At 62.3% G+C, this 57,671-nt stretch carries 46 protein-coding genes and 4 tRNA genes (2 of these 50 cut by a window edge); 16 read left to right on the top strand and 34 right to left on the bottom strand.

Annotation, left to right across the window (positions count from 1 at the left end; translation table 11 throughout):
• Both RA302_RS18715 and RA302_RS18710 read left to right on the top strand, forming a co-directional pair.
• Positions 1-6,081 carry the 3' portion of a type I polyketide synthase gene (locus RA302_RS18715; protein WP_070160892.1) on the top strand. 3,231 nt of this gene lie to the left of the window's left edge, so only the last 6,081 of its 9,312 coding nucleotides appear in the window; its start codon lies beyond the left edge, outside the window; its stop codon occupies positions 6,079-6,081.
• 10 nt (positions 6,082-6,091) lie between these two features.
• Complete coding sequence (locus RA302_RS18710) at positions 6,092-6,490, top strand: holo-ACP synthase (RefSeq protein ID WP_003945362.1); 399 nt, start codon at positions 6,092-6,094, stop codon at positions 6,488-6,490.
• A 58-nt stretch (positions 6,491-6,548) separates the two neighbouring features.
• Here the strand turns inward: RA302_RS18710 and RA302_RS18705 are convergent, their stop codons facing one another.
• On the bottom strand, positions 6,549-7,250 hold the full coding sequence (locus RA302_RS18705) for a TetR family transcriptional regulator (protein WP_003945379.1): 702 nt from the start codon (positions 7,248-7,250) through the stop codon (positions 6,549-6,551).
• 290 nt (positions 7,251-7,540) lie between these two features.
• Between RA302_RS18705 and RA302_RS18700 the strand changes: the two genes are divergently transcribed.
• Positions 7,541-8,890 (top strand): dipeptidase, encoded by a 1,350-nt coding sequence (locus tag RA302_RS18700; protein WP_070160894.1) that lies wholly within the window; start codon positions 7,541-7,543, stop codon positions 8,888-8,890.
• On the opposite strand, the gene bcp is transcribed toward RA302_RS18700, so the two are convergent.
• On the bottom strand, positions 8,887-9,360 hold the full coding sequence (gene bcp, locus RA302_RS18695) for a thioredoxin-dependent thiol peroxidase (protein ID WP_007733290.1): 474 nt from the start codon (positions 9,358-9,360) through the stop codon (positions 8,887-8,889). The two genes, RA302_RS18700 and bcp, sit on opposite strands and share 4 nt — an antisense overlap.
• A 145-nt stretch (positions 9,361-9,505) precedes the next feature.
• Here bcp and RA302_RS18690 point away from each other — a divergent pair, with 145 nt between their 5' ends.
• Complete coding sequence (locus tag RA302_RS18690; RefSeq protein WP_003945299.1) at positions 9,506-9,727, top strand: DUF3618 domain-containing protein; 222 nt, start codon at positions 9,506-9,508, stop codon at positions 9,725-9,727.
• A gap of 66 nt (positions 9,728-9,793) precedes the next feature.
• Here the strand turns inward: RA302_RS18690 and RA302_RS18685 are convergent.
• From RA302_RS18685 to RA302_RS18675, 3 genes are all read right to left on the bottom strand, one after another.
• A tRNA-Lys gene (locus RA302_RS18685) sits at positions 9,794-9,866 on the bottom strand.
• A gap of 93 nt (positions 9,867-9,959) precedes the next feature.
• Positions 9,960-11,390, bottom strand: a complete 1,431-nt coding sequence (locus RA302_RS18680) for an amidase (protein ID WP_070160896.1) — start codon at positions 11,388-11,390, stop codon at positions 9,960-9,962.
• A gap of 111 nt (positions 11,391-11,501) precedes the next feature.
• Positions 11,502-11,574 (bottom strand) — tRNA-Lys (locus RA302_RS18675).
• A 302-nt stretch (positions 11,575-11,876) separates the two neighbouring features.
• On the opposite strand from RA302_RS18675, the gene RA302_RS18670 reads away from it, so the two are divergent.
• Complete coding sequence (locus RA302_RS18670) at positions 11,877-13,112, top strand: Ig-like domain-containing protein (RefSeq protein WP_050656803.1); 1,236 nt, start codon at positions 11,877-11,879, stop codon at positions 13,110-13,112.
• A gap of 133 nt (positions 13,113-13,245) precedes the next feature.
• Here RA302_RS18670 and RA302_RS18665 read toward each other — a convergent pair whose 3' ends face one another.
• Positions 13,246-14,208 carry an oxidoreductase gene (locus RA302_RS18665; RefSeq protein WP_070160898.1) on the bottom strand — a complete coding sequence of 321 codons (963 nt, stop codon included), beginning with the start codon at positions 14,206-14,208 and terminating at the stop codon, positions 13,246-13,248.
• Between the two features lie 55 nt (positions 14,209-14,263).
• Here RA302_RS18665 and RA302_RS18660 point away from each other — a divergent pair, with 55 nt between their 5' ends.
• The gene (locus RA302_RS18660; RefSeq protein ID WP_064074826.1) at positions 14,264-14,674 is read left to right on the top strand and encodes a MerR family transcriptional regulator; all 411 of its coding nucleotides are present in this window, start codon (positions 14,264-14,266) and stop codon (positions 14,672-14,674) included.
• 293 nt (positions 14,675-14,967) lie between these two features.
• Here the strand turns inward: RA302_RS18660 and RA302_RS18655 are convergent.
• Together RA302_RS18655 and orn are read right to left on the bottom strand one after the other, a co-directional pair.
• A tRNA-His gene (locus RA302_RS18655) sits at positions 14,968-15,040 on the bottom strand.
• Between the two features lie 84 nt (positions 15,041-15,124).
• On the bottom strand, positions 15,125-15,724 hold the full coding sequence (gene orn, locus RA302_RS18650) for an oligoribonuclease (RefSeq protein ID WP_024487359.1): 600 nt from the start codon (positions 15,722-15,724) through the stop codon (positions 15,125-15,127).
• Positions 15,725-15,844: 120 nt separating this feature from the next.
• On the opposite strand from orn, the gene RA302_RS18645 reads away from it, so the two are divergent.
• Entirely contained in the window at positions 15,845-17,584 is a 1,740-nt protein-coding gene (locus RA302_RS18645; protein ID WP_070160900.1) for a helicase HerA-like domain-containing protein, read from the top strand.
• A gap of 19 nt (positions 17,585-17,603) precedes the next feature.
• Here the strand turns inward: RA302_RS18645 and lysA are convergent, their stop codons facing one another.
• From lysA to RA302_RS18620, 5 genes are all read right to left on the bottom strand, one after another.
• Positions 17,604-18,947 (bottom strand): diaminopimelate decarboxylase, encoded by a 1,344-nt coding sequence (gene lysA, locus RA302_RS18640; RefSeq protein ID WP_070160902.1) that lies wholly within the window; start codon positions 18,945-18,947, stop codon positions 17,604-17,606.
• A gap of 152 nt (positions 18,948-19,099) precedes the next feature.
• Complete coding sequence (locus tag RA302_RS18635) at positions 19,100-19,537, bottom strand: hypothetical protein (protein ID WP_070160904.1); 438 nt, start codon at positions 19,535-19,537, stop codon at positions 19,100-19,102.
• A 172-nt stretch (positions 19,538-19,709) separates the two neighbouring features.
• Positions 19,710-20,513, bottom strand: a complete 804-nt coding sequence (gene cmrA / locus RA302_RS18630) for a mycolate reductase (RefSeq protein ID WP_070160906.1) — start codon at positions 20,511-20,513, stop codon at positions 19,710-19,712.
• 19 nt (positions 20,514-20,532) lie between these two features.
• Positions 20,533-22,563 carry an NADPH-dependent 2,4-dienoyl-CoA reductase gene (locus tag RA302_RS18625; protein ID WP_070160908.1) on the bottom strand — a complete coding sequence of 677 codons (2,031 nt, stop codon included), beginning with the start codon at positions 22,561-22,563 and terminating at the stop codon, positions 20,533-20,535.
• On the bottom strand, positions 22,560-23,174 hold the full coding sequence (locus RA302_RS18620) for a PadR family transcriptional regulator (RefSeq protein ID WP_042923881.1): 615 nt from the start codon (positions 23,172-23,174) through the stop codon (positions 22,560-22,562). The genes RA302_RS18625 and RA302_RS18620 overlap by 4 nt, the downstream gene beginning before the upstream one ends.
• A gap of 128 nt (positions 23,175-23,302) precedes the next feature.
• On the opposite strand from RA302_RS18620, the gene RA302_RS18615 reads away from it, so the two are divergent.
• Positions 23,303-24,664, top strand: coding sequence for an MFS transporter (locus RA302_RS18615; protein WP_007733331.1), 1,362 nt, complete (start codon positions 23,303-23,305; stop codon positions 24,662-24,664).
• On the opposite strand, the gene RA302_RS18610 is transcribed toward RA302_RS18615, so the two are convergent.
• The 3 genes from RA302_RS18610 to RA302_RS18600 all read right to left on the bottom strand — a co-directional run bounded on the left by RA302_RS18610 (position 24,654) and on the right by RA302_RS18600 (position 27,121).
• The gene (locus tag RA302_RS18610; protein ID WP_007733332.1) at positions 24,654-25,475 is read right to left on the bottom strand and encodes a thioesterase family protein; all 822 of its coding nucleotides are present in this window, start codon (positions 25,473-25,475) and stop codon (positions 24,654-24,656) included. The two genes, RA302_RS18615 and RA302_RS18610, sit on opposite strands and share 11 nt — an antisense overlap.
• Positions 25,476-25,550: 75 nt before the next feature.
• On the bottom strand, positions 25,551-26,390 hold the full coding sequence (locus RA302_RS18605; RefSeq protein WP_003945355.1) for an alpha/beta hydrolase: 840 nt from the start codon (positions 26,388-26,390) through the stop codon (positions 25,551-25,553).
• Positions 26,391-26,425: 35 nt separating this feature from the next.
• Positions 26,426-27,121, bottom strand: coding sequence for a TetR family transcriptional regulator (locus tag RA302_RS18600; RefSeq protein WP_003945327.1), 696 nt, complete (start codon positions 27,119-27,121; stop codon positions 26,426-26,428).
• 168 nt (positions 27,122-27,289) lie between these two features.
• On the opposite strand from RA302_RS18600, the gene RA302_RS18595 reads away from it, so the two are divergent.
• Genes RA302_RS18595 through RA302_RS18585 form a run of 3 tightly spaced genes read left to right on the top strand, consistent with a single transcriptional unit; the run spans position 27,290 to position 29,890 of the window.
• Entirely contained in the window at positions 27,290-28,423 is a 1,134-nt protein-coding gene (locus tag RA302_RS18595; protein WP_338477463.1) for a ferredoxin reductase, read from the top strand.
• Between the two features lie 35 nt (positions 28,424-28,458).
• A complete protein-coding gene (locus RA302_RS18590; protein ID WP_058227155.1) occupies positions 28,459-29,631 on the top strand; it encodes an acyl-CoA desaturase in 1,173 nt (390 codons plus the stop codon).
• Positions 29,632-29,644: 13 nt separating this feature from the next.
• On the top strand, positions 29,645-29,890 hold the full coding sequence (locus RA302_RS18585) for a hypothetical protein (RefSeq protein WP_019749125.1): 246 nt from the start codon (positions 29,645-29,647) through the stop codon (positions 29,888-29,890).
• Positions 29,891-30,065: 175 nt separating this feature from the next.
• On the opposite strand, the gene RA302_RS18580 is transcribed toward RA302_RS18585, so the two are convergent.
• The 4 genes from RA302_RS18580 to gdhA form a co-directional block, all read right to left on the bottom strand.
• On the bottom strand, positions 30,066-30,233 hold the full coding sequence (locus tag RA302_RS18580; protein WP_003945367.1) for a hypothetical protein: 168 nt from the start codon (positions 30,231-30,233) through the stop codon (positions 30,066-30,068).
• Between the two features lie 243 nt (positions 30,234-30,476).
• Positions 30,477-30,620: a hypothetical protein gene (locus RA302_RS18575; protein WP_003945326.1), complete on the bottom strand. Its 144-nt coding sequence runs from the start codon at positions 30,618-30,620 to the stop codon at positions 30,477-30,479.
• Between the two features lie 363 nt (positions 30,621-30,983).
• On the bottom strand, positions 30,984-32,243 hold the full coding sequence (locus RA302_RS18570) for a helix-turn-helix domain-containing protein (protein ID WP_070160911.1): 1,260 nt from the start codon (positions 32,241-32,243) through the stop codon (positions 30,984-30,986).
• Between the two features lie 486 nt (positions 32,244-32,729).
• On the bottom strand, positions 32,730-34,073 hold the full coding sequence (gene gdhA, locus RA302_RS18565) for an NADP-specific glutamate dehydrogenase (protein WP_003945368.1): 1,344 nt from the start codon (positions 34,071-34,073) through the stop codon (positions 32,730-32,732).
• 268 nt (positions 34,074-34,341) lie between these two features.
• Here gdhA and RA302_RS18560 point away from each other — a divergent pair, with 268 nt between their 5' ends.
• Positions 34,342-35,676: a DUF4185 domain-containing protein gene (locus RA302_RS18560; RefSeq protein ID WP_021344745.1), complete on the top strand. Its 1,335-nt coding sequence runs from the start codon at positions 34,342-34,344 to the stop codon at positions 35,674-35,676.
• Between the two features lie 83 nt (positions 35,677-35,759).
• Here RA302_RS18560 and RA302_RS18555 read toward each other — a convergent pair whose 3' ends face one another.
• Positions 35,760-37,937, bottom strand: coding sequence for a glutamine synthetase III (locus RA302_RS18555; protein ID WP_003945365.1), 2,178 nt, complete (start codon positions 37,935-37,937; stop codon positions 35,760-35,762).
• 225 nt (positions 37,938-38,162) lie between these two features.
• On the opposite strand from RA302_RS18555, the gene RA302_RS18550 reads away from it, so the two are divergent.
• Positions 38,163-38,432 carry a putative quinol monooxygenase gene (locus tag RA302_RS18550; RefSeq protein ID WP_231917368.1) on the top strand — a complete coding sequence of 90 codons (270 nt, stop codon included), beginning with the start codon at positions 38,163-38,165 and terminating at the stop codon, positions 38,430-38,432.
• Between the two features lie 211 nt (positions 38,433-38,643).
• On the opposite strand, the gene RA302_RS18545 is transcribed toward RA302_RS18550, so the two are convergent.
• The 6 genes from RA302_RS18545 to RA302_RS18520 all read right to left on the bottom strand — a co-directional run bounded on the left by RA302_RS18545 (position 38,644) and on the right by RA302_RS18520 (position 46,632).
• A complete protein-coding gene (locus RA302_RS18545; protein WP_003945315.1) occupies positions 38,644-38,796 on the bottom strand; it encodes a hypothetical protein in 153 nt (50 codons plus the stop codon).
• Positions 38,797-39,612 (bottom strand): class E sortase, encoded by an 816-nt coding sequence (locus tag RA302_RS18540; protein WP_070160226.1) that lies wholly within the window; start codon positions 39,610-39,612, stop codon positions 38,797-38,799. It lies immediately after the preceding gene.
• A 66-nt stretch (positions 39,613-39,678) separates the two neighbouring features.
• A complete protein-coding gene (locus RA302_RS18535) occupies positions 39,679-39,822 on the bottom strand; it encodes a hypothetical protein (protein WP_003945342.1) in 144 nt (47 codons plus the stop codon).
• 125 nt (positions 39,823-39,947) lie between these two features.
• The gene (locus RA302_RS18530) at positions 39,948-44,618 is read right to left on the bottom strand and encodes a DUF5979 domain-containing protein (RefSeq protein WP_338477452.1); all 4,671 of its coding nucleotides are present in this window, start codon (positions 44,616-44,618) and stop codon (positions 39,948-39,950) included.
• Between the two features lie 1,660 nt (positions 44,619-46,278).
• Positions 46,279-46,437 (bottom strand): hypothetical protein, encoded by a 159-nt coding sequence (locus RA302_RS18525; RefSeq protein WP_003945304.1) that lies wholly within the window; start codon positions 46,435-46,437, stop codon positions 46,279-46,281.
• Between the two features lie 119 nt (positions 46,438-46,556).
• A tRNA-Arg gene (locus RA302_RS18520) sits at positions 46,557-46,632 on the bottom strand.
• Positions 46,633-46,729: 97 nt separating this feature from the next.
• Here RA302_RS18520 and RA302_RS18515 point away from each other — a divergent pair.
• Both RA302_RS18515 and ssb read left to right on the top strand, forming a co-directional pair.
• Positions 46,730-48,865, top strand: a complete 2,136-nt coding sequence (locus RA302_RS18515; RefSeq protein WP_338477451.1) for a cytochrome c oxidase assembly protein — start codon at positions 46,730-46,732, stop codon at positions 48,863-48,865.
• 182 nt (positions 48,866-49,047) lie between these two features.
• Complete coding sequence (gene ssb, locus RA302_RS18510; RefSeq protein ID WP_007733347.1) at positions 49,048-49,461, top strand: single-stranded DNA-binding protein; 414 nt, start codon at positions 49,048-49,050, stop codon at positions 49,459-49,461.
• Between the two features lie 4 nt (positions 49,462-49,465).
• On the opposite strand, the gene RA302_RS18505 is transcribed toward ssb, so the two are convergent.
• Positions 49,466-49,924: a MarR family transcriptional regulator gene (locus RA302_RS18505; RefSeq protein ID WP_003945320.1), complete on the bottom strand. Its 459-nt coding sequence runs from the start codon at positions 49,922-49,924 to the stop codon at positions 49,466-49,468.
• Positions 49,925-50,015: 91 nt separating this feature from the next.
• On the opposite strand from RA302_RS18505, the gene RA302_RS18500 reads away from it, so the two are divergent.
• Positions 50,016-51,848, top strand: a complete 1,833-nt coding sequence (locus tag RA302_RS18500; RefSeq protein WP_039973329.1) for an ABC transporter ATP-binding protein — start codon at positions 50,016-50,018, stop codon at positions 51,846-51,848.
• Between the two features lie 118 nt (positions 51,849-51,966).
• On the opposite strand, the gene RA302_RS18495 is transcribed toward RA302_RS18500, so the two are convergent.
• From RA302_RS18495 to RA302_RS18470, 6 genes are all read right to left on the bottom strand, one after another.
• On the bottom strand, positions 51,967-53,655 hold the full coding sequence (locus RA302_RS18495) for an FAD-dependent oxidoreductase (RefSeq protein ID WP_042446106.1): 1,689 nt from the start codon (positions 53,653-53,655) through the stop codon (positions 51,967-51,969).
• 147 nt (positions 53,656-53,802) lie between these two features.
• Positions 53,803-55,002: an acyl-CoA dehydrogenase family protein gene (locus RA302_RS18490; protein WP_030537580.1), complete on the bottom strand. Its 1,200-nt coding sequence runs from the start codon at positions 55,000-55,002 to the stop codon at positions 53,803-53,805.
• A gap of 25 nt (positions 55,003-55,027) precedes the next feature.
• Positions 55,028-56,008, bottom strand: a complete 981-nt coding sequence (locus RA302_RS18485) for an NADPH:quinone oxidoreductase family protein (RefSeq protein WP_065456323.1) — start codon at positions 56,006-56,008, stop codon at positions 55,028-55,030.
• On the bottom strand, positions 56,005-56,427 hold the full coding sequence (locus RA302_RS18480) for a MaoC/PaaZ C-terminal domain-containing protein (protein WP_030537578.1): 423 nt from the start codon (positions 56,425-56,427) through the stop codon (positions 56,005-56,007). Before RA302_RS18480 ends, RA302_RS18485 begins: the two co-directional genes overlap by 4 nt.
• On the bottom strand, positions 56,424-56,873 hold the full coding sequence (locus tag RA302_RS18475; RefSeq protein ID WP_003945322.1) for a MaoC family dehydratase N-terminal domain-containing protein: 450 nt from the start codon (positions 56,871-56,873) through the stop codon (positions 56,424-56,426). Before RA302_RS18475 ends, RA302_RS18480 begins: the two co-directional genes overlap by 4 nt.
• Positions 56,874-56,900: 27 nt before the next feature.
• Positions 56,901-57,671, bottom strand: the 3' portion of a protein-coding gene (locus tag RA302_RS18470) for an SDR family oxidoreductase (RefSeq protein ID WP_065456258.1). The gene runs 21 nt beyond the window's last position; 771 of the gene's 792 nt are visible here — the last part of the coding sequence; the start codon falls outside the window, past its right edge — the gene reads right to left on this strand; its stop codon occupies positions 56,901-56,903.

Genomic DNA, 57,671 nt, shown 5'->3' with positions numbered 1-57,671 from the left:
GTCGCGTGGGTTCCCGATCGCATCGCCGATCACGCCGGTGTCACCGGTTCGGGTCTGCCCACCACGCTCAGTGTCAGCGGCAAGGCTGTTCCGGACGTCGTCGTCGGAGCATGCTGGCCTGCAGTGTTCGCAGTCCTCGGCGCAGCCAAGCTCGACAGTCTTTCCGTTATCGAAGGCATGCTCGACCTGGTCCACCTCGACCACACGGTCGACTTCGTCGGTGAACTTCCCTCCGAGACAAGCATTCTCGTGGTCAATGCCGAGGTCGCCTCGGTTCTCGACACCGACCTCGGTCGTGTCGTCGAGGTCAAGGTCGAGGTCGGTGCCATGCTCGGCGAGGGCCTCGACGCCCCCGCAGTCGTCACCATGACCGAGCGTTTCGCGATCCGCGGACGCACCGGTGCAGGCGAACTCGCCGACCCGGCTCGCGCTGGTGGATCGATCAGCGATGCGGCTGTCGACACCTCGCGTCGTCGTCGCCGTGACGCGAAGATCCTCGCGCCGGTCAGCATGGGCGCGTTCGCTCAGGTTTCCGGTGACCACAACCCGATTCACACCTCCGACAACGCCGCTCTGCTGGCCGGCCTCGGAACCCCGATCGTGCACGGCATGTGGCTCTCCGCCGCAGCGCAGCAGGTAGTCACCGCAGTCGACCCGGCCGAGACCCGCGTCCCGCCGCGCCGCCTGACCGCCTGGACCGCCCGCTTCCTCGGGATGGTTCGCCCCGGCGCCGAGATCGACGTCCGCGTCGACCGTGTCGGCATCGACCAGGGCGCAGAAATCGTCGAGGTCGGCTGCCGCATCGACGGCGAACTGGTCATGGTCGCCACCGGCCGCACTGCCGCACCGAAGACCGTCTACGCCTTCCCCGGCCAGGGCATTCAGCGCCCGGGCATGGGCCTCGACGCTCGCGCACGCTCCAAGGCCGCCCGCGACGTCTGGGAGCGCGCGGACAAGCACACTCGTAAGGCGCTCGGATTCTCGATTCTCGCTGTCGTGCGCGACAACCCGGTGACCGTCAAGGCCCGTGGTGTCGAGCACAGGCATCCCGACGGTGTCCTGCACCTGACCCAGTTCACCCAGGTGGCCATGGCCGTTCTCGGTGTTGCCCAGGTTGCCGAGCTGCGCGAGTCCGGAACCTTCATCGAGGATTCGCTTCTGGCCGGTCACTCTGTCGGTGAGTACAACGCACTCGCCGCTGTCGCCGAGGTCTTCCCGCTCGAAGCGCTTCTCGAGGTCGTCTTCCAGCGTGGCTCGGCCATGCACCAGCTCGTTCCCCGCGACGAAGCCGGACGCTCCGACTACCGCATGGCCGCTATCCGCCCGTCGCAGATCGGTGTTTCCGACGACGACGTGCAGGGCTTCGTCGCCGGTGTCGCCGAGTCTTCCGGTGAGTTCCTCGAAATCGTCAACCTGAACCTGCGCGGCAGCCAGTACGCCATTGCCGGTTCGGTAGCCGGTCTCGACGCACTCGAGGTCGAAATCGATCGTCGCCGAGCAGAATTCGGTGGCAAGCGGGCATACATCCAGGTTCCCGGCATCGACGTGCCGTTCCACTCCACCGTCCTTCGCGGTGGCGTGGCGGACTTCCGCGTGTGCCTGCAGGACTTGCTCCCGCACGACATCGATCCGGACATCCTGATCGGCCGCTACATCCCGAACCTGGTTCCGAAGCCGTTCTCGCTGCGTCGTGACTTCGTTCAGGAAATCGCCGACCTGGTGCCGTCCGAGCCGCTGCAGGAAGTCCTCGCAGACTTCGACAGCTACGCAACGCGCACTCACGAGTTGTCCCGCATCATCCTGATCGAGCTGCTGGCTTGGCAGTTCGCCAGCCCGGTCCGTTGGATCGAGACGCAGGACCTGCTCTTCGGTGACGAGTCCGAAGGTGGACTCGGGGTCGAACGCTTCGTCGAGATCGGTCTCGGCGCTGCCCCGACCGTTGCAAACCTCGCGTCGCAGACCCTCAAGCTGCCGGGCCGCTTCGGCTACCCGGTCGAGGTTCTCAACGTCGAGCGCGAAGCCGCGATCGTCTACGGCACCGACGTCGACCCCGCTGTCGATGACGACGACGAGATCGAAGCGCCTGCCGCGCAGGCTGCTCCGGCCGCCGCGGCCGCTGCTCCGGTTGCCGCTGCCGCGCCGGCTGCACCTTCGGGTGGACCGCGTCCGGACGACCTCACCTTCAAGGCGCCCGACGCCACGAAGGTCCTGATCAGCCTGTGGACCAAGCTCCGTCCCGATCAGGTCGGCCCCGCGGACACGATCGAGGCACTGTGCGACGGCGTTTCCTCGCGTCGCAACCAGCTTCTGGTCGACCTCGGCTCCGAGCTCTCCCTCGGTGCCATCGACGGGGCCGCAGACGCCGACATGGGCTCCCTGGGGGCAACCGTTGACAAGCTCGCCCGTACGTACAAGCCGTTCGGACCGGTGCTCTCCGATTCGATCAACGATCACCTGCGCAAGGTCTTCGGCCCCTCGGGCAAGCGTCCCGGCTACATCGCCGACCGCGTCAAGAAGGTCTGGGAGCTGGGCGACGGCTGGGCACACCACGTCACCGCAGCAGTGGCTCTCGGTACCCGTGACGGCGCCAGCATCCGCGGCGGCGACCTCGGTGGCCTGAGCTCCGGCGCACTGGCCGACGCTGCAGCAGTGGACGCAGTCATCGACAGCGCAGTTGCCTCGGTCGGGTCTGCTCGCGGAGTCAGCGTCTCGTTGCCGGCTACCGGCGGCGGAAGCGGCGGAACCGTCGACGCAGCCGCTCTGGGTGAGTTCACCGAGAACATCACCGGTCGCAACGGCGTTCTGGCCTCGGCCGCACGCCTGATACTCGAGCAGCTCGGACTGAACGAAGAAACGGCAGTCGCGACGGTCGAGGACACCGAACTGGTCGACCTGGTCTCGGCTGAACTCGGCTCCGACTGGCCGCGTCTGGTTGCTCCGGCATTCGACGCGCAGAAGGCTGTTCTGCTCGACGACCGCTGGGCAAGTGCGCGTGAGGATCTCGCTCGCATTTGGCTCGGTGACACCGCGTTGTCGGTCGAGAACTTCATCGGTGCCGGCTACACCGTCGCCGCACAGGCGAAGTGGTGGGCCACCCGTGCGACCGACGAAGGCCGCACCGCACTCGCCGAGGTCTACACCCGCATCGCTGATGCGGCTGCTGCGGCAGAATCCGACGCACCCGAGTGGGCAGGCGAGGTCGCAGTAGTGACGGGCGCCAGCAAGGGTTCCATCGCGGCAGCGGTCACGGGCAAGCTCCTTGCCGGTGGCGCAACGGTCTTCGTGACCACCTCGCGACTCGACGGTCAGCGTCTGGGCTTCTACCGCGACCTGTACCGCGAGAATGCTCGCGCCGGTGCCGCCCTCTGGGTGGTTCCCGCGAACATGGCGTCGTACACCGACGTCGACGCACTGATCGACTGGATCGGCAACGAAGCCACCGAGAACGCAGGCGGCGCAAAGAAGCTCATCAAGCCGGCCATGACGCCGACGATGCTCTTCCCGTTCGCAGCTCCCCGTGTCGGCGGCGAACTCTCCGACGCCGGCGCTCGCGCCGAAATGGAAATGCGCGTGCTGCTCTGGTCGGTGGAGCGCCTCATCGGCGGTCTGTCGAAGATCGGTTACGACAGCGACGTCGACACGCACCTGCACGTGGTGCTGCCCGGTTCGCCGAACCGCGGAACGTTCGGCGGCGACGGTGCTTACGGCGAGGCCAAGGCTTCGCTGATCGCCGTGGTCAATCGCTGGAAGGCCGAGCGCAACTGGGCCGAGCGGGTCACGTTGGCACATGCGGTCATCGGTTGGGTTCGCGGAACCGGACTCATGGGTCACAACGATCCGATCGTCGACGCAGTCGAAGCTGCGGGCGTCCGCACCTGGTCCACCCAGGAGATGGCGACCGAACTGCTGAAGACGGCAACCCGCGAGTCGCGGCGCGCTGCTGCCGAGGCTCCGCTCGAGGTCGACCTGACCGGCGGACTGTCCGAGGCCAACCTGGATCTGGGTGCTTTGGCCAAGGAAGCTGCCGAGGTTGCCGAGATCGCCGAAGCTGTCGACGAAGCAGTGGACGAGTCCAGCATCCTGGCGCTGCCCGCGCCGGCTCGCATCGACGACTCGGTCAAGGCTCCGAGCTGGCCCGAACTGGACGTCACCCCCGCGGACCTCGTGGTCATCGTGGGTGCCGGAGAGCTCGGACCCTACGGTTCCTCGCGTACCCGCTTCGAGATGGAGGTCGACGAGCAGCTCTCTGCCGCAGGCGTTCTCGAATTGGCGTGGAACACCGGACTCATCGTCTGGGAGAACGACCCCAAGCCGGGCTGGTACGACGTCGAATCCGGTGACCTGGTACCCGAGGCGGAAATCGCCGACAAGTACCACGACGCAGTCGTCGAGCGTTGCGGCATCCGTCGCTACGTCGACGAGGGCGCGATGATCGACAACACCGCTCCGCTGCTCACCTCCGTGTTCCTGGACAAGGATCTGAGCTTCGTGGTCGGCAGTGAGGCAGAGGCTCAGGCCTTCGTCGAATCCGATCCGGAGAACACGACGGCGACGGTTTCCGCCGAGTCCGGAGACTGGACGGTCACCCGCCGCGCAGGCACCGAGATCCGCGTCCCGCGCAAGATGAAGCTGACTCGCAGTGTCGGCGGCCAGATCCCGACCAACTTCGACGTCACCAAGTGGGGCATCCCCGCCGACATGGCAGATTCGGTCGACCGCGTCGGCCTCTGGAACATCGTCGCAACGGTGGACGCCTTCCTCACCGGCGGCTTCACTCCGAGCGAACTGCTCCGCTGGGTACACCCGAGCCTGGTCGCCAACACGCAGGGCACCGGCATGGGCGGCATGACCTCCATGAGGAGCCTGTACATCGACACGCTGCTCGGCGAGAACCGTCCGAACGACATCCTGCAGGAAGCGCTGCCGAACGTCATTGCAGCGCACGTCGTTCAGTCGTACGTCGGCGGTTACGGTGCGATGGTTCACCCCGTCGCCGCCTGCGCCACGGCAGCGGTATCCGTCGAAGAAGGCGTCGACAAGATCCGACTCGGCAAGGCGCAGTTGGTTGTTGCCGGCGGGTTCGACGATCTGAGCACGGAAGGCATCATCGGCTTCGGCGACATGTCGGCCACTGCCAAGACCGAGGACATGCATGCCAAGGGCATCGAGGATCGCCGCTTCTCGCGGGCCAACGATCGTCGCCGCGGCGGATTCGTCGAGTCGGCCGGTGGCGGAACGATTCTCCTCGCTCGCGGTGACCTGGCACTCGAGATGGGTCTTCCCGTCCTCGGTGTGGTCGCCTGGGCCGGATCGTTCGCCGACGGTGTCCACACCTCGATCCCGGCACCGGGACTCGGAGCACTGGGCGCCGGACGTGGGGGAGCGGATTCGCAGCTCGCACTCTCGCTCAACGCACTCGGCGTGAGCGCCGACGACATCGCCGTGATCTCCAAGCACGACACCTCCACTGCCGCCAATGATCCCAACGAGGCAGAGCTGCACGAGCGCCTCGCCGGGGCATTGGGACGCAGTGAAGGCGCGCCGATGTTCGTGGTCTCGCAGAAGAGCCTGACCGGTCACGCCAAGGGTGGTGCCGCAGCCTTCCAGCTGATCGGGCTCTGCCAGGTACTGAGCCAGGGCATCGTCCCGCCGAACCGCAGCCTCGACTGCGTCGACGACAAGATGGCCGAGTTCGAGCACCTCGTGTGGGCACGTCAGCCGCTCAAGTTCGGTGATCAGCTTCCGCTGCGTGCCGGCCTGCTGACCAGCCTCGGCTTCGGTCACGTCTCCGGCCTGATCGCAGTCGTGCACCCGCAGGCATTCGTCGAGTCGGTTCCGGCCGACAAGCGTGACGCCTATGTTGCTGCGGCCCAGCAGCGGACGATCGACGGTCAGCGTCGCCTCGCGAAGGCGATGTGCGGTGGCGACAGCCTCTACGAGCGCCCGGCGGATCGTCGCCTCGGTGCCGACGGAACGCCGGCCAAGGCGTCGCGCCAGCTCGAAGCGGACATGCTGCTGAGCGAGGACGCACGACTCGGCGCAGACCAGGTGTACCGCTCGAATCTGCCCGGCTGCAAGTAGTAGTCACGGTATGGGAGTTCTGGGTATCGGTTTCGACCTCGTGACGGTGTCGGAGTTCGCCGAGCAATTGAACAGGCCGGGAACGGCAATGCTCGACAACTTCACACCGGGCGAGCGTCGAGACGCCGCTACCCGGAGCTCCGAACCGGCACGACATTTCGCCGCCCGGTGGGCTGCGAAGGAAGCAGTGATCAAGGCATGGTCAACTGCTCTCTTCGCCGGCCCACCGGTGCTGGGGGAAATGATCCACAATCAGATCGAGGTCGTCTCGGACGCCTGGGGGCGCCCCGGCATCCGGCTTCGCGGTGACGTGGCCAAACACCTGACCGGAGTGAAGATTCATATTTCGCTCACGCACGACGGGGACATGGCGGGCGCTTTCGCGGTCATCGAATCCGACCCGGAGTAGCACTGCCGGACACGAAAGAGCCGGTCTCCCAAGGGGAGACCGGCTCTTTGTCGTTCGACTAGTCCTTCGTGCGGGATTCCTTCTCGGCGACGAGGAGATACGCGATCATCAACCTTTTCAGTTCGGCGACGGCGTCGGCATGCGACTGACCGTCCTGAACCGAGAAATTGAGCATCGAATACACCACGTGGACAAGAACTTCCGCCATCATCAGGCGACGATCTCGCCGCGTACGAGGCGTCAACGGGCCGAGCATTTTCGCTACGGTCTCGGCGAACTGCTTTTCGTGAATGACTCCGGTTGCCCGCGTGGACGGCGTCGACTGCATCGCCAGCCAGACCTCGCGGCGCGACGGATCAGACGTCCACAGCCCGGCCATGTGATCGACGAAACTGTTCAGGAACCGCAACCAGTCGAGCGAGGGTACTTCGCCGCCGAACTGAGCAAGCTCGTGCTGGACCCCGACGAGGTCCTGGCGGTTCAATTCGCACACGATGACGTACTTGTTCGCGAAGAACTGGTAAAGCGTCCCAATCGGGACGTCAGCACGTGCCGCGACTTCTTCACAGGTGAACGATTCGAAACCGACATCGGTGAGGAGTTCCCGTGACGCAGCCAGGAGTGCGTCGAATTTACGCTGGCTGCGCTCTTGCGTCGGACGCTTGCGCGGCAGCAGTTCCTGCGGTTCTTCGAGGCTCTGGGGATTCTCCAGTGCTGGGTCGACTCGTCGCCGCGCGCGGTGACGAGTCGTGGGCTGCACGTCTTCCAGGCTATCGGTGTTTTCTGTCGAATTTGGGACTTGTGCATTATCCGGTGTCATCGGCCACCTACTTCGGCGGTCGTGATCGGTCGAAACGCACCGCGCAGGTGCGCGCACACGAGTCCCGATGCTGTTGCCACACCTCGATACTAGGTGACCAACTGTCCAGTAGCCGAAGAGGTTGCTGCGCGGTGTGGCGCATCGGCGATCCTGGCGCCTACCTACGTCCGATTCGGGCAGACTGAGATTCTTCGGGCACACCGAGATTCGATGCCGAGGAGAGGGAGACGATGACGGAAGAACTGCGAACCGCGGTAGGTGAACTCATGCCGCGTGCCCGTGAGGATCTGAGTGCACTTGTGGCGATGAAGTCCGTCGCCGATGCACGGCAGTACCCGCCGGAAGAATGCGCGGCCGCTGCGCATTGGGTCCTGGAGGCATTCCGGGCTCAGGGTTTCGCCGATATCGAGGCGATCGAGACCTCCGACGGTTCGGCCGCGGTTGTCGGGCGTCGACCAGGCCCGGGCGGTGCTCCGACCGTTCTGCTGTACTGCCACTACGACGTTCAGCCGCCCGGAAACGAAGAGCTCTGGGGCTCCCCGCCTTTCACGCTCACCGAGCGCGACGGACGGTGGTACGGACGGGGCGCTTCCGACTGCAAGGGCAACGTCGTCATGCATCTGACAGCTCTGCGAGCGCTCGCCGCAGCCGGTGTGGACCCGAGCGTCCACCTGACGCTCGTCGCCGAAGGATCCGAGGAGACGGGCACTGGCGGTCTCGAGGATCTGGTGCGAGAGCGGCCCGAACTTTTTGCAGCCGACATGATCCTGATCGCCGATACCGGCAACACCGAAGTCGGGGAGCCGACGATCACGACGTCATTGCGCGGGATCGCGAACGTTGTGGTCCACGTCTCGACGCTCGAGGGTGAGATTCACTCCGGTGTCTTCGGTGGACCGGCGCCCGATGCGATCACCGCGCTGGTGCACATACTCTCGACGCTGCACGACAGCGCCGGAAACACCACTGTCGAAGGCTTGACCAACGACCAGGAATGGGCGGGTGTCAGTTATGACGGCGATCAGTTCCGCTCCGACGCCGGGGTGCTCGAAGGGGTGCAGCTGACTGGTTCCGGTTCGGTCGCCGAGCAGGTGTGGGCTCGTCCGGCGCTGACCATCCTGGGTATCGACTGCCCGCCGGTCGTGGGTTCGGCGGCGGCGATCACGCCCCGCGCGTCGGCGCGCCTGAATCTTCGTGTCCCGCCTGGCACGGATCCGGCGCAGGCACAGAAGTTGTTGACGGACCACCTCCGCGCGGCGGCGCCGTGGGGCGTCCACATCGAGGTCGTTCCGGAATCGACGGGATCGCCGTTCTCGTCCTCGACGGAGGGTGCAGGTTTCGCGCAGCTGAAGTCCGCGCTCACCGATGCCTACGGCCGCGAAGTCGGATTTGCCGGCCAAGGGGGATCGATACCGCTGTGCAGTGCACTGGCCGAGCAGTTCCCCGACGCGGAGATCGCGTTGATCGGCGTCGAGGAACCGCAATGCCGCATTCATGCGCCCGACGAAAGCGTCGACCCGTCGGAGATCGAGAATCTCGCTTTCGCGGAGGCTCTGTTCTTGAGCCGGTACGGGAGTTAGACCGACAGATCGCGTCGTAGCTTGGCGACGTGGCCGGTGGCCCGGACGTTGTACTGGGCCACCTCGATCTTGCCTTCCTCGTCGACGAGGAACGTCGAGCGGATGACGCCCTGGACGGTCTTGCCGTACATCTTCTTCTCACCGAACGCGCCCCAGGCTTCGAGCGTCGCCTTCTCGGGATCGGAGAGCAGCGGGAAGGTCAACTCTTCGGTATCGCGGAACTTCGCGAGTTTTGCGGGCTTGTCCGGCGAGATTCCGATGACTTCGAGGCCGGCGCCGTTCAGCTCGGCGAGGCTGTCACGGAAGTCGCAGGCCTGCTTGGTGCACCCCGGGGTGCTGGCCGCCGGGTAGAAGTACACGATGACCTTGCGGCCGCGGTAATCGTGAAGGGAAACCTCGTTGCCATCGGCGTCTGGGAGCGTGAAATCCGGCGCGACGTCGCCGGCGGACAATCTACTGTTCTCGGTCACGGGAATCGAGGTTAGTCGAGAAATTGCGCGGCAGGTGGGCGCGAGGGCATTCTGCTCCTCTACGGTAGAGCGAAGTGTCGGCGCGCTGCGTCCGCACAGCAGACCCGCACACAGAGCAGCAGAACACAGACAAGTTGGAGGACACGTGCCCAGGGACACCGAGAGCATCGAACGCGAGATCGAGAAGGCGCGTAACCAGCTCGCGAGCACACTCGACGAACTGACGGTCCGCACCAACCCGAAGCGGCTGGTCGAGAACACCAAGAAGACGGTGCTCGCCAAGCTCAACGAGCCGGCAGTGAAGTACGCGCTGATCGCAGTCGGTTCAGTGGTGGGACTACTCGTGGTCCGGAAGATCATTCGCTGACCCGAGTTGTCGAAGACAGAACATGAAGAAGGCCCCCACCTGGTGAGGTGGGGGCCTTCTTGCAAGTGCGCCCACAGGGACTCGAACCCCGGACCCAGTGATTAAGAGTCACTTGCTCTACCAACTGAGCTATAGGCGCTCGCTCTTGCGAGACAGAACATTAGCCGACAGGCTCAGGAGTTTGCAAAACGCGTGTTCATCGTGGTGACGATGGTTACATCGCTTCCGGAATTCACGAGTGTGGAGGGTACGAATCCGGCCAGCGGACGGTGCTTTCCAACTGCTGTGCGACGGCGAGAATGGTCGGTTCACCACCGCTGCGCCCGACCAGTTGGACGCTCAGGGGGAGTCCGCGTTCGGAGAACCCGGCGGGCACAGCGGCCGCCGGGTTGCCGCAGACATTCCAGATCGAACAGTAGGCGGCGATCGGCAACGCCTTGCGGACTGCTGACAGAAGGCCGGTTCCTTCGAGTTGTCCGATCGGGCGTGGCAGCGCGGGCGTGGTCGGGATCAGGACCAGGTCGAAGGTGTCGAAGACCTGGTTGACCGTCGCTGCGATTCGCTCACCTTTGCGGTAAGCGAATTTCCCGACGCGCGCGGGAGCGGCTATCCGGCCGATCGACGCGAGTGCTCGTGTGCGCTTCTCGAGTAACGCTGGATGATCGACGCGCAGTGCTTCGTCGCGGACGCCGCCGAGCACCTGGGGGAGAAATGCTGCAGTTGCGTCCGGGTACTCGGGATCGTGCTCTTCGACGTGATGTCCCAACGCGCTCAACATCTCTGCGATCGAATGCACCGCGGCAACGACCTCCGGGGACGGGCGGACGCCCCGGACCGGACTCCGGGTGGACACTGCAATGCGAAGCGGCCCGGGCGCCGATGCGGCTGACTCGGCAAAGCTGGTGCGGAGCGTTTCGGCTGTGTAGTCGTCGATCCCGGTGGTACCGGTTATCACGTCGTACACGAGCGCGCTGTCCTCGACGGAACGAGTGAGAGGGCCTAGCGTGCCGAGTCCGCGCCAGAGGTTGCGGTTCGGCGCGGTGCTCACCCGACCGCGCTGCGGTTTGAGTCCGAACAACCCGCAGAACGCCGAAGGCAGTCGGATGGAACCGCCGCCGTCGCCGCCGATTGCCGCTGCGACCATGCCCGACGCGACGGCCGACGCAGATCCTCCGCTCGATCCGCCCGTGGATACGCCGGTGTCCCAAGGGTTTCTGGTGTAGCCGTTTGCAGCAGTCTCCGTGAAGGGCCAGATGCCGAACTCGGGCATCGTCGTCTTGCCGACGATCACCGCGCCGGCCTCGCGCAACCGCCGGACGACCTCTGAATCGGCCGATGCGATGCGAGTTGCTGCCGCACCGCCGTACGTCGTCGGCGTTCCGGCGACGTCGTTCTCGTCTTTGATCGCGATCGGGACTCCGTGCAGTGGGCCCAGGCTGTGGCCGTCGGCCTGGCGCTGATCGAGATGTGTCGCTTCGTCGAGCGCTTCGTCTGCGAGAACTCGCACAAAAGCATTGAGCGTCGAATCGAGGCGTTCGATACGGCGAAGTGTGTTCTCGGTGAGCTCGCGGGCCGATAATTCTCCGGACCGGATCAGAGCGGCCTGACCCGCAACCCCGGCAAATGCCAGCTCGCTGCCCGGTGTGGTTTCGCGCTCGGTCATCAATCCTCCAGGCCGTGGTTCCGATAACTGTGAAGTCTATTCACCACAACCTGTCCACCACGACACAAAGAAAAATCCCCACCTTCCGAAGAAGGTGGGGACCTTTGCAAGTGCGCCCACAGGGACTCGAACCCCGGACCCAGTGATTAAGAGTCACTTGCTCTACCAACTGAGCTATAGGCGCTCGCTCTTGCGAGACAGAACATTAGCCGAATCGCCGGTTCGGGAGCAAATCGCCAGGTGGAGGCGTCACCGCTGTAGTCCGATTGGAGGAAATCCGCTGAAAGCGGTAACAAAACGGACGGTTCGGAGCGATTGATACTTGAACGTTACTGACGGCGTGGCCTTTCATGACCGTTGGTAACGAGCGCGCCTGGCATCATTGGTGCAGCGCAGTCATACCGCAAGTCCCACTTGCCTTCCGGTAAGTGGGATTCGCATGTGACGCGGAAGTTAGTCGGAGAAATTGTGAAGCGGAGTCGAACGATGAGTCGTCAAAGGTGGGGTCTGTCCGTGCGCGGGGGGAACGGTCGAGCGTCGAAGGGCGCGGCGATGATCGCGGCGTCTCTCGGTGCTCTCGTTCTGATGACCGCGTGCACGTCGGGCGGCAAGGACGTCAGTACCGAAGGGTCGGCGCCGATCGATTCCAATCCGCTCACCGAACTCATCAAGCCGAAGCTCACCTCGACCGCTGCCGACGGCGCTGTCGGCTTCTCGCCGGGCGACCCGGTCAAGATCAACGTCGCTGACGGCGCTCTGTCCGACGTGACGATGGTCAATCAGGACGGCAAGGCAGTTGCCGGCGCGATTGCTGCCGACGGTGCGTCGTGGACCACCACCGAGCCACTCGGCTACAACCGCAAGTACAAAATCGAGGCCCGCGCATTCGGATTGGGTGGCGCAAGTACGACGGTCACGTCCTTCACCACCAGCGCACCCGGCAACGTCACCAAGCCGTATGTCTTGCCCAACGAGGGTGACGTGGTCGGCATCGGTCAGCCCATCGCGGTGCAGTTCGACGAGAACATCCCCGATCGCAAGGCTGCCGAAGCTGCGATCACCGTCACCACGACTCCGGCCGTCGAAGGTGCGTTCTACTGGGTCAACAATCGTGAGGTCCGTTGGCGTCCGGAGAACTACTGGGCACCGGGCACCAAGGTCGACGTGAGCGTCAACGTGTACGGGCGCAATCTCGGCAAGGGAGTCTTCGGGCAGGAAGACGCGAAGAGTTCCTTCACCATCGGTGATGCCGTCATCGCCACGGCGGACGACAACACCAAGCAGGTCACTTTCCAGGTCAACGGTGAGACTGTCATGACCATGCCCACCTCCATGGGCAAGGACAGCACTCCTACCGACAACGGCGTCTACATCATCGGTGACCGCTTCGCGAACATGATCATGGACTCGTCCACGTACGGCGTCCCGGTCACCTCGGCGCAGGGTTACAAGACCCCCGTCGACTGGGCGACCCGAATGTCCTACAGCGGCATCTTCTTCCACTCGGCGCCGTGGTCGGTCGGGCAGCAGGGCTACTCCAACACCAGTCACGGCTGCCTCAACCTGAGCCCGTCCAACGCCAAGTGGGTCTACGACAACACCAAGCGTGGGGACATCGTCGTCGTCAAGAACACCGTCGGCGGCACTCTCTCCGGCACCGACGGCCTCGGTGACTGGAACATCCCCTGGAGCGTCTGGAAGACCGGCAACGCGGACGTCTGAGTGCGTCCCTGAAGCCTTGAACGGCAGAATGCCCCCGACCGTCCGGTTGGGGGCATTCTGCATCTGTACACCTTTTGTGAGCGAAAGTGCCTCTCGGTCTATCTGAGGCGACGGGAGGTACGTTCGCTCGGTGTCAGCGTCGACCGAACGCGTCCACTCCGGTCATCTCAGCGGACAGTGCCCACAATCTGCGTGCGTCGGCGGGATCGGTAGCCCAAGGTTTCACTCCGCCGACGCTCATGTCATCAGTCTGCGCGACGTCCGCGATGTTGCAGTCCTGGAGGTACGCGCCGGAGTGATCGGCGAGTATCGGTGCCGTCGCTGCCCACACCGTTGTAGCGGCGCCCTGGGAGGGAGTCTTGAACCCCGGCACGGCGTCGCCATTCGACGTCGTCCATCCGAGATCGTGTTTCTCCGATGCAGAGAAGTGACGTTGAAGGGGAGTGAGGATGCTCCCGGGATGGACGGAGAACGCACTGATACCGCGTGAAGCACCGGAGCTCGCCAGCTGTACAGCGAATAGAGCATTGGCAGTCTTGGCTTGACCGTACGCAAGCCAGCGGTCGTAACCGTTGCGGAAATGTATGTCATTCCAACGCACTCCCGACAGAAAATGTCCCGCCGACGAGACCGCTACGACGCGAGAGCCGTTTGCGGGCATGGCTGGCACAAGCAGGTTCACCAGTACAAAGTGCCCGAGGTGATTGATCGCGAACTGTGATTCCCAGCCGGAGCCGACACGGAGTTCCGGGCAGGCCATGACCCCCGCATTGCAGATGATGATGTCCGGAGTGATCCGGGATTCGAGGATTTCTCGCGCACACGATCTGACACTGCTCGGGTCCGACAGGTCGCACGCTCGCACTTCGATACCCGGAAGGTCGGCCACCGCGCTCCGTGCCTGTTCTGGTCGGCGGGCAAGAACTACAACTCGCGCCCCGACCGAAGAAAGTGACTGCGAAACCTCATATCCGAGTCCGGAGTACCCGCCAGTGACCAAAACCGTAGTGCCCGTTAAATCTTGTCCGGCAAGTACGTCGTCGGCAGTGGAGACTCGGGAGAATCCGGTGTTGATTTTGCGCTGGATGGAATTCATGACTGCGACCGTAAAATCTGGAGTGCACTCCAGGTCAAGGAAAGGTCGCCAGGCAATGCGCGAACTGTCAATCGGTGACGTCGCTGTCCAGACCGGAATCAGTATCGATTCCCTTCGATACTTCGAACGTGAGGAATTGCTCGTTCACGAGGTGGCGCGCTCGGCAGGTGGGCGTCGGGTCTACTCCGAAAGCGATGTCTCTTGGTTGAAGCTGTGCAATCGCTTCCGAGACTCGGGTATGCCGATCGCCACGATCCGCGAATTCGCCGCTCTCGTCAGGTCAGGTCCAGGAAACGAGAAGGAGCGGCTTTCACTTTTACAGTCGCATGAGGAGTTGATTCGATCCAGGATCGCTGCGATGCAGGAAAACCTGAACGTCATCCACGACAAGGTTTCGGCGTACGAGCGACATGTTCGCGAGGGGACCGTCGCAGGTGTCTGGGAGCCGCAACCGTCGCCCGAGTGATCGACGGCTGGGGCTATTTGCGGCGAATTCCAGCTACCCCGATGTGAGCGAAAGTGGCTTTCGGTCTATCTGAGGCGACGAGAGGTACGTTCGCTCAGCTCGGGCACGGGTTGCTCGGGAGCGCGCGATTTGTCGCGGTCGCCACCCCACCCACTTCGGGTGAACGTATCGCTGCCCCTGTCAGAGAAGGGGAGCGATACGTTCACCCGGCTGTGGAAGGGGAGATTGGGGCTGGCGCACAAACCAAAAGAACCCCCGAAAATGTCTTTCGACATCTTCGGGGGTTCCGCTTGGGTGAGCGACGGGACTCGAACCCGCGACAGCCAGGATCACAACCTGGTGCTCTACCAACTGAACTACGCCCACCATTGCCTCGGCCACCGGTTTGACCCGGCTGCTTTGACGAAAGAGATACTAGCGCGAAAGTCGGTCAGGAAGCCAATCGGCAGGTCAGGCGGGACCCAAGCCCTCTACGACGGCTGCAATCTCCGCGCTCGACGGTCCGGGCGCCGCGACGAATGCAGTGCCGCGGTAGTACTTGAGTTCGCGGATGGATTCCTTGATGTCGGCGAGTGCCCGGTGGGCGAGACCTTTTTCGGGCTGGCCGAAGTAGATTCGCGGGTACCAGCGGCGGGAGAGTTCCTTGATGGAGCTGACGTCGATCATCCGGTAGTGCAGGTATGTGTCCAGCGCCGTCATGTCCCGCGAGATGAATCCGCGGTCGGTGGCGATTGAATTACCCGCCAAGGGAGCCGTACCGGCGACGGGAACGTGCTTGCGGATGTACGCGAGCACCTCTTTCTCCGCCTCGGCGAGGGTGACCGTCGACTTACGAACCTCTTCGGTCAGGCCCGACTTTGCGTGCATCTTCTTCACGACGTCGGGCATTGCAGCCAACGCGTCGTCGTCGGCGTGGATGACGATGTCCACACCTTCGCCCAAGATGTTCAAGTCGCTGTCGGTCACCAGAGCCGCAATCTCGATGAGTTTGTCCGACTCGAGTCGCAGTCCGGTCATTTCACAATCGATCCATACCAATTTGTCCTGCACCAGGAACACAGTAGTGCGCGCGGGAGCGGGATAAGGTCTGCGGTGGAAACTCGACGTGTGTAAGACGGCGTTCGGGTGATGACAAGAACTTCGCCGCATTGCAACGAGGAGGGCTTTTCGATGACCGTGGATCCGAAGGACGGAGCCGCGCCGCCGACGCCGGCGGAGAAGGCGAAAGCTGCCAAGGCTGCCGCTGCCGAAGCCGCTCGGATTGCAGCTGAAGCCGCTGCAGCAGCTGAGGAAGCAGAGAAGGAAGCGGCTGCCGCCGAGGCCGAAGCATCGGCCGGAGCCACCCCCGCTGCTCAGGTGCCCTCGGGTGCTGCCGCTGAAATCGCGGCGGGCTATTCATCCGAGGGGCGGGCACTCGAGCTCGGCTCGGTGGTGATCGACGGGGTGGCAGATCCCACCGCACGGGTGCGGATTCCGTTGGCGACGATCAACCGTCACGGTCTGATCGCCGGTGCGACGGGTACCGGCAAGACCAAGACGTTGCAGGGGATCGCCGAGCAGCTGTCCGCCGCGGGCGTGCCAGTGGTGATGGCCGACGTCAAGGGCGATCTCTCGGGTCTGTCGAAGGCGGGGGAACCAAGCGAAAAGATGAAGTCTCGCGCAGTCGAGACGGGCGACGATTCGTGGACTCCCGCTGGGATGCCGGTCGAGTTCTTGTCGTTGGGTACCGACGGAATCGGTATCCCGGTGCGCGCGACGATCACCAGTTTCGGGCCGATCCTGCTCAGTAAAGTGTTGGGCCTCAACGAGACCCAGGAGTCGACTCTAGGGCTGATCTTCCACTGGGCCGACACTCAGGGCCTCGCCCTGCTGGACCTCAAGGATCTGCGTTCGGTCATCGCGCACCTGACGAGCGCTGAGGGCAAGGCCGATCTGAAGGGTATCGGCGGAGTTTCCTCGGCGACGGCGGGAGTGATTCTGCGCGCGTTGGTCAACCTCGAAGCAGATGGTGGTGACACCTTCTTCGGTGAACCGGAACTCGAAACCGAGGATCTGCTGCGTGTCGTCGGCGGTGCCGGTGTGATCACGCTGTTCGAACTCGGTGCCCAGGCGGCGCGCCCGGCAATGTTCTCCACCTTCCTGATGTGGGTGCTCGCGGACCTGTTCCAGACGCTGCCCGAAGAGGGAGATCTGGACAAGCCGAAGCTCGTGTTCATCTTCGACGAGGCGCACCTTCTGTTCGCGGACGCGTCGAAGGCCTTCCTTCAGCAGGTGGAACAGACGGTCAAGCTCATTCGTTCCAAGGGCGTCGGTGTGTTCTTCTGCACGCAACTTCCGACCGACATTCCGAATTCGGTGCTGTCACAGTTGGGTGCGCGGGTTCAGCACGCCCTGCGTGCCTTCACGCCCGACGATCAGAAAGCCCTCAACAAGACCGTCCGCACGTACCCGAAGACCGAGCACTACGACCTGGAAAAGGCACTGACTTCACTCGGCATCGGTGAAGCCATCGTGACCGTACTCTCGGAAAAGGGTGCGCCGACGCCGGTGGCCTGGACCAAGATTCGTCCTCCGAGGTCGCTGATGGACACCATCGGCAACGGCGCGATCAAGGCGGCCGCGTCGTCGAGTCCGCTGAATCAGAAGTACGGCCAGACCATCGACCGCGAGTCGGCGTACGAGAAGCTGACGGCCAAGGTGGCCGGTGCTCCGACGGCGGATCAGTCCCTGGATCTTCCGTCGCTGCCCGATCTGCCGCCACCGCCGCCGGCCGAGCCGGAGGGCCCCAACATCGCCGAGCAGATCTTGGGCAACTCGGCTGTCAAGAGTTTCCTGCGCTCGGCGGCTTCGGCTGCGGGACGCGAGATTTCGCGAAACATCTTCGGCACCGGTAGTCGCCGCAGGCGCTGAGGCTCAGGCGCCCGCGAGGTCAGATGCCGACCTCGCGGGCCAGCAGGTCGTTGATCGATTCGCGCCTGATCAACGGCCGCGCAATCCCGCCCAGCACGGCGACGACCGGCGGCCGGCCGACGCTGTTGTAGGTGGAGGCCATGCTGTGGTGGTATGCGCCCGTACACGGCACTGCCAACAGGTCACCTTCATGTAGGTCGGCGGGAAGCCTTGCTCCGACGGCAATTTCGTCGCCCGATTCGCAGTGTCGCCCGGCGACGGTTACTTCCTGGAGCGGTGCGCGCGAATGTCGGTTCACCAGTTCGACGTCGTAGTGGCTGTCGTACAACGACACCCGAGGGTTGTCGCTCATCCCGCCGTCGACGGAAACGAAGGTTCGACCGCCGCTGATCGTCTTGATGTTCTGTACGCGATAGAGCGTGACTCCGGCGCGCGCGGCGATCGCTCGGCCAGGCTCGAGCACGATTTCGGGGCGAGGGAAGCGGTTTCGGATGCACGCGTCGTCGAGAGTTTCGTCGATGACGTGAGCGAGGCGGGTCAGATCCAGTTGGGCGTCTCCCGGCATGTATGCGATCCCATGGCCACCGCCGAGATCGAGTTCGGTGAGGATGATTCGATGCGTGCGTCGTATGTCGTCCATCTGTGCGATCATCGTCTCGATCGCTGGGCGGAAGAGTTCGGGATCGGTGATCTGGGAGCCGAGATGGCAATGCAGGCCGATGAGTTGCAGGTGCGTCGCGTTGGCGACGACGGATACCGTACGTTCCAGTTCTTCGGAAAACGCTGGTAGGCCGAACTTTTGGTCCAAGATGCCTGTGGACACTGCCTTGTGTCCGTGTATGTCGATGCCGGGTGTGACTCTGATCAACACCTTCTGTCTGTGGGTGCACACCGACGCGAGCCGTACCGCTTCGCTGGGGGAGTCGAGGACGATCCGGCCGACACCCGCGTTGACCGCCGCCCTCAGTTCGGAAACCGATTTGGCATTGCCGTGCAGGATGATTCGGTGGGGGTCCACGCCCGCGGCAAGCGCGACGGCGAGTTCACCGGCGGAACAGACATCCACCCCGAGTCCCTCGTCGGAGACCCAGGTAGCCATCGCTCGAATCATCAGTGCCTTGCCGGCGTACACGATCTCCGAGTCGGGGAAGATCTCTCGATACGTGCGGCAGCGGTGCCGCACGTCCGCCTCGTCGACGACGTACGTCGGTGTGCCGTACTGGTCCGCGATCTCTTCGAGGGAGACGTCGCCGATGCAGACACGCCCGCTGTGGTCGTGGCGAGTACTGATGGGCCACAACGCAGGATCCATACGCGGTGTCATTGCGCCGCGTAGGGAGGGGAAGATTTCGAGTAGCGTCACGTCGATCTCCTGAAGGTGACCCGCCGTGTTGCGGGCTACCTTCAGATCTACTCCCGAAGATCACCGGTGGGGTGGTTCTTGACGCTTACTTGACGCGCCGCCGAACGAGGTTGACGCGGCCCTGACGGGCTCGACTCACTGTGCCTGTCGACTCACTGTGCTCGCCGCCGCTTCCATCCGAACCAACCGAGCACCGCGAGCAATGCCACCGCGGCGCCTCCGCCGATGACCGTCGATCGGTCGGCGGACACACCAACGGACGGAGTTCCGCCGGGGCTCGGGGCGTAACCGGCGCCGTACACGGACTCGACCGCCGCTTGGATGTCGAACCCGGTTTCGGTAGCCGGCCCGCAGCTGTGCCCCTCGTGCTCGGCGTCGACGTCGTACGGCGCAGAAACGAACATCAGCTGCTCGGTGCCGAGCACGTAGCTTGTGCCACAACCGTTCCCGTTCGCGAGTGTCCCCACCGACGTCACCGATGCCAGATCGCCTTTGTAGACCCGGCTGACGTCGAACAGGTAGGTGTCCTCGAATCCGTCCGAAGTTTTCTCCGTCGGAGTCCCGAGGAAAACGGTGCTGGAGACGCTCACGGCTTCTTCCGGGGTAGCCGATGATGCGCACGAACATGCCTTCGCTGCCGTGGGCAGCAGTAAGGGCAACCCTCCGGTCAAAAGAAGGATTGCCCCGACTGCCAGTGTTCTTCGCATCGCCATTAACCGACTATACGGTCTGCTATGGCCTGCTCTGAGAAGTTTGCGTGAATCAGCCGCCGAGCTTCTTGTAGAACGTGCCCACGATCGGCGCAACGACCGCACGCGGGCTGTAACCGCCCGCGACGGACATCGCCTTGCTCAAGATGCCCGGTACGACGCGCATCTTGTTCTCGGCCAGGCCGTCGAGCGAGACCTTGGCGGTGTACTCGCTCGAGATCCAGAAGAAGTCCGGGACGAGCTTGTCGACGATCGACGCTTCGGCCGGGTCCGGGGTTTCGGTGCGTACGGGGCCTGGGGCGAGCAGGGTGACGTTCACTCCGGTGCCCTTGAGTTCACCTCGCAACGATTCCGCAAAGGTGTTCACGAACGCCTTGGTGGCTGCGTACGTCGCGTTGTTGGGGATCGGCATGTTGCCGGCCGCGGACCCGACCATCAGGATGGCTCCGGACTTGCGCGCGAGCATGCCGGGCAGCACGGCCAGCGTGAGATCGTGCACTGCAACGGCGTTGAGCTCGACCTGGTCGCGCTCGTAGGCCGGGTCCAGCTCGGCGATCGGCCCGAAGGTGGCGATACCGGCGTTGTTGCACAGGATGCTGATGTCGCGGCCACCGAGTTCCTCGACCAGAACGGCACGCGCCGCGCTGTCGGAGAGGTCCGATGCACGGACCTCCACCTCGACGCTGTGCGCGGCGCGAAGCTTCTCGGCGAGGGCCTCCATGACCTCGCCACGACGGGCAACGAGGATCAGGGAGTGTCCGCGTGATGCCAGATCAGCGGCCAGTGCCTCTCCGATGCCGGAGGAGGCGCCGGTCACTACGGCGCGGGCTGTGGTTGTGGGTGTCGGCAGGCTCACGATCAGTCAGCGTAGCCGGTCAGATCTTCGCGGCCAGTCGTGTGCCCTGTTCGATGGCACGCTTGGCGTCGAGTTCGCCAGCGACATCCGCGCCGCCGATGATGTGGGTCACCACACCCGCGACGGTCAGTTCGTCCACGAGATCGCGAACCGACTCCTGCCCGGCGCAGATGACGATGGTGTCGACCTCGAGAAGTCGGGGCTTCTCGTGCTTCTCACCGAAGGTGATTTGCAGGCCGGCGTCGTCGATGCGCTCGTAGTTGACGCCCGAGAGCTCGTGGACGCCCTTGTTCTTGAGGGCCGCCCGGTGGACCCAGCCGGTGGTCTTCGCGAGGCCGGCGCCGATGCGTCCTGGCTTGCGTTGGAGGAGATAGACCTCCCGCTCGGAGAGCTCTGGTACCGGATTGGTGAGAGCGCCCGGGGCCATTTCGGGTTCGGTGACGCCCCATTCCTGCTTCCACTCCTTGAGATGAAGAGTGGGGGAAGTGGGGTGCGTGAGGAATTCGCTCACGTCGACGCCGATGCCGCCGGCACCGATGACGGCGACGGACTTGCCGACGGGCTTGCCCTCTCGGACGACCTCGGCGTAGGTCAGCACCTTCGAGTTCTCGATGCCGGGGATCTTGGGAACGCGCGGCGTCACGCCGGTGGCAACCACCACTTCGTCGAAGGATCCGATGAGATCTGCTGGTGCGACGCGGGTTTCGAGCTTGACTGTCACTCCGGCCACGTCCAGCATGCGGGTGTAGTAGCGAATGGTTTCGGCGAACTCTTCCTTACCCGGAATGAGCTGTGCGATCCCGAACTGTCCGCCGATCTTGTCCGAGGCCTCGAACAACGTGACCGAATGACCACGCTGAGCAAGATTGAGTGCTGCGGAAAGTCCGGCAGGACCGGCGCCGACGACGGCGAGATTCTTGGTCCGCCGAGTGGGGGAGAGGATCAGCGTGGTCTCACGGCCCGCGCGCGGATTGAGCAGGCAGGAGACCTGCTTGTGAACGAAGGCGTGGTCGAGGCAGGCTTGGTTGCAGGCAATGCACGTGTTGATCTCGTCGGACGCTCCGCGTTCTGCCTTGTTCACCCAGTCGGGATCGGCGAGCATCGGCCTGGCCATCGAAATCAACTGCGCGTCACCGCGGTTGAGGATCTCTTCGGCAGTCTCGGGCATGTTGATCCGATTCGAGGCGGCTACCGGAATGCCGACGTGCTTCTCGAGCTTGCTCGTGATGTCCACGAAGGCTGCTCGGGGAACCGAGGTGACGATGGTGGGCACCCGTGACTCGTGCCATCCGATGTCGGTGTTGATGATCGTGGCGCCGGCAGCTTCGACTTCCTTTGCCAATGAGACGATTTCATCCCAGGTCTGACCGCCCTCGACCAGGTCTGCCATCGACAACCGGAACACGATGATGAAGTTCGGACCGACGGCCTTGCGTGTGCGTCGCACGATTTCGACTGCCATGCGTCGACGGTTCTCGGAACTGCCGCCCCACTGGTCGGTGCGCTTGTTCGTGCGCTCGCAGAGGAACTGGTTGATGAAGTAGCCCTCACCGCCCATGATTTCGACGCCGTCGTAACCCGCGGACTTGGCCAGACGCGCGCAGCGAACATAGTTCCGGATCTGCCAACGCACCCCACGGCCGGTCAGCTTGCGCGGACGGAACGGATTGATGGGCGCCTTGATCGACGACGCGGAGACACTGAACGGCTGGTAGCTGTAGCGGCCGGCGTGCAGGATCTGCATGGCGATCTTTCCACCCGCGTCGTGAACCGCCTTGGTGATCCGGCGGTGACGGCGCGCTTCGATGCGGTTGGTCAGCTTGGCACCGAAGGGCAAGAGCCAACCGGTGCGGTTGGGCGCGTAGCCGCCGGTGATGATCAAGCCGACTCCGCCACGGGCACGTTCGGCGAAGTACTCGGCCAAGCGGTCGGTGTCCTTCGCGCGATCTTCGAGGCCGGTGTGGATCGATCCCATGACGACGCGGTTCTTCAGCGTCGTGAATCCGAGGTCGAGCGGTTCGAGCAGGCGGGGAAACTGTGTATCCGTCATGACTGAAGATGTCCTTCCGTGGCGTACTCGCCAGTGTCTTCGGTGGCGTACTCGCCGGTGTCTTCGGTGGCGTACTCGCCAGTGGGCAATGCGTCCAGAACTTCCTGGCACCAGTCGGTGAATCCTTCCTCGACGCGGATGCCGCCGCGAAGTACGAGGTACTGGTGCAGTGAAGAGCCGGAAAGCGCTGCTGGATTGGGGAAGTCACGCTTTTCGATGAGTCGGTAGACGTCGAGGCGGGCGGCGTGGCCGTCGCGGTGGCGAGCGACTTCGCGTCGTAGAGCGGGGAGATCGGCGTGCGCAGCGGCCCTGATCTTGATGGCCAACTCGTTGCGCAGGTGGTTCGGTTCGGACGGCTCTGCGATCCATCGGGTCAGTTCGGCGCGGCCGGCATCGCTGACGCGGTACATCTTCTTGTCCGGTCGGCCGTCCTGCGCGATGGCCTCCACCTCCACCCAGCCTGCCTCGTCCATTCGCTTGAGGACTCGGTAGATCTGCTGGTGCGTCGCGCTGTGGAAGAAGCCGATCGACTTGTCGAACCGGCGTGTGAGGTCGTATCCCGACGCATCCTGTTCGGACAGGGAGACGAGCAACGCATGTTCGAGTGCCATGGAAAAAGTATCTATGCACTCAGGTGCGTATGCAACTAAGTGCGTACTAACTCGGGTGCATAGAGCGTCTTGTATGTCGACTTCGGAGAGAGGCGCCGAGTCGCCCGCGCGCAGTTAGGCTTCGCCGTATGAGCGCCGAGTCCACGAGCACGCAGGCAGAGCCACCCGCAGGCATCGGCGGTGCGGCCACGAAGAGTCAAGTGTTCGCATGGGGGCTGTGGGATTGGGGATCGGCCGCATTCAACGCAGTGATCCTCACGTTCGTCTTCTCGGTTTATCTCACCGACGCGGTCGGTGACGACCTTCCCGGCACGATTTCGGCAACTACGTGGCTCAGCTGGGCACTCGGAATCGCCGGCTTCTTCATCGCGATTCTCGCTCCGATCACCGGACAACGTTTCGATGCGTCGGGTAAACGTAAACTCTCGCTCGCGATACTGACCGGCATCACCGTGCTCTCGATGGCGGGCCTCTACTTCGTCGAAGACAACTACCGCTATCTGTGGCTCGGATTGGTTCTGCTCGCAATCGGTTCGGTGATCTTCGAACTGGCCGGCGTTCCCTACAACGCCATGATGCGGCAGGTGTCGACACCGGAGAATCTGGGTAGAGTCTCCGGCTTCGGCTGGGCCATGGGATATTTCGGCGGAATCGTGCTGCTGTTGCTGTGCTACTTCGGGTTCATCGTCGGCGACGGCGACACTCGGGGATTCCTCGGATTGACCACCGACGGCGGCATGAACATCCGGATGGTGGCACTGCTGGCTGCAGTGTGGTTCGCGGTCTTCGCGATTCCGGTGTTCTTCAAGGTTCCCGAGTTGCCCAGCCCCGCGGTCGATCCGGGAGCGTCCAAGGCCGGGTTCCTCGACTCCTATCGGGTGTTGTGGCGCGATCTGCGCGAACTCTGGAACGTCGACAGGCGCACGATCTGGTACCTGATCGCGAGCGCACTCTTTCGTGACGGTCTGGCGGGCGTGTTCACCTTCGGGGCCGTGCTGGCTGTCAACGTCTACGGAATCAGCGCTGCCGACGTCCTACTGTTCGGTGTCGCGGCCAACGTGATTTCCGCAATCGGTGCATTGGTGGCCGGACGCTTCGACGATCGGATCGGACCGAAACAGGTCATCACCGTCTCGCTGGCGTCGATGATCGTGGTCGGCGCGATCCTGATCGCGGTGTCAGGGCCGGTGATGTTCTGGATCTTCGGTCTCGCGCTCTGCCTCTTCGTCGGGCCCGCTCAGTCGTCGGCACGAACCTTCCTGGCGCGCATCACCCCGCCTGGGCGTGAAGGTCAGATGTTCGGCCTGTATGCGACAACAGGCCGAGCAGTGTCGTTTTTGGCGCCGACACTGTTCGGCCTGTTCGCATGGCTCTTCGGTGCAGACCGTGCCGGCATCATCGGACTGCTGGTGGTTCTCGGCGTCGGCCTTGCCGCATTGTCGATGGTGAAGGCGCCGGAAGGGGACAGTGCGCTGCCCGTCAATCCTTGAAGTAGACCAACTGGTGTGTCGTAGCGAGCAATGCGCCGTCACTGCCCCAAATTTCGGCCGACTGATCGAAGTACCCGTTGCCGAACCGTTGGGTCCGCGCGGTTCCCAGCACGGAATTGTCTGCCTGTTCGGTCAGCGTCTGAGCGTCGGCGTGGAAGTAGATGGTCATCGAGACCGTTCCAGCCGGAGCCATCTTGCCTCGGCGCAAGAAGACTCGTGGGAAGAAGACATCGCACAGTGCGGTCAGCGACGTGAAGTCGAGAGCGCGTGCCGGTTGATCGCGCACCCAGAGTGTCGTGGTCGAGTCGGGATGCTCGCCCGACTCCAGGTCGGGGATCGCACCCTCGACAAAGCGCATCTCGTAGTTCTGTGCCCAGGCGATGAACTCGGGGAACGGCAGCAGCGTAACGTCTTCGGCCGACGGAACTTCCGGCATCGTGATCTCGGTAGACGACCAGGTTTCACGCCTGGTACCGAACACTGCCGTCGCGGTAGTGGCGACGGTTCCGTCCTGAGACAGTTCGATGGACCAGTGCTGCGTCGAGCGGTTGGTGCGCACCGGCCGGGCGGAGATCTCGAAGGCGCCCTCGGTGATCGGACCGGCAAAGTTGACGGTCAACGACAGCGGATCGCCGAGGCGTTCGGGGTGCTTCAGTACGGATTCGAGCAACGTGGCAGCGGTGACGCCGCCGAATGGCCCGACCATGTTGTTGTACGCCGGATTGGTCTCGCCGGTCGACAAGCCGGCGGTGAGTGGCGTCAATCCGACAGCAGCGTCGAAAGGATGGGGTGGTGCAACGGTCTCGGTCATCGCAGAACTCCTGGTGATGGAATCAATTCGGCTCTATGTATGACAACATACATAGAGCCGAATTCGTCGCGGCGATCAGGATCCTGCACGTGCGAGGATCGCCTCGGCCAACTCTTCGGCTCGCTCTTCCGGAATCCAGTGACTTCCGCCGTCGAGCACGACGAACTCGTAGGGGGCGTCCACGAATTCACCACAGCGTTCTGCGCCTGCGCGGCCGAGCGCTGTGTCGCCGGTGCTCCAGACATACGTGGTCGGCACGGTGGTGCGATCGATGTCGCCGAAGTCGCGGGTCATCGCGCGGTACCAGTTCAAGGCGCCGGTCAGCGCGCCCTCCCCGCTCAGGACACGAATGTGCTCGTCGGCGAATTCAGGATCGATCTGGCCGTCGAACATAGCGCGCAGCCGGCGAAAGTTGTCCTCCGACAACACTTCCTCGGCTTTGCCCTCCTGTCGGAGAAGTCCGATGTACGACGAGCGTTGTTTTTGGTCCTCGTCCTCGCGGAGTGCCCAGCCGAAGGCGGTGGGGTGGGGGACCGAGATCGCGGTCAGACTGCGGATCCGGTTCGGATGGCGACCGGCGACCTGCCAGGCGACCGCCGAACCCCAGTCGTGGCCGACCAGATGCGCGTCGGACAGGCCGAGTGCGTCGAGCAATCCGACGACGTCGGCTACCAGATGCTCGATCTTGTAGGCATCCACCCCTTCGGGGCGCGCGCCGGCGGAGTAACCGCGCTGATTCGGTGCGATAACGCGGTAGCCCGCTGCGGTGAGCAGTGGTGTGACCTTGCCCCAGGATGCGGCGCTCTCCGGGAAGCCGTGCAGCGCTACCAGCGGAATGCCGTCGTCCGGGCCCGAGATCAGTACGTCGAAGGTGAGGTCGCCAACGGGGATTTCGTATGTACTCGTGGAAGACATGACTCTCACCGTACGTCGAAAAGGTGAACCCGAGGTCAGTTTCGAGGTGGATTCCAGGTGGCCATTCCGAGCATGATGACTCGCAGTTGCTTCTCGGCTCGTGTGATGACGGCGGCTTCGTCGCGATACCCGGCCGTCCCGGCGTCCAGCAGTTCGACGACAGCGCTGAACATCGTCGAGACGATCAGGTCGGCAGCCATTTCCAGATCGTCCGACGACCAGCTTTCCAGTCCGGCAATTCTGGAGAGGTCGATGGTCAGTTCGCTGACGAACAACCGCATTTCAGTGGCTATCGCACGTCGTACCTCACTGACGCCGCTGTAGCGTTCGCGGCAGAGGAACCGAAACTGTCGCTCGTGTGTATGCACTTGTCGCACAAGGATGCCCAGTGACGTAGCGGCGTCCTTGGTGCTGGGATTACGCCTTGCGTCGCGCAGCATCTGGCGCAACATGCGCATGCTCTCTTCGACGAGGACGACACCGACGTCCTCCAGTGAAGCGAAGTGGCGGTAGAACGCAGTCGGAACGATCCCGGCTTCCCTGGCTACCTCTCGCAAGCTGATTCCGGCGAAGCCCCGATCGGCCGAGAGGTCCATGGCAGTGTCCAGGAGCGCTTGGCGTGTGCGTTCCTTCTTTGCGGCACGACTTTCCGGCTCCCTGTTGTCGGGTTCCCTGCGCTCTGGGTTCACCGGTCCGGCCTTCGTCACGACGTCGAGTGTAGGTACAGGCATTCCGGCTCCTTTCGGCAACTCGTGTAACTCGGATCACATTCTTGTTGACATGTACTTGTGTGCACCTGTCACACTATCTTCGGTGAACATTTGTACACTGAATTCACGCAGTCGGGGGAAGCTAGCCCAGCAATCGAGATACCCGGCAATCGAAGTACGAGGAGGGTCATGACAATCGCATCTGCTCCTGAGAACACGACACCGAAGTCCACACCTCGGCGCGGACTGTCCTTGGTGGGACTGATCGAAGCCATGGCTGCTCCACATCAGATCGACCGATACCTCGAGTTGGTCAACCCGATGGCGACCGTTCGTGACATTCGCGCGCAGGTTGTCGCCGTCGACCATCCGACGGCTGACTCCGTCACTCTCACGCTGCGCCCGACTCGCCAGTGGCGCGGTTTTCAGGCGGGCCAGTTCGTGCAGTTGGGCGTGGTGATCGACGGTGTTCGTCACACTCGCTGCTACTCGCCGGCCGGGGGCGCGTCTACGCGCAGCGGGCTGATCGAGCTCACCGTCAAAGCGCATCCGGGTGGCTTGGTGTCGCAGTATCTGTACGCCAACGCAGCGCCCGGGCTCGTTGTCAGCCTCTCGCAGGCAGACGGGGTGTTCTCCCTTCCCGTCGACCGCCCGCGTCGGGTGTTGTTGATCAGTGGCGGCAGTGGAATCACCCCGGTCATGTCGATGCTTCGGACGCTGGTGGAGGAGCAGCACTCGGGCGAGATCGTGTTCGTGCATTACGCGAACTCCGATGCCGACGTGGCGTACACGCGCGCGCTGAAGACCATCGCCGAGCAGAACTCGAACGTGAAACTGGTACTCGTGTACACCGAAAGCGGTGGAGGTGACCTCGAAGGTTTCTTCGATCGCGGGCACCTCGACGCGGTGGCTCCTTGGATCGCCGATCCGGACACGATCGACGCTCAGGCTTATCTCTGCGGACCTCCCGGACTGATGCGGGGAGTGCGTGAGGTGTTCCGTGAGGTCGACGTCGAGCACTTGCTCAACACCGAGGAGTTCGCGCCGGCGGTGGCCGAGCCGGGGGAGGCCGGCGGCGAGGTGTCATTCACCAAAAGTGGGGTGGCGGCCGAGAACTCCGGCGAAACACTTCTCGAACAAGCAGAAGCTGCGGGCCTCAATCCCGAGTACGGATGCCGGATGGGAATCTGCTTCTCCTGCACCTCCGTCAAGAAGGCGGGCCGTACCCGAAACGTGCGCACCGGTGAGACAGACGACGAGCCGGACAAGAAGATCCAGCTGTGCGTCAGTGCTCCCGTCGGCGACGTCACCGTCGACATCTGAAGTCCCATTTTCCACACGACTGTCTGGAGACCGACATGTTTGGACTTTCACTTCCCACCCTCCCGTTCCTCGGCAACGGTTCCGATGCGAAGGACGACGCTCCCGTCGTTCTGACGTACGAGCAGGTCGAGGAGATCGGCCGCGAGTTGGACGCATTGCGCGATCGCACCGTCGCCTCGCTCGGGGCGGAGGATCGGGAGTACATCTACAAGATCATCAAGGCTCAGCGCGGGTTCGAGGTCGCAGGTCGCGGCTTGATGTACCTGGGCTTCCTGCCTCCGGTGTGGCTCGCGGCAGTCGGTGCATTGAGCGTGTCCAAGATCCTCGACAACATGGAGATCGGCCACAACGTCATGCACGGTCAGTACGACTGGATGCGTGAACCAGGGCTCAATTCCGAAGTCTTCGAATGGGATACGGTGTGCCCGGCCGACCAGTGGCGTCACTCGCACAACTACATGCATCACACGTACACTAATATTCTCGGCAAAGACCGCGACATCGGATACGGCATCCTGCGTATCGACGACGCGCAGAAGTGGAACCCCTATTACCTCGGTAATCCGGTCTGGGCCTTCGCCTTGATGGTGCTCTTCGAGTGGGGCGTGATGATGCACGATCTCGAGATCGAGAACGTCATTCAGGGCAAGCGCAAGTGGCACGACGTCAAGCCGCTCCTGAAGGGCTGGTGGAACAAGGCGGGCAAGCAGGTCCTCAAGGACTACGTCATCTTCCCGGTTCTCACGGGGCCGCTGTTCGTGACCACTCTCGCGGGGAATGTCACCGCCAACCTGGTCCGGAACGTGTGGACGTACTCGATCATCTTCTGTGGCCATTTCCCCACCGGTGTCCAGAGTTTCACCGAGGACGAGACGGCCGACGAGACTCGCGGGCAGTGGTACGTGCGTCAGATGCTCGGCAGCGCCAACATCGAGGGAAGCCCGCTCTTCCACATCATGTCCGGCAACCTCTCGCACCAGATCGAGCACCACCTGTTCCCGGACCTGCCTGCGCATCGTTATCCGGAACTCGCTCCCCAGGTGAAAGAATTGTGTGGGAAGTACGGTTTGCCGTACAACACCGGTGGGTTCTTCAAGCAGATCGGTTCGGTATGGGGCAAGATCTTCAAGCTCGCTCTTCCGCCCGGTTTGGTCAAGTCGAAGACCCCTCCCGGTGTTATCGTCGAGCGCCAGCGAACTGCAGCCTGAGAGGCACACACTGATGGTCGGGAAATTCGAACGCCGCAAGGACACGGTCCAGGAACTGACCGAAAGTGCAGCCAACCACGTGGGCTCCATCGCGATGATCATCGCCGGGGCTGTTCGAGACGTGACGCGCGAGATCGGCGACTGGGTGTCCGACGGAATCGAGATGCGTGAAGCAGCGAAAAAGGCTGCGGCTGACGATCGTTCGGAGTCCGTGACCATCGAGCACGACGAGACCGATCCGCCGGAAGATTGGCGTTGATTCCAACTCTTCGATCGCCGAGACAGTAAGGCCGACGACCGGATCGCCCAACCGCGAGCCGTTTCGCCTGAACGACCACGTTGCCCTCCGTCACAGATGACGGAGGGCAACGTGGGTTTCGTGGACTGTTTCGGCGGCCGAAGACGCGGATCGAACACCGATCACGAGTGAGGTCCTAAGCAGCGCTTCCGAGGCTCGCCGAGTCGAAGCTGCCGAGCCCGGTGCTACCGAGACCGCTGCTCCCGACTCCGCCCAGTGCGAGCGCATTGCTGCTGCCCGCGCTCAGTAGCTGGACGATGATGTTGATGACGATGGGGTCGCCGGTGAGCGGAATTGTAGGCACAGGGGGACCTGCTTTCTGTTTCGAGATGTGGTGAGAAGGTGAGCGGCGACGGGATCGTCGACGTGGTCAGGCGGGCTGTTTCAGCCACTTCCGGTGCTGCCGAGCGACACGATGGAGCCGTTGCCGAAGCCGAGTGCTCGGGAGAGTGAGCCGAAGTCGATGACCAGGCTGCCCAGGGTGTGCTGGTTTATCACGGTGGTTCCTGTCTGTGCCGCGACTGTGTGATGCGAGCGGGTAAGTCGATCAGGGAGCAGGCGTCGTGGGAGTTTCGCCGCCGCCGCCAATCGGAGAGTTGTCGGTGTAGAGGAAACTGCTGCCGGCGTTGAACATCTGTAGGACGGTGTTCAAAACGACGGCCAAAGCGCCTGTGGTTGGTGCGGCGATCATGTGCTTGCTCCTGGTTTCAGCGGTGGCGACGTGGTGGTCACCGTGGTCACCGCCATCACAGTGTCAGGCGGCTTGGAGCGGGCCCTGTGCGAGAGATTCTCTCGCACAGGGCCCGAGATTCGTCCTAGGAGACGCCGCCGCCATCCGTCGAGCCCGTGCCGGTGCTGCCCGCGTTGAAGAGCTGCAGGATGGTGTCGAAGAAGGCACCGAGGAGAGCGTTATCCTGGCCGTTGATCATGTGTTTCCCCTTAATTGTTACTGGTTTGCGCGGTGATTCGCACCACACTTTTATAGCCCGGTTCGGAGCGGAAAAGTGGGGTCCAGGCGCCACACGTGGACAGCTAATAGCGAGGATGTGAGTGTTCACATTTTCGCTGGACGATTGTCCACATCAGTGCTTGCGAAGGTCAGCGAGATCATGGCAGCGCGCAGTTTGAGCAGTTCAGAGGGCAGGGCCGGATCCAATCCGGTCAGGGTTGCGATGCGCTTGATTCGATTGTCGACGGTGTTGGTGTGCAGGCCGAGCGCCGACGCGGTGCGCTGACGATGCTGGCCGTTGGCGAGATGTATGGACAATGTCTGCAGCAGTTCCGGATTGCCGTCGAGTGGCTTGAGAAGATTGATCAAGCTGTCGCGGCCTGCGCCACCCCGAGTGAGTTGATACTCGAGCGCGAGGTCTTCCATTCGGTACGACCGCGCCGGCAGTCGCAGGCGCCGCACGAGTTGCGCCAATTCGTGAGTGGTTGCTTGGGCGGCGGCGATATCTCGTACCGCGGCGTTCTCGGCGATTGCTGTGATCTCCACCCCGACCGTTGCGCGTGCACGTTGGATGACCTCGCACACTGTTCCCCAGTCGGGCGTGCCCTCGATCAGCACCAGACCACGTTGCGGTGCAGGAGCTTCGAGCAGTGCCGACCCGAAGTGGGCCGAGATTTTCGATTGAGCGACGGAGAGGTCACGGTAGGCCTGTATGCGCTGGTGGTTGCCGTTGCGTGCTCCCGGGCGGATGGGCGGCAGGTTCACCAGGAGCCGCAGGACGAGATAGCGGGGTGCGAGTTCAATGCCCATCTGCAACGCAAGCTGGGTGGGATCGTCGCCGTCCAGCATGGCTTTCACGAGAGCGCCGGCGGAGTATTCCCCGAGTTGGGAACCGGCTGGAAGAGCCGAAAGATAGCTGATCGAGATGAACGAGTGAAGCCGCTGCGCGAGTGCGAACAAGAACTCGTTGAGATCCCCGAGATTGGCGGAGTCCTCGGCGTCGGCCCGGCTGAGGATGAGGGTGCGAAAAGTGCTGATGCCCTCGTTGGTCAAGTTGAGGATCGCGCTGAGTGGCACGCCTTTCAATGCTTGTTGGACGGTCATCGTGTGAATGCCGTCCAACTCTTGGTCGGTGGGAAGTTTGCGGTGATCCAATAGCTGGATCCCCACTTGGAGCCCCTGCACGATCACCGCAATCAGTTCCCGACGTACTGCCTCCGTTTGGAGGGAAGTCAACGTCGGGTTGGCACGGGACAGGTGATCTACGAGATCGCTTGCCAGTGGGATGACGTCGTTGACCGCTGTGGAGGCGGGCTTGCCTCCCAACATGAGCGGTCCCGGGTTGTTCAGCAGCGCTGGGGACATGGGTGGCCTCCTCTAGACAGGTGCGTCGCCTGGCACAGGCACCCGGAGGCTCGGCGCGTTACGAAGCGGGGTACACGCTGAGGCCTTGTTCGGGGGCATACTCGCCGCTGAAATTTGCGGATCGAATTGCGCCAGGCGTTGTGATTTCTACCACATGAACGATCGTCCAACTGTGAAATGGACAAATGTGAAGATAAGTCCATATGCCCCACGCGCTGCGGACCTAAACAATCGTCCACTTACGGTGTTTTTCGACGTCAGAGCGGAAAACGGATTCGGAGGACACTACGAGTTCCGTCTGGGATGATTGCCGGCGCCTACGGTGCTCGTCGCGGGCGATTTGCTCAGATCAAGCTCGAGGGCCCTGGGTCCTCGCGGACCCAGGGCCCTCGCGGCCTAGGTATTGATTCGACCAGTCCGATGTACGGGAACCGGTTCAGGGTGAAATCACCCCTTTTTGTACTGCTGTCTGTATTGCGGAAATCTCTAGATGACGCCCAGCGAAATCATGGCGTCGGCCACCTTCACGAAGCCGGCAATGTTCGCGCCGTGCACGTAGTCGCCCGGCTTTCCGTACTCGGCAGCGGTGTTGATGGTGCGCTTGTGAATGCCGCGCATGATTCCGGCGAGACGCTCGTCGGTGTACTCGAAGCTCCAGGAATCACGCGAAGCATTCTGCTGCATTTCGAGGGCGGAGGTTGCAACGCCACCGGCGTTGGCCGCCTTGCCGGGCGCGAAGGCTACGTTCGCGTCACGGAAGAGCTGGATGCCACCGGGGGTGGTGGGCATGTTCGCGCCTTCGGCAACGGCCTGAACGCCGTTGGCGATCAAGGTCTTTGCGGCATCTTCGTCGAGCTCGTTCTGAGTCGCGCAGGGGAGTGCGACGTCGCACGGCACGTCCCAGATGGAACCATCGGCGATGAACTCGGCATGCGGAACTGCGTCGGCGTACTCGCTGATGCGGCCGCGGCGAACTTCCTTGATCTCCTTGAGGAGGTCGAGATCGATGCCCTTCTTGTCCACGATGTATCCCGAGGAATCCGAGCAGGCGATCGCGACGCCGCCGAGCTGGTGGATCTTCTGGATTGCGTAGATGGCGACATTGCCGGATCCGGAGATCACGACGTTCTTGCCTTCGAGGCCTTCACCCTTTGCCTTGAGCATTTCGGCGACGAAGTACGCGACGCCGTAGCCGGTGGCCTCGGTGCGAACCTGCGATCCGCCCCAGGTGATGCCCTTGCCGGTGAGGACGCCCGACTCGTACGTGTTGGTCAGCCGCTTGTACTGACCGAACAGGTAGCCGATCTCGCGACCGCCGACGCCGATGTCGCCGGCCGGAACGTCGGTGTATTCACCGATGTGACGCTGCAGTTCGGTCATGAAGGACTGACAGAAGCGCATGACCTCTGCGTCGGAGCGGCCCTTGGGATCGAAGTCCGACCCACCCTTGCCGCCGCCGATGGGCAGGCCGGTGAGTGAGTTCTTGAAGATCTGCTCGAAGCCGAGGAACTTCACGATGCCCAGGTTGACGCTGGGGTGGAAGCGCAGGCCGCCCTTGTAGGGGCCGAGTGCACTGTTGTACTGCACGCGGAAGCCACGGTTGACGTGAACGTTGCCCTGGTCGTCGGTCCACGGCACGCGGAAGATGATCTGGCGTTCCGGCTCGCAGAGCCGCTCGATGAGTCCGGCGTCGGCGTAGCGGGGGTGGCGTTCGAGCACTACGTGAAGAGACTCGAAGACCTCTGCGGCGGCCTGATGGAACTCGGGCTCTCCTGCATTGCGAACCAAAACCTGATCGTAAATCTGCGCTACGCGGTCACGTACGGACACCGCTCACCTACCTCGTTGTGAGAACTCTTTTACATTTCCGTTACATACTAGGCGCCTTTATTGCTATATCGGACAACTGTCCTGTGAAGGTGAAATCGGACACAGCTGTCACTTGTGTCAGTTGAACGGGCGATTTATAACAATTTGCTCAGCTTTCACTCTCTTAACACATTCCAAATGGTTTGCTTCTGCGGTCGGGGATCACTGTGCCTGTGGTCCGAACGAGTCGAAATGATCAGAGGGGCTGCACGTGCGTAATAAACACTCCATGTCGGCGATGTTGTCGATAGGCGTCGTCACGATTGCCGCGACGATTGCCGCAGCACCGTCTGCGTCGGCGATCGGTGGACCGTGCGGTTCGGGAGGAAGTGGTTCCGCCGGATCGATGACGGGTTCGCTCGGCTCGCTGACCGGATCGCTCGGCAGTGGTTCCGCCGGTACCGGCTCCCTCGCCAACGCGCTGCCTTGGATCACCGGCGCCCCCAACGGTGCTCTGCCGGTGCTGACCGGCCGGACCAAGGCGATCGAAATGGTCACTGGCCCAGGCAGTCCCAACAACACCATCGAGCGGTTCAACGTGTCGGGTACCGACCTCGGAATCATGTGGGACAACGGTCTTTCGGGGCCGGATCACGACGTGCTGATGGCATTCGGCGACACGGTGGGCGACTGCGACACCCCTGGTGACGACTGGCGCAGCAACGTATTGTTCCGCAGCAACGACACCGCCATTGCCGACGGGATGAAGATCGACAGTTCTCCTTTGGACGGCCCCAATCATTCCAAGGAGATCATTCCGGGATTCGGCATTCCGGGTGAGTTCACCACCATCCCGACCGCTGGAATCTCTTACGGTGGTGTGCAGTACATCAGATTCATGTCCGTTCGGTCGTGGGACGAACCTGGAGCCTGGACCACCAACTACTCGGCTCTGGCTTTCTCCACGGACAACGGTGAGAACTGGGAACTCGATCCGGCGACAGTTCGCGCCAATACCGAAGGACTTGGCATTCCGGGGATTCCGGCAGTATCGCCGATCAATTCCAATTTCCAGCAGAGCGCCTTCCTCGACGGTCGGGACGGCTACATTTACGAATACGGAACTCCCTCAGGTCGTTTCGGTAAGGCGGTCCTGGCGCGAGTGGCCGGCGCCGACATCAGAAATCTCGGCGCCTACGAATACTGGGACGGCTCCGGTTGGAGTCCGCGAGATACCGATGCCGTTCAGGTCATCAAGGCACCGGTCAGTGAACTCGCAGTGCAGTGGAACGACTACCTGAACAAGTACGTTGCCATGTACACCAGTGCCGAGGGCAACCTGGTGATCCGTCAGGCCGACCAACCGCAAGGCCCGTGGAGTGGTACGCAGACCCTGTTGAGTGGAATCACGTTGCCCGCGTTGTACGGCGGATTCATGCACCCGTGGGCGAGCGGACAGTTCCTCGAATTCGTCGCCACCACGTGGGACCGTTACAACGTCATCTACATGCGGACCGATTTGAACGGACTCCAGATGGCGTCGTCGGATTCGCGCGATCGTCCTGACCCCGCGACCACCGGTGAGGCTCGCGTACTCGAAGTCACGATGCCGGAAGACCGCTAGCCGAGCAAGATTCGACAACTATGGCCTGCAACTCGATCGAGTTGCAGGCCATAGTTCTGTGGGTAGTGATATTCGGGTGATACTCAGAGAATGAAGAGCATTTCCTGATACGTCGGGAGTGGCCAGTGATCGTCGGCGACGATGGTTTCGAGGAAGTCGGCCGCTGCACGTACCTCTGCCATGGCGGGCAGGAGTGCGTCCTGTGCGTGCTTGGCCTGATCGAATGGCGACTCGCCGGCGTCGGTGTCGATTGCTGCGCGCAGGGCCGCGAGCGCTGTGCGCAGAGCCGCAACGGGCGCCGACACTTCTTCGAGCGGTGCTGAATCCGGTTCGAGGCCGGCAGACTTCAGTGCGACGAAGTTCTGCGCAACTTCCGTCTGGTGGCGCACTGCAGCCGGAAGAATCAGCGTCGTACCGATTTCGGCGGCCAGGCGTGCCTCGACGCCGATGCTCAGTGCGTACTGTTCGAGTCCGACCTCGTAGCGGCTGTGCATCTCCCGGTGGTTGAAGACCTTGTACTTCTCGAAGAGTTCCATCGAGGATTCGGTGATCAGTTCAGGAAGGGCGTCCAGCGTCGTGCGAAGGTTCGGCAGGCCGCGAGACTCGGCCTCGATCTGCCAGTTCTCCGAGTAACCGTCGCCGTTGAAGACAACCGCACCGTGGTTGGTGATGATCTCGGTGAGCAGATTCTGGACGGCGGTGTCGAAATCGGCGCCGTCGGCGACTGCGGCCTCAAGTTCGGTGGCCATGTAGTCCAAGGCCTCGGCCATGATCGTGTTGATGGTGACCATCGGGCCGTTGACTGTTTGCAGCGATCCTGGCGCGCGGAACTCGAAACGGTTGCCGGTGAAGGCAAATGGGCTCGTACGGTTGCGATCGCCCGGGTCGGTCGGTAGGACGGGAAGGGTATCGGCGCCGATCATCATGGTGCCCTTGTCCTTCGACGATGTCGCGGCGCCCTTGGCGATCTGCTCGAAGACGTCGGCCAGTTGATCGCCGAGGAAGATCGAAATGATGGCCGGGGGAGCCTCGTTGGCGCCGAGGCGGTGATCGTTGGTTGCCGATGCGACCGACGCGCGCAGGAGGCCCGCGTATTTGTGGACGGCCCGGATGACTGCGGCGCAGAATACGAGGAACTGGGCATTGTCATGCGGATTGTCGCCGGGGACAAGCAAACTGCCGAGTTCGGAGTTGCCCAGCGAGAAGTTGACGTGCTTGCCGGAGCCGTTGACACCGTCGAACGGCTTCTCGTGGAACAGACATTCCATGCCGTGCTTCTTGGCGATTGTCTTGAAAGTGGTCATCAGCAACTGCTGGTGGTCCGCGGCGATGTTGCCTCGCTCGAACATCGGCGCGATTTCGAACTGGCCGGGCGCAACCTCGTTGTGCCGCGTCTTGGCGGGGATACCGAGTTTGAAAAGTTCCCGCTCGGTGTCCATCATGAATCCGAGCACACGTTCCGGGATCGCCCCGAAGTAGTGGTCGTCGAACTCCTGGCCCTTGGGCGGCTTTGCGCCGAAGAGTGTTCGGCCGGCGTTGAGGAGGTCGGGGCGGGCGAGGAAGAAGTGTCGATCGATCAGGAAGTACTCCTGCTCGGGTCCGCAGAACGACACGATGTGCTCGGGATCGGTATGGCCGAACAACTTAAGGATTCGTTCGGCATGGAAACCCATCGCCTGTTGTGAACGCAGCAGGGGAGTCTTGTGGTCGAGCGCTTCGCCGGTCATCGAAACGAACACGGTCGGGATACACAGTGTGTTGCCGTTGGGGTTTTCGAGAACGTAGGCCGGGCTCGTGACATCCCAGCCGGTGTATCCGCGAGCCTCGAACGTGTTGCGCAGCCCGCCGTTCGGGAAACTCGAAGCGTCGGGTTCACCTTGGATCAAGGTCTTGCCGGCGAACTCCGCCAGTGCACTGCCGTCGCCGACCGGCTCGAGGAAGCTGTCGTGCTTCTCGGCGGTCAACCCGGTAAGCGGATAGAAGACGTGGGCGTAGTGGGTTGCGCCCTTCTCCAACGCCCAGTCCTTCATCGCCGACGCGACCGCGTCGGCGACCATGGGATCGAGCGGTTTGCCTTGCTCGATCGTCGCCATCACCGATTTGTAGACAAGCTTGGGCAGTCGCTTCTGCATGACCACCTTGTTGAAGACGTTGGCTCCGAACACCTCTCCGGGTGTCTCGTCGGTCGTGAAGCTGACCACCGGAGGTGTATAGGCCTCGACGTCCTTGATCGCTTGCAAGCGAACTGCATTTCCACTCATGTGCTTACCCCTCGCCCGGGCCCAGGGCTGCGCTGCTGATTGCGAGCCCGACTTCGGCAAACCCTACGAACCTCCGGTATCGGGGGTGTTTCGTAGATATTGCGCCTGTCCGCAAACTTCGAGTCACAACGGAAATGTCGATCTGTCGGAGGTCTACGGCAGACTTCGAGCCGACGGGCTATTGCAGGACAGTCGAATCGGAGAGTCTTTGTGATCAGGGTGTTGGTGCCAACAACGGTGGAGCAGGGCGATCTCGCGGAAGTGCTTCGGTTGTACGACGAACTTGTCACCGAGACCCGAAAAGAGGTCGGCTGCATCAACTACGAGTTATTGCAGCGCACCGACAATCCCTGCGAGCTCGTGTTGGCGGAAGAATGGGAATCGCAGGAGCACCTCGACGCTCATACCCATACCGAGCACTTCGTCAGGTTGGTTGAGGCGCTGGCCAAGCTCGAGACGGCAGCGCCGGCGCAGATCTTCACGAAGGTTCTGTAGCGGCGGAGTCAGGTTTCAGTGCTCGCTCAGGCGTCGAACAACCATTCCGGAGAGCCCCGAGCGTCAACTAGGCGACCCGTTCCGACACACGCGGAAACTGGTTTGCATCGACACGCCAGAATCATCGTAGGTCCGTCGAGTCCGCTGTAGGACAGCGCCTTCGGGCGCCAGCCGGGCCTCGTGCCGGTGTCGGCCGACCTGCACGGGCGCTCTATACGGTGACGTCGGAGTAGGGCATATGCTCTGACACCCAAGGAAATACGAATTCCATGAGTAGCAGCACCACCGCGACCACGAGAACGATCGCCAGCAGGGCCTTCACTGGTCGGGGGCCGGGGAGCGCTCCCCAGAGGTATCCGTACATTCATTGCTCCTGGAATGCCGCGGGAATGGTGCCCGAAGTCTTCGAGATTGTTTCGACGAGAACCGCGTGGACGATCAAGCGTTCGCTGTTCGAGTAGAGCGGATGGCACGTGGTCAGTGTCAACATACTTTCCAGCGTGGCGTCGGGCTCGGCCCAAGGGCTTCCGGGCAGCGGGTTGACGACCGCAACATCCCCGGGCACGGTGATGCGCCGCCCGAGGAGATGGACGTAGTCGCCTTCGGAAACGCGATCGGCTTGCTCGGGATTCAAGCAGGCTTTCGCCGCAGCGCGACGTTCGGGCGAGGCCTGGTCGAGTGGGAGTAACCGATACGTCATCCATTGGAACTCTGTCTCCACGACGACGGCATCGCATGCATCGAGTCGATCCAGGTGTTGGAAGACTGCGCCGGAACCGTTGCGGTGCCCGGCGAGTGCGAAGTTTCCGGCTTGGCCGGGCATCTGTGTGTCTGGATAGTGGCCGGGGCCGGCCCGCAGATCCTCGTTGCGTGTGCCCTCGACGATTGCGTACGCGGCGCCGAGTGTGGGGAAATGCACGCGCGCGAATCCCTCGCCGAGCACAGGGATCAGCGGGGACACCGGCTGACCATCGATCGCTCCTGGGGCTTCGGGGACTTCGGCCCAGGATTCCTCCAGACTGTTGTTGAGCTCGTCCTGCAGCCGCCCTGAGACGATATTGGTCCAGAACGCCTCGTAGATGACGAACAGCAAGATGACGACCCCGGCCGTGAGGAGCAGTTCGCCGATTACCTGGCCTGCGCCCGGCCGACGACGCCCTGGAACTTCGGTATCGCTCACGGACCGGGGTCTCCTCTTCACAGATTTACCGAGCTAACTGATGTGTCGAATTGGTGCCGTATCGAACTAGCTGCCCGCGTTGATCGTGGCGCTTCCGGTACCGCCGAGGAGATCGTAAAGGAGTACGGACAGGCGACCGAGGCCGTCGATCGCGGCAGAACCAGTGGTCTCGATGCCTTCGATGACGATCGGGAACGGGAGGAATGACATGGTGTTTCTCCTTCGAAGGGTGGGCCACGGGGGCGGCCGCGAGATGAATACGTCGTGACGGTGACAGGGCGGGTGCGACCAGGCGTATGTCGCACCCGCCCTGTTTCGGTATTCCTGGTTGGGAGTTACTCCTGGCCGGGTGCACGCTTGCGGTTACGCAGGGTGAGCCATGCGCCACCGCCGATCAGTGCCAGCGCTAGACCGGCGAGCCAGATGACGTTCGCGCCGGTTACCGGCAGGGACGATGACTGGTCCGGTTTGGCCTGAGCAGGATTTCCCGGAGCAGGTGTGCCCGGAGCACCGTTGTGTCCACCACCGTTGTTGCCGGGAGCGTTGTTGCCGGGAGTCGACACGTCAGTGCCTGGTCCTCCGGGTACTTCAGAGCCCGGCCATGTCGGGATTTCCCACGGCGGCAGCGGGATCGGGATCGGGATGATGATCAGCCCATTGCTGCTGGTTTTGTTCTCGAGTCCCAGGACCACCGACTTGTTTGCTTCGCCGGTGAGCTCGACGGAAGTTGCGGTCGGTTCGCCGTCGATCTTCGAGACATCCGCCTTGCCTTCCTTGACGCCCCAGATCACGTCACCCCACTTGACGTTGGTGACGTCGGTGTGAGCACCGGTTTCTGTGAAAGTGATGTCGGTGTTCAGCGGGAACTGGACCCGGCCGTCGATGACGGCTGCGTCGCACTGGGCGGTCGGAGTGACCGAAGCGCCCGGCTTGACATCGAGAACACAAGACCGCGCCTCATTGTCGATGTCCGTCCACGTAGCCGTGACCTGGAAGATCGTGGATCCGTCCTTGGCCACCTGGCTGCCCTTGGGGCCGGTCACGATCTTGTCGATATCCACCTCGGTGGTCGGGATCGGGCGGTTGTGGATCTCCACCACAGCCTTCTCACCGGCCACCGCCTTGACGGTGTCGCGGTAATCGTCGTCACCGGCATCCGCGGAGACGTAGTAGTACGGCCGCGCCCAGTCGATACCGGCCAGTGGCTTGGGGTCGACCTCGGAGAAGGTGATCACGGTGTTCCGCGGCACAACCTCGTCGGACGTCCAGCTCCAGTCGTTTGCGGCATCGAGGGTGATGGTCTGGCCCACTGCCGGGAAATCAGTTCCAGCGGGGAGTGCCGGATCGATCCCGTCGATACGGACCTCGAACGTCGCGCTGTCAGGCAGGTCGGCCTCGGGTGCGCGGACGGGGTTGCCGTCAGCGTCGAGGATGAACTTCGTGAATTCGACCGATCCGAATTTCCACAGCGCCTCGTTCGACAGCGTGATCAGCCGACCGTCGGTCGGGTCGTCGGAGACTATGCCCGTCGCGGTGCCGTCGAGGTTCGAGTGCAGCCACGATTCGCCTTCCGGGCTGGTGCCCCAGGAGATCGTGCCCCACTCGACTCCGTCGACATCGGGACGGCCGGTCTCGGTGAAGGTCACCTCGGTGCCGACAGGGAGGTCGACGCCGAGCGGTGTGGTCTGTCCCTGCTTGACGCTCAGCACCTGGGTGCGGTACTCCACACCGTCGCGCCAACGCGCCTCGACCGTGAACTCCACGTCGTCGCCGACGGCCTCGGCGGCCTCACCGCCGACCTGCTTTGCGATGCGCAGAGTGCCGTCGTTGACGTCGACGAAGTTCGACACCTCGATCTTGCGCAGATCCTTGCCGATGGTCACCACGGCTGCGTTGTCCGGACTGATCCTGACATTCCCGGAGTATGCGGGCACGCCATAGGCGAGACCGTCACGGTTTGCCGGAACCAGCTCTGTCAGTGTGACTTCGGTGCCGCCCGGCAGGTTCTCGCCGAACGGAACCGGGGTGCCGTCGGACGGAAGAGACAGCGTCTTGCTCTGCGGGTTGTCGTCCGTATCGAGCCAGGTGGCAATCACGTCGAAGCTCGCCGGTACGGCCTTGTCGGACGCCTTCGGGCCCGTGAGCTTTTTGCTCACTTCGAAGGTGCCTTGCGTGATCGTGGCCTCGTTGGTGACGGAGACCGTGTTCGCCGACGCGTCGGTGCCGATGGTGAGCGTCTTCGGGCTGATCACCGGCAGCGACCACGTCACGAGGTCGGTGTTCGTCGGTTGGACCTCGGTGAAGGTGACTTTCGCTCCGATGGGCAATTTGCCCAGGTCGTAGTGCTGACCGTCCTTCAGGGTGAATTGACGCAGCTCGTTGCCGGCGGCGTCGTCACCGAAGGCGATCTCTGCGTTGACGACGAAAGCCTCGAGCCCCGTGCGCGCTCCGTCACCGATGACGGATTTGGTGATCCTCGCCGATCCCAGGCTCGCTTTGTTGAGCAGTGTGACACCGACATTGCTCTTCGGCGTGATGGTCACCAGCGCCTCGGTGCGGTCCCCGTTGAGCGTCACACCCTCCGACGGGCGGAACGTCCCTCTCTCGAAGTACACACCGTCAACGGTCGGGAGGTTGATCTCGGACAGGCGGATCTGCCAGCCGGTTCCGCGGGGGTTGATCCCACTGACGGGTGTCCCGTCAGCCTTCACCTTGATCTCGTAGGAGCTCACCGGGGCGTCGGTCGCTGGATCTTGCCCGGGGGCGAACTCCTCGACTTTCACAGTGAACTCGGTGTCTTCCGGGAATTTCTCGGAGAAGGGAGCGATCTCCTTCAGAAGCGAGAACGAGCCCCGCGACACACCTTGGCCGGTGCCGCCGCCGCCCCATTCCTGCTTGACGCTCTTCGACAGCGTCTGCTTGCCGGCATAGGTGAGGGTGTTGGAGTATTCCGTGTCGCGCTGGTCCAGTCCGCCGCTGCTGGTGCACAGGGTGTAGCTGACGAGGTACTTCGTCTGACGGCTGTAACCGTCCGCGTCCCGAGGGAGGGTGAGATCGAAACCGCCGTCGGCGCGCGCCACCGAGGTGGCGTCGGTTATATCGCGTTTCTTGTTGCCGTCGAAGAAGTCTTGCGCGACGACCTTGAGATTGAGGTTGCTCTTGAGGTCGCCGCCGATTTCACACACCGTCATGTTCGGTGAGAACCTGTCGTTGATGACCGCCGGTTCCGTAAGGCCCTCGAGATCGTGTCCGGAGATTTCCACGGTCCAATTGAGGGTGGTGCCTGCCGGCTGCTCCACACCGCCGATCGTCTGCGACGTGGTGTTGATCGCGCCGTTCTTGCCGCTCGTGAACCCAGGTCCCTCAGTCTTTCCCGTGATCGACGTCTTGTTGACGACCGCCGAGTTGGTGAGATGGTCCTCGGAGTCCGGCACCTCGGTGGTGGTCAGGCAGGTCCGGTACGTGAAGTAGTAATACTGTTCTTCGTTGAATGTGTCCGGGTTATCCACAGTGATCGCCGCGGTGAAGGTACTCGCGCCGGCTACTGCGCCGATGGGAGCAATGGTGAATCCTGCGGCAGGAGTGCGGTAGTTGGGTTCGTTCTCCCGCCCTGGGAGGTAGTCAGACTTCTCGATGACTACCTGCACGCCCGAGGCACAGACCGCATGGGGGCCGCCGAAGGTGTCGGTGATGTCGATCTTGTGGTTGTTGGCGGCAATGTCGGTGCCCGGAACCACAATCGTCCAGACGGCTTCCATATTGCGCTTACCGCCGTCGAGGTAGCCGCCCTTCCAGGGCTCGGTCTGCGGCGCGTAGTCCTGTCCCACGCCATCCGAAGCCACCGTGTTGTCACCGATCGTCACGGAGTTGGTGTACTGAGTCCCCTTGAGATCCACAACGCCGCTGGTCGTGCATGAGGTGTACTCGATGCGGTAGAGCTTGCTGCCCTCGAAGGGCCCGCCGTTGTTGATGTTGATGGTGACCTGATCACCCGCGTCGGGTTGGGTGACGGTGACGCCGCCAGGGGTCTCTTTGAGATCGCCCGGGCGACCGGACCACAGCTTCGCGTTGAGCAGGCTGCCCGCACACACCTTCATGTTGTCGGAGAGCTCGTCGCTCAGGGTCACCGAACCGGTGTTGCCTGTGTCCAACTTGGCCCGATCTGCGCCGGGGATGTCGATGGTCCACCGCACTGACTGCTTGTTGTCCTGGAGTTTGCCGGACTTCGTCGACTCGCCGATTACGCGGCCGTCGGTGATGCCGCCCGTGCCGGGCAGGTCGACCTGCGTGACCTTGTTGTTGATCGTGAAATCCACAGTCTCTGACGTGGTGTACTCGACTGCCTTCGTGTAGACGAAGAAATCGCCCTTCACCTCGTCCGGCCGATCCGCCACAGCGTCGGAGAGCACGCAGGTCATGAGATTGGTGGAAGCAGCCAGATCGCATGTGCCCCAAACCGTCCCATCGTCGCCCTCCAGCGCGATCGTCGGGTTGGACTGAAGCTTCAGCTCGCCAGGGAATTCAATGGTGAACTGGTCGCCCGGCTGCGGACTCGCGCTTGACGCGTCCCAAATGCCCTTCACCGTGACGGAGTCCCCGACCGTGATCTGCTGGTCGTTCTTTCCTTCGACCTGGACGTCGGTGATTTTCACATCGATGCCGGGATTGACTCCGCGTGCGGCCAGTCGCTGCGCCGCCACAGGAGTCGTCGACGAGGACGCCGTCGTGATCGGCGGTTTCGCAGAAGTGGGTGACTCCGACGTGGAAGTAGGCGGTGCCGTCGTCTTCAGTGGCGCCTCCGTCGTAGTCGCGGGCGGCTTCGGTGTGGTCGGAACTATTGTGGTCGGAACTATGGTGGTCGAGGTCCCGACGTCATCGGCCGAGGCAACCTGGACGAAAGAGAACGACGATACGACCAGCGCCAGGACCGCAACGATCATCCCCAAAGCTGCCCACCGAGACACCACCCCCTCCCCGGCACGGCGTGGGAAGACACGGTTACGCATGACGAACACCTTTCGTTCAGAACACATGATTTAGGCCCCGTTTCCGGGGCCGTCGAATAGGGAAACGGGACCTTTGAGCCGCTCTGGAGCCTGGTTGCGAGCGTTGGTGATTCTCAGGCGACCTATTGCGGAGCCGAACAGTTGGTAATCGGACCTGGTTGGCGCCAGCGCAGACCGACGGCCGGCTCTGGGTAGGCCAGGAAATTCCAAGAAAAATCGACCGCCGGTATTACCTAACGCGACGACCTTCGAGGTACTAAAGGCTGCGGCCGAGGATCTTTCCTGCGCGATTCATTGCAGTTCGAGCATGAGCACCATCCCGGATAGCAAAAGCAACAGTGCGATGGCTCCGAGGGGGGAGTCTTCGTGCTACGTGCTTCGCTGCCGTGACGGTTTTCATGAAATTCCTTTCTTAGGCACAACGTAAAGAAATGTGCGCGGGGCCGTTCGCGAGAAGATGCAAATTCCGCGCAAACAACGCAGAAGGCGCAAACCGGGCGATGCGCAATCAGGAATCTAACACGAGCAAATCGCATAGCTGGACACGCCATGGACGTGCGTCCATGCAAGAAAAACTGCGCTTACCTGGGTATATCTATCTTCCGTTGATTTCTTTCAAGTTAACTGGCTGGTTCATCACAATTCGATCTCGACCATCAGTTGCATGCCTGCCTTGGCACTTGTCGACAATCGGTGAGCGGCCGAGCCGAGTCAGCGCTGCTGTACCGAATGAGCCTTTATGCAGTTCACTGCCCCTTATTTGCTGTCGGAACGACAAGGTGTGGAGCGAATTATCTGTGTACACACGCTCGACATAAATGCAAATCATTTTTCTGTGTGTAGGAGGAGGGTGAATTAGGGGGTGAATTCAGTCGCGGGTCATCGAAACCCCTGTTCTGAAATGATCCAGAGATAGGGGTCACATTAGATTCGTTTTTCTTAGCAGATTGGATTCCGGCCTCAGTTAACTGTCGATAATGCTTCGGGGGCCGACATGGCATTTCGAGACGAAGAATCGCCCAGCTTTTCGTAGAAGGCCTTCGGTACGCTTACGTCAGTCCAGCTGATCACGCGCCGCAGCGACTTTGGGCGGCGCTCTTGTGCGCACGGATGAGGCACTGTCTGGGATGTGTGTGGATCTCGGAAAATGCCACGTCGGAGGCTTCTTCGAAGATCTCGAGACCTCGCAAGTTCAGGTCGTTCTCGCGCGCCTCGGCACGATGAACTGGCTTACTTTTCAAGCGCTTTCGATGCCCGGAGTCAAATGGTGACGGTCGTTGCGTAGTTGCTGACGGTGGATGCGACCGGTTCGATCGGCGTGCAGTCGCCACATCCGAGCAACCGCACCGAGTGGCCGCGAGGTCCCTCAGCCGGTACTTTTCGCAGCTCTCTGGACACTTCGCGAAATCGGACCTTCGAATCGAGTTCTCGCGCAACCATTCTGACGCAGCTTGTGTCAATGGCGCTACACCCACGGCTGCCCGCAAGGTTTGACTGCCCCGGCTGCTGTGACGCCTTGGGATCCGGAGCGCAGAGATTCTGTGACAGTCGCGGCCGCTCCGCGTAGCGTGTTGCATGCGACTCAGCCGCCATTGGTGGACTCTTGCCTACCGACTCGTCGTCGTAGAACTTCGTGAGACGACCTTGTCGCAGGGAAGGGCTACAACGATTGGTCGGGTCCGGTCAACGAGGCGGGACCGGTAGTCGGTTGGTGTGCGCCGGTGAACCGCTCGACGACGGATACAACGACGATCGCGAGTGCCAGGATTCCAACGGTCCGGGCGAGTGACTTCAGGGTCTTTGGAAGCGCCTTCTTCATGCGAGGCAGATTACTGCGGACGGTACGCAATTTGTGGGCTAGGTTTCGGTCCGGATCGGATCGGTCTGGACAGAGACCGCTGTGTCTACGCAGCGTGACTATCTGTGAATCAAATCTTGTGGTGCCCCCGGCAGGATTCGAACCTGCGACCAAGAGATTAGAAGGCTCTTGCTCTATCCCCTGAGCTACGGAGGCGCGTGGAACATCATACTCGAGGGTTCGGGATGTGACGCGCGCCGCCCAACTCCGACGCGTTGTCGTAGTCGGTTCGCGAAGGTCCTACCCTTGAGGTATGGCTACACCCGACCTCGCGCCGACAGATTCCCCACCGGAGTCCACACAGCACAGCGGTGCACCCCCTTCTTCGACCGCGATATTCGTGGTCAGTGGACTCATCGCAGGGCTCACCGCAGCCATCGTGGTGGGATTCTCCGCGTCGCAGGCACTGACTCTTCTGGGCATCCCGGATCCAGGCCCGATCACCACGTACGGCCTGCCCGCGACGCGGGCACTGGGGGAGATCGCCGCGGTCATCGCGATCGGGTCACTGCTGCTGGCCGCGTTCTTCGTGCCGCCGCAGAAGTCGGGCGTCCTCGACGTCGACGGCTATCGGGCAGTCCGAACTGCATCGCACGCCGCGATCGTGTGGGCGATCTGTTCGTTCATGATGGTGCCTCTGACGCTCTCTGACACGTCGGGTCAGCCGTTTGCCGAAGCGATCAAACCGGCGAACCTGTGGTCGGGACTCGATCAGGTCGAGATCGCCGGCGCTTGGCGTTGGACTGCGATCATCGCGGTTGTTCTGGCGATCCTGGCCCGACTGACACTGCGCTGGTGGTGGACCCCGCTACTGCTGCTGGTCGGTCTTCTCGGACTGATGCCGCTCGCTCTCACCGGTCACTCGTCTTCGGGCGGGTCGCATGACATCGCTACCAACAGCCTGATCCTGCACCTCGTGGCGGCTTCGCTCTGGGCCGGCGGGTTGTTCGCGCTACTGGCACACGCGCGCCGCGGCGGCGATTACACCGACGTAGCAGCCCGACGCTTTTCGACGGTCGCATCCATCTGCTTCGTCGTCATGGGATTCAGCGGCGTCATCAACGCGATTGTCCGTCTGCCTCTCGACGACGTTTTCACCACGACGTATGGACGATTGATCGTCGCGAAAACGGTTGCACTGATCATCCTCGGGTTCTTCGGTTGGGCTCAGCGGAGTCGGGCGCTACCGGCGCTGGCGGAGAATCCGAAGAGTCGCTCTGCCCTGATTCGATTTGCCGGCGCTGAAGGCATCGTGATGGCGGCGACCATCGGTCTCGCGATCGGCCTCGGTCGTACCCCGCCGCCCCCGCCGCTGTCGATTCCCTCGATTCCCGAGGTCGAACTCGGTTACAACCTTCCGGACCCGCCGTCGTTCATGGCTTTCGTGACGGACTGGCGATTCGACCTCATGTTCGGCACCGCCGCGATCGCCGCGGCGATTCTGTACGGAATCGGCCTGCGCAAGCTGGCCAAGCGTGGGGATTCCTGGCCTGTCGGCCGAACCATCGCCTGGATGAGCGGTTGTGCGGTGCTCTTGATCGCCACGTCTTCGGGCGTCGGCAAGTACGCGCCGGCAGTATTCAGCGTTCACATGGGTGCGCACATGGCGCTGTCGATGTTGGGCCCAGTCCTGCTGGTTCTGGGTGCGCCGATCACTTTGGCTCTGCGGGCCCTGGATCCGGCAGGCAAGGACGGCGTGCCCGGCATTCGCGAGTGGATTCTGACCGCTCTGCACAGCCCGTTCTCGCGATTCATCACCCACCCGATCGTGGCGGCAGTTCTCTTCGTCGGCGGTTTCTACGCGCTGTATCTCGGCGGAATCTACGGTGCGACGGTCGACTCGCACAGCGCTCACCTGCTGATGAACCTGCACTTCATCCTCAGCGGCTATCTCTTCTATTGGGTGGCGATCGGAATCGACCCGTCACCACGTCAATTGCAGCCAGTGACCAAGCTGGCAATGGTCTTCGGCTCACTTCCGTTCCACGCCTTCTTCGGCGTGGCATTGATGAGCACCACCGCCGTCATGGGCGGCGCGTACTTCCGTTCGCTCGGCCTCGGCTGGAACAACGACCTGATCGGCGATCAGCAGCTGGGCGGCAGCATCGCGTGGGCGACCGGCGAGATCCCGCTCATGGTGGTCATGCTCGCGCTACTGGTTCAGTGGTCGCGCAGCGATGGTAGGACAGCGCGCCGAACCGACCGTGCGGCCGAGCGTGACCACGACGCCGACCTCGCCGCGCACAACGCGATGTTCGCCGAATTGGCCAGGCGAGACCGCGAAGGGTGGAAACCCCGTGAGGCTGCTGACGCGGAGACTGCAAGCGAGGACTCTGCGGACGAGACACCCAGCGAGAAGAAATCCGACGAATCCTCCACTAGCACTTAGCTCCGACACTGCCCGGGCCGTTTGGCTCGGGCAGTGCTGTTTCTCCACAGCTGTTCCACCGATGCACAGGTGGAAATCGAAGATCCCGAGCCACGCGTTTGTCGTTCCACAATCGAAACTGCCGACGCAATGATCGGCCCCGCGGCAGTTGGCGGGTTCTGGAGTTCGAAGGGGGATCGGACATGTACGAAACGCATGCAACGGTTGTCGGAACCGTCATCACCAATCCGGTGAAGCGGCAGACCACCAATGGCGAAGAGGTGCTGAGCTTTCGGATGGCGAGCAACACGCGTCGCAAAGACGCGGTGACCGGAGAGTGGACGGACGGAGCGACCCTCTATCTCACGGTCAGCTGCTGGCGGCGGTTGGTCACCGGCGTCGGCGCATCCATCATGAAGGGTGATCCGGTCATGGTGGCGGGGGAGTTGCGCACCAACGAGTACACGACCAAAGAGGGTGTGCCTCGTTCCGATCTCGAGCTACGGGCGACTGCGGTAGGCGCGGACCTTGCTCGTTGCATCTCGAAGATCGAGCGTCAGAGTAAGCCGACGTCGGCGGAGAATGTCGAGGACGCAGTCGACACCGTCGCTGCGTGAGGACTCAGACCGAAGGTTTCGGGCAGTCGCGGGGCCGCGAGTCGTGCCCCGCGTCCACTCGCTCGAGAAGTTCGGTGAGAGTTGCTCGCTCCGATTCGTCGAGGTCGTCGAACACATCCGAAGATTCGCGTCGTTGAGCTTTTGCGACGTCGGCAGCGAGGGTAGCGCCGGCGTCGGTGAGCTCGAGTAACACGGCTCGCCGATCGTTCGGATCGGGAGTGCGGCGCACCCATCCGGCCTCTTCGAGGGAATCCACGACGTCGGTCGCCGACCGCGGAACGATGCGCAATCGCTCGGCAAGAAACCCGAGTCGAACCGGCTCGCCCACTCGGGTCAGTACTCGCAGCGCTCGGCTTTGCGACGGCGAGAGACCGAATGGTTCCAGCGCTGCCACCTGACGTCGGCGGATGAGCCGTGCCACGGACATCACGACGTCGGTGAGTTCGCGCTCTCGGGAATGCATAGCGTCAGTCTAGCGTTGTTGGTGTCAGCCTCATAGTGAGGTAACCTCATCAATATGAAACTAGGGTGAGAAAGCCTCCAGGAGGTAGAACGTGAAACCAGATCACATGCGAAACATCGAACGATCCGCTGTCGAGATCACTCCGGCGGAATCCGTACCGGCAAAGCGCGTACTCGGACTGTTTGCGCCGTATCGAACTCAGATCGCCATCGTCACCGCGGTCATCACACTCAGCGCGATCGTGGCGCTGGGCAGCCCGCTGCTCCTACGCGAAATGCTCGACAAGGCGATCCCGGACAAGAACCTCGGACTCGTGAGCGTTCTGGCCATCGGCATGATCGCCATTGCCGTGATCACGAGCTGTCTCGGCGTGGCGCAGACCTGGATGTCCAACAGCATCGGCCAGAAACTGATGCACCAACTGCGCGTGCGGGTCTACTCGCATCTGCAGAATCAGTCGCTCGGATTCTTCGCTCGAACCCGAACCGGAGAAGTTCAGTCGCGTATTGCCAACGACATCGGCGGTATGCAGTCGGTGGTCACCAACACGGCAACGTCCATCGCGCAGAATGCAACGACCGTGGCAGCCACCATTGTTGCTCTGTTCCTTCTGGATTGGCGGCTTGCCATCTTCTCGCTGGCGATCTTGCCGGTGTTCATCCGTATCGCACGCAAGATCGGTGACGAGCGCCGCAAGATCTCTGGTAAGCGGCAGAAGCTACTCAGTGATCTGTCGGTCCAGGTGGAGGAATCTCTCTCCGTCAGTGGCATTCTCCTCGGCAAGACGACCGGCGCGAAGTCGGCTCTGACGGATCGATTCACCGAGCGTTCAGCGGAAGTCGCAGACGTCGAACTCCGAGCCATGATGGCCGGCAAGTGGCGCATGGCGACCATGTCGATCACCTTCGCAGCCATGCCTGCACTGGTCTACTGGTTTGCCGGTTTCACTCTCGATCACGGCAACACCATCACCGTCGGCACCCTCGTCGCATTCACCACGCTGCAAACACAATTGTTCCGCCCCACCATGATGCTGCTCAACACGGGCGTCGAGGTGCAGAGCTCGATGGCACTGTTCAGTCGCGTGTTCGAGTACCTGGATCTGCCGATCGACATCGCGGATCCGGAAGAGTCGAAGAGCTTCGACCGCACCAAGATGTCCGGCGAACTTCGGTTCGACCACGTCGACTTCTCGTATCCAGGAACCGACAGCAAGACCCTCGACAACATCGACCTCACGGTCCCGGCCGGCGGAACCTTGGCGCTTGTCGGCTCCACGGGTTCGGGCAAGACCACTCTCGGATACTTGGCCGCACGTCTGTACGACCCGACTGCGGGATCGGTGAGAATCGACGACGTCGATCTGCGGGACCTCGATCTGGCGACGGTCTCCGACCTGGTAGGTGTGGTGTCGCAGGAGACGTATCTCTTCCACACGACGATTCGTGAGAACCTTCGGTTCGCGAAACCCGACGCCACGGACGCCGAGATCGAGCAGGCAGCGCGCATCGCGCAGATCCACGAGTTCATTTCCGGTCTCGACGACGGGTACGACACCATGGTCGGCGAGCGCGGCTACCGATTCTCCGGCGGTGAGAAACAGCGCATAGCGATCGCGCGCACAGTCCTGCGGAATCCGCCGATCCTCGTCCTCGACGAGGCGACGAGCGCCTTGGACAATCGCACTGAACGTGCGTTGCAGGACGCGCTCGACGAGCTGATGGTCGGACGCACCACTCTTGTTGTGGCGCACCGACTCTCCACGGTTCGAGATGCGGATCTCATCGCGGTCCTCGACCAGGGCGTGGTTGTGGAAAAGGGCACCCACGACGAACTGGTGAAGCAAGGCGGGCGGTACGCGCAGCTGCTTGCGGCTTCGGGTAGCGACGCGGTCGAACTGCCTGCGGAATTGCAGACTGTGTGACAGTGCATCCATCGCGTTGGCGAGTCACCGAGCACCGACCAGAGGTGGCATGGATGTTCGTCCAGGCCACCTCCGCGTGGTTGTACGTCGTGCCGACGGGAACGGGAACGACTCCGATCTATCGCGGGTCCTGTCGGCGGTCAGCTGCGTGGCGCGCCGCGATGTATCCGAAAACCATCGCCGGCCCGATGGTCGCGCCTGCCCCGGCGTAGTCGTTGCCCATGACCGCGGACGAGGTGTTGCCCGTCGCGTAGAGACCTGCAATCGGTTCACCGGAACTGTGCATGACCTGTGCATGTTTGTTGTAGACGAGCCCGCCTTTCGTTCCCAGATCGCCGGTTCGTAGTCGAATCGCGTAGTACGGACCTTCGTCGATCATGTCCATCGAGGGGACTGGCAATGTCGGGTCCCCGTAGTAGTTGTCGTACGCACTCTTTCCACGCTCGAAGTCTTCGTCTACACCGTTGTGCGCAAACCTGTTGTATCGATGCACAGTGAGAGCTAATTGTTTCTTCGGAAGTCCGAGGCGGCCGGCCAACTCGTCGAGCGTGTCGCCGGTGTAGAGGAGTTCGTTGTCGAACCAGGATTTCGGGAACTTCTGCCCCGGCATGATCGCTCCGATCTGATAGCGACTTTTGGCCTTCGCGTCGAAGATGAACCACGCTGGGTCGTGACCCCCGGCAATCTGGTTGTGGACGAATGTCACGTAGGGAGCGGATTCATTGGTGAACCGAACTCCGTTCTGGTTCACGATGATCGATCGGGGAACCGACCGTTCGGAGACCAATCCGTGCATGATCCCGTCAGGTCTCTTGAACGAGGGCATCCACCACGCGTCATCCATCAGGTCAACTGCGGCACCGATTTGTTGTCCCGCGCGGATGCCGTCTCCAGTGTTGTCGACCGAACCGAGGCTGTAGTTGGCGCTGGCGTTTTCCGGGAGATACTGCCGACGCATCTCGTCGCTCTGTTCGAAACCGCCGCAGGCGAGCAGTACGCCTTTGGAAGCTCGGATTCTGACAGTGCGGCCGTTGCGCTCGGCCACCACACCCACCACGCAATCATCGTCGTCGGTGATCAGCGATTCCATCGCAGTGTTCAGCCAAAGCGGAACGCCGGCTTGTTTGATCGCCAGGCGCAGACGGCCGACCAGGGCCTGCCCGAGTGTCTCCATGTGCCTTCTGGTCAGAACACTCTTCGCTGCACGCCACCCGGTTGCCAGCGCGGCACGTCGCCCTGCCCAGGTACGCATGACCATGTTCAGTTTCACGAACTCTTTGGATGTGATGTACAGACCGGCGGGAGTCGGAAGTGCGCCGGGGCGCAGACCGGACTCGTCGGTGCCGAGCATTTTCAGGTCGAAAGGAAGCGGTTCGATGGTACGTCCACGTGGGCGACCGCCCGGCTTCTCCGGGTGATAGTCCGAATAGCCCGTACACCATTGGAATCGCATGAGCGGGCTGGTCTTCTCGAGGAACTCGAACACGCGTGGACCTTCGTCGACGAACGCGTCGATGTTGTCCTCGGGAACTCCATCACCAACGACAGCTCGCATGTACGCCCGGACGTCGTCACGGCTGTCCGAGAGCCCTTCACGGATGAGAGTTGGATTGTTGGGCACCCAGATGTTGCCGCCCGACAGCGCGGTGGTGCCGCCATAAACGTCTGCTTTTTCGATGACGAGGGTGTTCAGACCATTGGCGGCGGCTGCCAACGCCGCGGTCAACCCACCGGCACCGCTGCCGACAACGAGGAAGTCCACTTCGTGATCGAAGGACACTTCCCTTGATTTTGACGCGCGAGGCATTTGCCTCTCCTATTCAATTGGTTGAGGTTTTCTCTTCACGGGCCGCAGCCCGAAGGGGTTGACCGAGGTCAACCATGCGCTCGAGTGGACGAAGGCTGATGATTCAGCAATACAACGGCTTTCGCGGGCCTCGAACACCGATCGCCGTCAGCGGTGCTTGCGCAACTCGTGGCGTGCGACGCTCCTGATATGCACTTCGTCTGGTCCGTCGGCGATACCGAGGATCCGGGCACTCGCCCACATTCTCGCGATCGGGAAGTCGTCGGTGACACCGCCACCCCCGTGGCACTGGATCGATCGATTCAGGACGTTGCGCGCCACACGAGGACCGATGACTTTGACTGCCGCGATCTCGATCTGAGCGCCCTTGGCTCCGACCTGGTCGATGAGCCATGCTGTCTTCAGCACCAGAAGGCGGGCCTGCTCGATTTCCATTCGCGATTCGGCGATCCAGGTCCGGACAACTCCCTGATCCGAGATCGGCCCGCCAAAAGCGTTACGAGACTGGGCACGTCGAACCATCAAGTCCAATCCGCGCTCCGCCATGCCGATACAGCGCATGGCGTGGTGAATTCTGCCCGGACCCAGGCGCGCCTGTGCGATGGCGAACCCGTCTCCTTCGGACGCAAGCATATTTGTTGCCGGTACTCGAACGTTATCGAACCGAATTTCACAGTGGCCGTGTTGGTCGTGGTATCCGAATATCGGTAAACTGCGCACGATTTCGACTCCAGCGGTGGCGACGGGCACCAAGATCATCGATTGCTGCTTGTGGGGCTCTGCCTCGGCATTCGTCTTCCCCATGACTACCAGAATTTCGCACCGTGGGTCTGCTGCACCGGTCGTCCACCATTTTCGACCGTTCACGATGTATTCGTCGCCGTCCCGAACAATCGACGTCATGATGTTTCGGGCATCGGAGGACGCAACATCGGGTTCAGTCATGGAGAAGCCCGAACGCATTGTGCCGTCGAGCAGTGGTTGAAGCCATCGCTCCTTCTGCTCGCGGGTTCCCACCAGGTGCAGGATCTCCATGTTTCCGGTATCGGGCGCCGCGCAGTTGAGGGCTTCGGGGGCAATGTAGGGCGAGCGCCCCGTCACCTCGGCGATGTGGGCGTAGTCGAGGTGAGACAGTCCTGAGAGCGCCGGCATGAACAGATTCCACATGCCCTGGCGTCTCGCTTCCAACTTCAGCGACTCGACTACGGGTGGCAAGACGTGACTGCGAGGTCCTGCGGCCTCGAGTTGTTCGGAGTAAACCGACTCAGCTGGGTAGACGTGTTCGTCCATGAATGCTTCTAGACGCGCGATGATTTCGCGCGCAGCGGGGCTCGGAGCTAAGTCCATTGACGGCACCTTTTGTCGTGAATTGTCATTCGGGGTTGGTTGAGAGGATGACTTTGCCCAGCGCTCGTCGACTCATGACTTCCTCGAGTGCGGTAGGAGCATTGATCAGCGGGTGGATGCTGTTCACATGAGGAGACAGAGCGCCACCGTCGTACATGTCGAAGAGCGCTCGCATGTTGTCCGCGTTGCACTCCGGATTCCGCTTCGCCCATGCGCCCCAGAGAACTCCATGTAGCGCCCCGCCAACGACGAGGAGGCGATTCATGCCGATCTTCGGAATCTGCCCCGAAGCGTAGCCAACCGTCAAATATCTTCCTGCGGTGGATAATGCGCGCACCGCTGTAGCGGCGTGATCTCCACCGACCGGGTCGTACACCACGTCTACACCGGACGGTGCGACCTGTGCGACTCGTTCGCGAAGGTTGCCCGTTGTGTAGTTGATCAACTCGTCTGCTCCATGTTGCTTACAGACCTCGAGTTTCGCTTCGGAGGACGCCGCCGCCACCACGCGTGCACCCAATGCTTTGCCGATCTCGATTGCGGTGAGCCCGACGCCCCCGGAGGCACCCAGGACGAGCAATGTCTCTCCTGGTCGGATCGCAGCTCGGTCGACGAGTGCGTGGTAGGACGTTCCGTAGGTAACCACGAATCCGGCAGCGTCGGAGAAACTCATGGAATCAGGGATGACAAATACCTTGTCACTGGTGACCGCCACGAGTTCCGCGTATCCGCCCATGCCGCAGAAGGCCATGACTCGCATCCCCGGGGTGACCCCTTGGACGTCCGAGCCGACACTGTGCACTACACCCGCGACTTCCGACCCTGGAATGAAGGGGAGTGGGGGTTTAGTTTGATACGTTCCGGCGACGATCAACCCGTCGGGAAAATTGACACCCGCCGCCTTGACCGAGACGAGAACTTGGTTCGGTGTCGGCGTGGGATCGTCAATTTCTTTGAACTGCAGTTGATTCGGCAACCCCAGCTGGGTACATACGTGCGCCTTCACGGCCGCTCCGAAGGTACGAGGGGCGTCCGCACGAAGGTTGCCCACGCCTTGACCGCCAATCCGCCGGTCTGCCGCGTGCAGGCGAGTTCGACGTCGATCTTGTCACCTTCGTCGTCCGCATAGGTTCGTTCGACAAGCGCTGAGCATGTCAGAGTGTCTTCGGGCCAAACCTGTTCGAGGAACCGAACTCGTATCGCTCGGATGTTCTCTGCACCCAGCCAATCGGTGGCGAAGGTGGCCAGGAGCCCAGCTTGGAACATCCCGACCGAAAACGGACTCGGGTACCCCGCCGCCTCGGCGAAAACCTGGTCGTGATGAATCGGATTCATGTCTCCCGACGCACCTTGGTACCTGACGAAATCGGTGCGGGATACCGGACCGACAACCCACGGGGTCGGGACTGACACTGTGTTGATCAAGATTCCTCCACAGTCGGTCGAGCAGTTTCCACTCCGGTCATAGTTGCCCGAGCAATGAGATTTCCCTGTTCGTCTTCGAAATCCGTTGTCATCACGGCAAAAGTCATCTCGCCGCCCTTCCGTCCCTGCTTCGTGTAGATGTCGACGATCCGCGAAGTGCAGTTCAGACGAGTACCTGCGCGGGGAGGTGGACCGAAGAACTCGTACTTCTGTTCGGCATGGAGTCCGCGTTTGCCGTCGAGTTCTACCTTCCGCCACGGATCCGAGCCCTCTGTCTGCCAGAGGAGGGTCGTGGTGAGAAACGTCGGGGGCACTACCGGGAACTCGTCTTCGACATAGTTCCGATTGCTCGAATACGTGGCAACGGCGAACTCACGAATCTTGCCGCGCTCGATGTCCATACGGAACGGGGTGCCCGTGATACCTAGTGACTCTTTGTCGACCACAGCTTCTCCTTCAGACCCCATGGGTGGCTATGCATGTTGGCTACTTACCGAAACGACTTCGCCCGTCATGTACGACGAGTAGTCGCTTGCAAGAAAGACCATGACGTTGGCGACCTCCCACGGCTGTGCCGCACGACCGAAAGCCTCACTCTTGCTGAGCTGTTCGAGCAGTTCGTCGCTGGTCACCTTGGCAAGGTGAGGATGCATCGCGATGCTCGGTGCAACCGCGTTGACCCGGATTCCGTGCGGTGCCACGTCGAGTGCAGAGCATCGTGTGAGCGCCATGACGCCGGCTTTCGCTGCGGCGTAGTGCGACTGCCCTTCCTGCGCACGCCAGCCGATGACCGACGCGTTGTTGACGATCACCCCCGACCCTCGTGGAATCATGATTCTCAACACTGATCGTGTGGTGCGGAAAGTGCTCGTCAGGGTCACATCGAGTACCGAACACCACTGCTCGTCGGTCATACTTTGAATGCTCGCCGTCCCGCCGAGGCCTGCGTTGTTGATGAGGACGTCGATGGATCCATACTCGGCAACCACCCGATCGACCATTGCGTCGATCTGCTGATTGTCCGTGACATCGCAAGGAACAGTGAGTGGGCGGGTGCCGAACTCGGACTCGATGCGGTCGGCGGCCGCGATCAATCTGCGCTCATGCCGGTCACTGATCGCCAGTCGGGCACCTTCGGCAGCAAAGCGTTGTGCCGCTGCGAATCCGATTCCAGTTCCCGCTGCTGCTGTCACCAGAACGGATTTGCCTTCAGCAAGGCCGTGTCCCGGACCAGGGATCGGCGC

The organism is Rhodococcus sp. DN22, from assembly GCF_036669995.1.
GTDB classification, from domain to species: Bacteria; Actinomycetota; Actinomycetes; order Mycobacteriales; family Mycobacteriaceae; genus Rhodococcus_F; species Rhodococcus_F erythropolis.
Note: the sequence above shows the minus strand (reverse complement) of the source record. Positions and strands in the feature narration are given on the sequence as shown.

Bases quoted from the DNA above. Each gene is read 5' to 3' on its own strand.
- RA302_RS18505 (WP_003945320.1), bottom strand. From the start codon at position 49,924: ATGCATTCCCGAGAGCGCGAACTCACCGACGTCGTGATGTCCGTGGCA.
- RA302_RS18490 (WP_030537580.1), bottom strand. From the start codon at position 55,002: ATGGACTTAGCTCCGAGCCCCGCTGCGCGCGAAATCATCGCGCGTCTA.
- RA302_RS18530 (WP_338477452.1), bottom strand. From the start codon at position 44,618: ATGCGTAACCGTGTCTTCCCACGCCGTGCCGGGGAGGGGGTGGTGTCT.
- RA302_RS18660 (WP_064074826.1), top strand. From the start codon at position 14,264: ATGCGCGAACTGTCAATCGGTGACGTCGCTGTCCAGACCGGAATCAGT.
- RA302_RS18570 (WP_070160911.1), bottom strand. From the start codon at position 32,243: ATGTCCCCAGCGCTGCTGAACAACCCGGGACCGCTCATGTTGGGAGGC.
- RA302_RS18495 (WP_042446106.1), bottom strand. From the start codon at position 53,655: ATGCCTCGCGCGTCAAAATCAAGGGAAGTGTCCTTCGATCACGAAGTG.
- RA302_RS18615 (WP_007733331.1), top strand. From the start codon at position 23,303: ATGAGCGCCGAGTCCACGAGCACGCAGGCAGAGCCACCCGCAGGCATC.
- RA302_RS18545 (WP_003945315.1), bottom strand. From the start codon at position 38,796: ATGTACGGATACCTCTGGGGAGCGCTCCCCGGCCCCCGACCAGTGAAG.
- RA302_RS18560 (WP_021344745.1), top strand. From the start codon at position 34,342: ATGTCGGCGATGTTGTCGATAGGCGTCGTCACGATTGCCGCGACGATT.
- RA302_RS18605 (WP_003945355.1), bottom strand. From the start codon at position 26,390: ATGTCTTCCACGAGTACATACGAAATCCCCGTTGGCGACCTCACCTTC.
- RA302_RS18670 (WP_050656803.1), top strand. From the start codon at position 11,877: ATGAGTCGTCAAAGGTGGGGTCTGTCCGTGCGCGGGGGGAACGGTCGA.
- RA302_RS18600 (WP_003945327.1), bottom strand. From the start codon at position 27,121: ATGCCTGTACCTACACTCGACGTCGTGACGAAGGCCGGACCGGTGAAC.
- RA302_RS18710 (WP_003945362.1), top strand. From the start codon at position 6,092: ATGGGAGTTCTGGGTATCGGTTTCGACCTCGTGACGGTGTCGGAGTTC.
- RA302_RS18595 (WP_338477463.1), top strand. From the start codon at position 27,290: ATGACAATCGCATCTGCTCCTGAGAACACGACACCGAAGTCCACACCT.
- RA302_RS18620 (WP_042923881.1), bottom strand. From the start codon at position 23,174: ATGGCACTCGAACATGCGTTGCTCGTCTCCCTGTCCGAACAGGATGCG.
- RA302_RS18700 (WP_070160894.1), top strand. From the start codon at position 7,541: ATGACGGAAGAACTGCGAACCGCGGTAGGTGAACTCATGCCGCGTGCC.
- RA302_RS18515 (WP_338477451.1), top strand. From the start codon at position 46,730: ATGGCTACACCCGACCTCGCGCCGACAGATTCCCCACCGGAGTCCACA.
- RA302_RS18590 (WP_058227155.1), top strand. From the start codon at position 28,459: ATGTTTGGACTTTCACTTCCCACCCTCCCGTTCCTCGGCAACGGTTCC.
- RA302_RS18525 (WP_003945304.1), bottom strand. From the start codon at position 46,437: ATGAAGAAGGCGCTTCCAAAGACCCTGAAGTCACTCGCCCGGACCGTT.
- RA302_RS18535 (WP_003945342.1), bottom strand. From the start codon at position 39,822: ATGTCATTCCTCCCGTTCCCGATCGTCATCGAAGGCATCGAGACCACT.
- RA302_RS18645 (WP_070160900.1), top strand. From the start codon at position 15,845: ATGACCGTGGATCCGAAGGACGGAGCCGCGCCGCCGACGCCGGCGGAG.
- RA302_RS18680 (WP_070160896.1), bottom strand. From the start codon at position 11,390: ATGACCGAGCGCGAAACCACACCGGGCAGCGAGCTGGCATTTGCCGGG.
- RA302_RS18575 (WP_003945326.1), bottom strand. From the start codon at position 30,620: ATGATCGCCGCACCAACCACAGGCGCTTTGGCCGTCGTTTTGAACACC.
- ssb (WP_007733347.1), top strand. From the start codon at position 49,048: ATGTACGAAACGCATGCAACGGTTGTCGGAACCGTCATCACCAATCCG.
- RA302_RS18610 (WP_007733332.1), bottom strand. From the start codon at position 25,475: ATGACCGAGACCGTTGCACCACCCCATCCTTTCGACGCTGCTGTCGGA.
- RA302_RS18625 (WP_070160908.1), bottom strand. From the start codon at position 22,563: ATGACGGATACACAGTTTCCCCGCCTGCTCGAACCGCTCGACCTCGGA.
- RA302_RS18555 (WP_003945365.1), bottom strand. From the start codon at position 37,937: ATGAGTGGAAATGCAGTTCGCTTGCAAGCGATCAAGGACGTCGAGGCC.
- RA302_RS18585 (WP_019749125.1), top strand. From the start codon at position 29,645: ATGGTCGGGAAATTCGAACGCCGCAAGGACACGGTCCAGGAACTGACC.
- RA302_RS18665 (WP_070160898.1), bottom strand. From the start codon at position 14,208: ATGAATTCCATCCAGCGCAAAATCAACACCGGATTCTCCCGAGTCTCC.